Annotated in this window: 52 protein-coding genes; 30 read left to right on the forward strand and 22 right to left on the reverse strand. The window is 62.5% G+C overall.

Translation table 11 applies throughout. The features are described from left to right. Nucleotides 1–21: 21 nt before the first annotated feature. Nucleotides 22–882: a DUF6279 family lipoprotein gene (locus ABI582_RS18135; protein ID WP_442119866.1), complete on the reverse strand. Its 861-nt coding sequence runs from the start codon at nt 880–882 to the stop codon at nt 22–24. A 147-nt stretch (nt 883–1029) separates the two neighbouring features. Between ABI582_RS18135 and ABI582_RS18140 the strand changes: the two genes are divergently transcribed. The 4 genes from ABI582_RS18140 to ABI582_RS18155 all read left to right on the forward strand — a co-directional run bounded on the left by ABI582_RS18140 (nt 1030) and on the right by ABI582_RS18155 (nt 6022). Further along, nucleotides 1030–1548 (forward strand): sigma-70 family RNA polymerase sigma factor, encoded by a 519-nt coding sequence (locus ABI582_RS18140; protein WP_442119867.1) that lies wholly within the window; start codon nt 1030–1032, stop codon nt 1546–1548. Further along, on the forward strand, nt 1545–2486 hold the full coding sequence (locus ABI582_RS18145; RefSeq protein WP_442119868.1) for a FecR domain-containing protein: 942 nt from the start codon (nt 1545–1547) through the stop codon (nt 2484–2486). Before ABI582_RS18140 ends, ABI582_RS18145 begins: the two co-directional genes overlap by 4 nt. 139 nt (nt 2487–2625) lie before the next feature. After that, nucleotides 2626–5079, forward strand: a complete 2454-nt coding sequence (locus tag ABI582_RS18150; protein ID WP_442119869.1) for a TonB-dependent siderophore receptor — start codon at nt 2626–2628, stop codon at nt 5077–5079. Nucleotides 5080–5185: 106 nt separating this feature from the next. After that, complete coding sequence (locus tag ABI582_RS18155; RefSeq protein WP_019471035.1) at nt 5186–6022, forward strand: CvfB family protein; 837 nt, start codon at nt 5186–5188, stop codon at nt 6020–6022. A 5-nt stretch (nt 6023–6027) separates the two neighbouring features. On the opposite strand, the gene ABI582_RS18160 is transcribed toward ABI582_RS18155, so the two are convergent. Together ABI582_RS18160 and ABI582_RS18165 are read right to left on the reverse strand one after the other, a co-directional pair. After that, nucleotides 6028–6408, reverse strand: coding sequence for a hypothetical protein (locus tag ABI582_RS18160; protein ID WP_016498414.1), 381 nt, complete (start codon nt 6406–6408; stop codon nt 6028–6030). 253 nt (nt 6409–6661) lie between these two features. After that, the gene (locus ABI582_RS18165) at nt 6662–8134 is read right to left on the reverse strand and encodes a right-handed parallel beta-helix repeat-containing protein (protein WP_442119870.1); all 1473 of its coding nucleotides are present in this window, start codon (nt 8132–8134) and stop codon (nt 6662–6664) included. A 243-nt stretch (nt 8135–8377) separates the two neighbouring features. Between ABI582_RS18165 and ABI582_RS18170 the strand changes: the two genes are divergently transcribed. From ABI582_RS18170 to def, 3 genes are all read left to right on the forward strand, one after another. Further along, nucleotides 8378–8557 (forward strand): CsbD family protein, encoded by a 180-nt coding sequence (locus ABI582_RS18170; RefSeq protein WP_016498416.1) that lies wholly within the window; start codon nt 8378–8380, stop codon nt 8555–8557. Between the two features lie 156 nt (nt 8558–8713). Beyond that, nucleotides 8714–9673, forward strand: a complete 960-nt coding sequence (locus ABI582_RS18175; protein WP_019471038.1) for a YihY/virulence factor BrkB family protein — start codon at nt 8714–8716, stop codon at nt 9671–9673. Further along, nucleotides 9670–10206: a peptide deformylase gene (def, locus tag ABI582_RS18180; RefSeq protein WP_019471039.1), complete on the forward strand. Its 537-nt coding sequence runs from the start codon at nt 9670–9672 to the stop codon at nt 10204–10206. Before ABI582_RS18175 ends, def begins: the two co-directional genes overlap by 4 nt. Here def and ABI582_RS18185 read toward each other — a convergent pair. Then, nucleotides 10161–10529 carry a GNAT family N-acetyltransferase gene (locus tag ABI582_RS18185; protein ID WP_442119871.1) on the reverse strand — a complete coding sequence of 123 codons (369 nt, stop codon included), beginning with the start codon at nt 10527–10529 and terminating at the stop codon, nt 10161–10163. The two genes, def and ABI582_RS18185, sit on opposite strands and share 46 nt — an antisense overlap. A gap of 357 nt (nt 10530–10886) precedes the next feature. On the opposite strand from ABI582_RS18185, the gene ABI582_RS18190 reads away from it, so the two are divergent. From ABI582_RS18190 to ABI582_RS18215, 6 genes are all read left to right on the forward strand, one after another. Next, nucleotides 10887–11144 (forward strand): DUF2790 domain-containing protein, encoded by a 258-nt coding sequence (locus ABI582_RS18190; RefSeq protein WP_063427321.1) that lies wholly within the window; start codon nt 10887–10889, stop codon nt 11142–11144. Between the two features lie 218 nt (nt 11145–11362). Further along, entirely contained in the window at nt 11363–11695 is a 333-nt protein-coding gene (locus ABI582_RS18195; RefSeq protein ID WP_016498421.1) for a type II toxin-antitoxin system HicB family antitoxin, read from the forward strand. Nucleotides 11696–11850: 155 nt separating this feature from the next. Continuing rightward, complete coding sequence (locus tag ABI582_RS18200) at nt 11851–12276, forward strand: YybH family protein (protein WP_442119872.1); 426 nt, start codon at nt 11851–11853, stop codon at nt 12274–12276. A 44-nt stretch (nt 12277–12320) separates the two neighbouring features. Next, nucleotides 12321–12665, forward strand: a complete 345-nt coding sequence (locus tag ABI582_RS18205; protein WP_016498423.1) for a YciI family protein — start codon at nt 12321–12323, stop codon at nt 12663–12665. 21 nt (nt 12666–12686) lie between these two features. Then, nucleotides 12687–13172, forward strand: a complete 486-nt coding sequence (locus tag ABI582_RS18210; RefSeq protein ID WP_442119873.1) for an SRPBCC family protein — start codon at nt 12687–12689, stop codon at nt 13170–13172. Further along, entirely contained in the window at nt 13172–14410 is a 1239-nt protein-coding gene (locus tag ABI582_RS18215) for an RNA polymerase sigma factor (protein ID WP_442119874.1), read from the forward strand. Before ABI582_RS18210 ends, ABI582_RS18215 begins: the two co-directional genes overlap by 1 nt. 125 nt (nt 14411–14535) lie before the next feature. Here ABI582_RS18215 and ABI582_RS18220 read toward each other — a convergent pair whose 3' ends face one another. Further along, nucleotides 14536–15006, reverse strand: a complete 471-nt coding sequence (locus tag ABI582_RS18220) for a MaoC family dehydratase (protein WP_016488563.1) — start codon at nt 15004–15006, stop codon at nt 14536–14538. A gap of 34 nt (nt 15007–15040) precedes the next feature. After that, entirely contained in the window at nt 15041–15985 is a 945-nt protein-coding gene (locus tag ABI582_RS18225; RefSeq protein ID WP_338744852.1) for an alpha/beta hydrolase, read from the reverse strand. Nucleotides 15986–16203: 218 nt separating this feature from the next. Here ABI582_RS18225 and fadD2 point away from each other — a divergent pair, with 218 nt between their 5' ends. Together fadD2 and fadD1 are read left to right on the forward strand one after the other, a co-directional pair. Then, nucleotides 16204–17892, forward strand: coding sequence for a long-chain-fatty-acid--CoA ligase FadD2 (gene fadD2, locus ABI582_RS18230; RefSeq protein WP_353455837.1), 1689 nt, complete (start codon nt 16204–16206; stop codon nt 17890–17892). A 293-nt stretch (nt 17893–18185) separates the two neighbouring features. Beyond that, complete coding sequence (fadD1, locus tag ABI582_RS18235; protein WP_442119875.1) at nt 18186–19883, forward strand: long-chain-fatty-acid--CoA ligase FadD1; 1698 nt, start codon at nt 18186–18188, stop codon at nt 19881–19883. A 158-nt stretch (nt 19884–20041) separates the two neighbouring features. Here fadD1 and ABI582_RS18240 read toward each other — a convergent pair whose 3' ends face one another. Further along, nucleotides 20042–21349 carry an NAD(P)/FAD-dependent oxidoreductase gene (locus ABI582_RS18240; protein ID WP_258653609.1) on the reverse strand — a complete coding sequence of 436 codons (1308 nt, stop codon included), beginning with the start codon at nt 21347–21349 and terminating at the stop codon, nt 20042–20044. Between the two features lie 24 nt (nt 21350–21373). Then, a complete protein-coding gene (locus tag ABI582_RS18245; protein ID WP_049276585.1) occupies nt 21374–22738 on the reverse strand; it encodes a glutamine synthetase family protein in 1365 nt (454 codons plus the stop codon). 571 nt (nt 22739–23309) lie between these two features. On the opposite strand from ABI582_RS18245, the gene hrpA reads away from it, so the two are divergent. Together hrpA and ABI582_RS18255 are read left to right on the forward strand one after the other, a co-directional pair. Next, nucleotides 23310–27215 (forward strand): ATP-dependent RNA helicase HrpA, encoded by a 3906-nt coding sequence (gene hrpA, locus ABI582_RS18250; RefSeq protein WP_442119876.1) that lies wholly within the window; start codon nt 23310–23312, stop codon nt 27213–27215. A gap of 175 nt (nt 27216–27390) precedes the next feature. Beyond that, on the forward strand, nt 27391–28512 hold the full coding sequence (locus ABI582_RS18255) for a beta-ketoacyl-ACP synthase III (protein ID WP_442119877.1): 1122 nt from the start codon (nt 27391–27393) through the stop codon (nt 28510–28512). 188 nt (nt 28513–28700) lie between these two features. On the opposite strand, the gene ABI582_RS18260 is transcribed toward ABI582_RS18255, so the two are convergent. After that, nucleotides 28701–29945 (reverse strand): putative porin, encoded by a 1245-nt coding sequence (locus ABI582_RS18260; RefSeq protein WP_016488555.1) that lies wholly within the window; start codon nt 29943–29945, stop codon nt 28701–28703. A 262-nt stretch (nt 29946–30207) separates the two neighbouring features. Here ABI582_RS18260 and ABI582_RS18265 point away from each other — a divergent pair, with 262 nt between their 5' ends. Next, the gene (locus ABI582_RS18265) at nt 30208–31335 is read left to right on the forward strand and encodes a GNAT family N-acetyltransferase (RefSeq protein ID WP_442119878.1); all 1128 of its coding nucleotides are present in this window, start codon (nt 30208–30210) and stop codon (nt 31333–31335) included. A gap of 164 nt (nt 31336–31499) precedes the next feature. Here the strand turns inward: ABI582_RS18265 and ABI582_RS18270 are convergent, their stop codons facing one another. The 4 genes from ABI582_RS18270 to ABI582_RS18285 form a co-directional block, all read right to left on the reverse strand. Further along, nucleotides 31500–33332, reverse strand: coding sequence for an ABC transporter ATP-binding protein (locus tag ABI582_RS18270; protein ID WP_442119879.1), 1833 nt, complete (start codon nt 33330–33332; stop codon nt 31500–31502). Between the two features lie 63 nt (nt 33333–33395). After that, nucleotides 33396–33953 carry a peptidylprolyl isomerase gene (locus ABI582_RS18275; protein ID WP_442119880.1) on the reverse strand — a complete coding sequence of 186 codons (558 nt, stop codon included), beginning with the start codon at nt 33951–33953 and terminating at the stop codon, nt 33396–33398. Beyond that, nucleotides 33947–34759, reverse strand: coding sequence for an alpha/beta fold hydrolase (locus ABI582_RS18280; RefSeq protein WP_442119881.1), 813 nt, complete (start codon nt 34757–34759; stop codon nt 33947–33949). Before ABI582_RS18280 ends, ABI582_RS18275 begins: the two co-directional genes overlap by 7 nt. A gap of 13 nt (nt 34760–34772) precedes the next feature. Further along, on the reverse strand, nt 34773–35696 hold the full coding sequence (locus ABI582_RS18285; RefSeq protein ID WP_019473600.1) for a LysR family transcriptional regulator: 924 nt from the start codon (nt 35694–35696) through the stop codon (nt 34773–34775). A 48-nt stretch (nt 35697–35744) separates the two neighbouring features. Between ABI582_RS18285 and ABI582_RS18290 the strand changes: the two genes are divergently transcribed. The 4 genes from ABI582_RS18290 to ABI582_RS18305 all read left to right on the forward strand — a co-directional run bounded on the left by ABI582_RS18290 (nt 35745) and on the right by ABI582_RS18305 (nt 38901). Next, on the forward strand, nt 35745–36059 hold the full coding sequence (locus ABI582_RS18290) for a hypothetical protein (protein ID WP_024717905.1): 315 nt from the start codon (nt 35745–35747) through the stop codon (nt 36057–36059). Nucleotides 36060–36167: 108 nt separating this feature from the next. Beyond that, a complete protein-coding gene (locus ABI582_RS18295) occupies nt 36168–36767 on the forward strand; it encodes an FMN-dependent NADH-azoreductase (RefSeq protein ID WP_338744843.1) in 600 nt (199 codons plus the stop codon). A 321-nt stretch (nt 36768–37088) separates the two neighbouring features. Then, nucleotides 37089–37964 carry a carboxylate/amino acid/amine transporter gene (locus tag ABI582_RS18300; protein ID WP_442119882.1) on the forward strand — a complete coding sequence of 292 codons (876 nt, stop codon included), beginning with the start codon at nt 37089–37091 and terminating at the stop codon, nt 37962–37964. A gap of 1 nt (nt 37965) precedes the next feature. Continuing rightward, nucleotides 37966–38901 (forward strand): AEC family transporter, encoded by a 936-nt coding sequence (locus ABI582_RS18305; RefSeq protein ID WP_338744841.1) that lies wholly within the window; start codon nt 37966–37968, stop codon nt 38899–38901. A gap of 114 nt (nt 38902–39015) precedes the next feature. Here the strand turns inward: ABI582_RS18305 and ABI582_RS18310 are convergent, their stop codons facing one another. Beyond that, nucleotides 39016–40317, reverse strand: coding sequence for a mechanosensitive ion channel family protein (locus ABI582_RS18310; RefSeq protein ID WP_442119883.1), 1302 nt, complete (start codon nt 40315–40317; stop codon nt 39016–39018). 103 nt (nt 40318–40420) lie between these two features. On the opposite strand from ABI582_RS18310, the gene ABI582_RS18315 reads away from it, so the two are divergent. After that, the gene (locus ABI582_RS18315; RefSeq protein WP_019473861.1) at nt 40421–41782 is read left to right on the forward strand and encodes a DEAD/DEAH box helicase; all 1362 of its coding nucleotides are present in this window, start codon (nt 40421–40423) and stop codon (nt 41780–41782) included. Nucleotides 41783–41898: 116 nt separating this feature from the next. Here the strand turns inward: ABI582_RS18315 and ABI582_RS18320 are convergent, their stop codons facing one another. Together ABI582_RS18320 and ABI582_RS18325 are read right to left on the reverse strand one after the other, a co-directional pair. Further along, the gene (locus ABI582_RS18320; protein WP_049274459.1) at nt 41899–42171 is read right to left on the reverse strand and encodes a hypothetical protein; all 273 of its coding nucleotides are present in this window, start codon (nt 42169–42171) and stop codon (nt 41899–41901) included. A gap of 86 nt (nt 42172–42257) precedes the next feature. Further along, nucleotides 42258–42554 (reverse strand): addiction module antidote protein, encoded by a 297-nt coding sequence (locus tag ABI582_RS18325; RefSeq protein ID WP_442119884.1) that lies wholly within the window; start codon nt 42552–42554, stop codon nt 42258–42260. Nucleotides 42555–42774: 220 nt separating this feature from the next. On the opposite strand from ABI582_RS18325, the gene ABI582_RS18330 reads away from it, so the two are divergent. Continuing rightward, nucleotides 42775–43170, forward strand: a complete 396-nt coding sequence (locus tag ABI582_RS18330) for a hypothetical protein (protein ID WP_063427289.1) — start codon at nt 42775–42777, stop codon at nt 43168–43170. A gap of 106 nt (nt 43171–43276) precedes the next feature. Next, entirely contained in the window at nt 43277–44203 is a 927-nt protein-coding gene (locus ABI582_RS18335; RefSeq protein ID WP_258911618.1) for a DMT family transporter, read from the forward strand. A 47-nt stretch (nt 44204–44250) separates the two neighbouring features. Here the strand turns inward: ABI582_RS18335 and ABI582_RS18340 are convergent, their stop codons facing one another. Beyond that, complete coding sequence (locus tag ABI582_RS18340; RefSeq protein ID WP_442119885.1) at nt 44251–45420, reverse strand: MFS transporter; 1170 nt, start codon at nt 45418–45420, stop codon at nt 44251–44253. 106 nt (nt 45421–45526) lie between these two features. Between ABI582_RS18340 and ptrR the strand changes: the two genes are divergently transcribed. Then, nucleotides 45527–46420, forward strand: coding sequence for a putrescine utilization regulator PtrR (ptrR, locus tag ABI582_RS18345; protein ID WP_442119886.1), 894 nt, complete (start codon nt 45527–45529; stop codon nt 46418–46420). Between the two features lie 124 nt (nt 46421–46544). Continuing rightward, nucleotides 46545–46673 carry a PA1414 family protein gene (locus tag ABI582_RS18350; protein WP_009683677.1) on the forward strand — a complete coding sequence of 43 codons (129 nt, stop codon included), beginning with the start codon at nt 46545–46547 and terminating at the stop codon, nt 46671–46673. A gap of 185 nt (nt 46674–46858) precedes the next feature. Here ABI582_RS18350 and ABI582_RS18355 read toward each other — a convergent pair whose 3' ends face one another. Both ABI582_RS18355 and speB read right to left on the reverse strand, forming a co-directional pair. Further along, a complete protein-coding gene (locus ABI582_RS18355) occupies nt 46859–48238 on the reverse strand; it encodes a sodium:solute symporter (RefSeq protein WP_016498451.1) in 1380 nt (459 codons plus the stop codon). A gap of 132 nt (nt 48239–48370) precedes the next feature. Further along, nucleotides 48371–49321: an agmatinase gene (speB, locus tag ABI582_RS18360; RefSeq protein ID WP_016498452.1), complete on the reverse strand. Its 951-nt coding sequence runs from the start codon at nt 49319–49321 to the stop codon at nt 48371–48373. A gap of 225 nt (nt 49322–49546) precedes the next feature. Between speB and ABI582_RS18365 the strand changes: the two genes are divergently transcribed. The 3 genes from ABI582_RS18365 to ABI582_RS18375 all read left to right on the forward strand — a co-directional run bounded on the left by ABI582_RS18365 (nt 49547) and on the right by ABI582_RS18375 (nt 52892). Then, nucleotides 49547–50440 carry a LysR family transcriptional regulator gene (locus tag ABI582_RS18365; RefSeq protein WP_016488535.1) on the forward strand — a complete coding sequence of 298 codons (894 nt, stop codon included), beginning with the start codon at nt 49547–49549 and terminating at the stop codon, nt 50438–50440. Between the two features lie 136 nt (nt 50441–50576). Beyond that, nucleotides 50577–52142, forward strand: a complete 1566-nt coding sequence (locus ABI582_RS18370) for a methyl-accepting chemotaxis protein (protein ID WP_442119887.1) — start codon at nt 50577–50579, stop codon at nt 52140–52142. Between the two features lie 150 nt (nt 52143–52292). Continuing rightward, nucleotides 52293–52892: a tRNA-uridine aminocarboxypropyltransferase gene (locus ABI582_RS18375; protein WP_338744836.1), complete on the forward strand. Its 600-nt coding sequence runs from the start codon at nt 52293–52295 to the stop codon at nt 52890–52892. Between the two features lie 144 nt (nt 52893–53036). Here the strand turns inward: ABI582_RS18375 and ABI582_RS18380 are convergent, their stop codons facing one another. The 3 genes from ABI582_RS18380 to ABI582_RS18390 all read right to left on the reverse strand — a co-directional run bounded on the left by ABI582_RS18380 (nt 53037) and on the right by ABI582_RS18390 (nt 55666). Next, nucleotides 53037–54395, reverse strand: a complete 1359-nt coding sequence (locus ABI582_RS18380; RefSeq protein WP_019471164.1) for a TolC family outer membrane protein — start codon at nt 54393–54395, stop codon at nt 53037–53039. 310 nt (nt 54396–54705) lie between these two features. Beyond that, on the reverse strand, nt 54706–55071 hold the full coding sequence (locus ABI582_RS18385; protein WP_338744835.1) for a YbaN family protein: 366 nt from the start codon (nt 55069–55071) through the stop codon (nt 54706–54708). 7 nt (nt 55072–55078) lie between these two features. Beyond that, nucleotides 55079–55666: a YecA/YgfB family protein gene (locus ABI582_RS18390; protein WP_010955200.1), complete on the reverse strand. Its 588-nt coding sequence runs from the start codon at nt 55664–55666 to the stop codon at nt 55079–55081. Between the last annotated feature and the right edge of the window lie 10 nt (nt 55667–55676).

The raw sequence follows: 55676 nt of genomic DNA on the forward strand, positions 1-55676 counted from the left end.
GGCCGGACCTGGTGTTCGCAATTACCCCTTCAAACACTTCAACTCACTGAAGTCCGTGCGCACCTTGCCCAGCTTTTCTTGCAAGAACCGCCGCTGCTGCTGCGTACTCTGCTGCACCAGGTCCACCAGCAAACTGCGCGCCTGTTGTTCGGTAATTTGAAACGCTGAGCGGTATTCAGGCGTCCACAAACTTTCCTTGCGCTGCAGCAGTGTCGCCAGGCGTGGCTCGAAGCTTGCGTCGTTGCGCTGGTTCATCGCCAGCAACAATTGCTGCTGCCAGTGGGCGCGGTTGGCGATCCATTCGCGGTTCTGGTCGCCCAGCGCTGCGGACCAGGCCTGCACCCGCTGCTTCTGCGCTACCGTCAACTCGCCAAACCACGGGGTCAGGCGTTTCTCCATGCGCTCGCTACGCCGGGCGATCTGCTTGGGCAGCGGGGTATCCACGTATTTTTTCTGCCGTTCGCTGATGTCCTCGCGGAACGCCTCGCGCATTTCCGCCACCTGGCTGTCGCTCATGCCGCGCAACAGTTCGGTGGCCGACGGGGTGATCTCCTCTGCCACCCGGCCAATCGCCTCACGGGCCTCGCGGGTACGTTGCTCCAGCGCCTGGTCGGTCACTTGGCCATCGGCGACCATTCCGCGTACCCGGTCCAGCCAGTCGATGTAGCCGGGCAGCTGGGTCTTGCAATGCCAGGCCAGGTGTTCGCGCAAGCGGTCGTCGAGCAAGGCCTTCTGCTCGCTGTTCATGTCCAGGTAATCGCCCAGCGACCACGGCACCAGGCGGTCCAGGTTGCGGTAGGCCAGGTCGATACGGCTGCAGGAGGCCAGGGCCAGGGCGAAGCCGAGGGTGATAAGCAGGGCTTTGGACAGGCGTGCAGGCATTTGCTGTTCCTTGCAGTGGCGGCCAATCGGTAGAGGTAAGGGTAGCCGCAGGGTTCCATTGCATCGCAGCAATGGCGATTCCCTTCCATCGGCAATCTCACTATTATTGCGACTAATTCTTATCCGCATCGTTACAAGGATGATTGCGTGTACAAGGTCCCGCCTGCACCGCACGATGACATGCACTGCCTGTACCGCGACCACAGCGGCTGGCTGCAAGGCTGGCTGCGCCGGCGCCTGGGCGACCGGGAGCAGGCGGCAGACCTGACCCAGGACACCTTCGTGCGCCTGATCGCCAGCACGGTGGCCCACCCGTTGCGTGAGCCACGCAATTTTCTGGCGACGGTGGCCAAGCGGGTGATGGTCGACCATTTGCGCAGGCGCTCGCTGGAACAGGCCTACCAGGAGGCGTTAGCACTGGAGCCGGAGTTGCTGGAGGTGTCTGCCGAGCAGCGGGTGATCCTGCTGGAAACCTTGTTGCAGCTCGATGCCATGCTGGACGGCCTGAACCACAAAGTGCGCCAGGCGCTGTTTCTGTCGCACCTCGAAGGCCTGAGCTATGCCGAAATCGGCAAGCGCCTGGGGGTGTCTGTAAGTTCGGTGACCAAATACATCGCCAAGGCCACCGAACAGTGCCTGCTGTTCGCGCTGGATGCCGAGCTGTGAGCCCGGCGCAGCAACGCCAGGCGCTGCGCGATGCGGCGCAGTGGCATGCCCGCTTGAGTGCCGGGGCGGACTACCCGGCGCTGTATCAGCGTTGGCAGGCGTGGCACCAGGGCGACCCTGTTCATCAGTGGGCCTGGCAGCGGCTGGAGGCGTTTCACGCCGAGCTGAGCAGCGTGCCGGCGACCATGGCACAGCGAACCTTGGCGATGGAACAACCACTGGCAGGCAGGCGTACCGTGCTCAAGGGCCTGGTGCTGGGCCTTGGCGTGTCGGGCCTGGCCTGGACTGGCTACCGGCAGACGCCGCTGTGGCTGGCCGATGTGCGCACGGCCACGGGCGAGCGGCGTCAGCTGCGGCTGGAAGATGGCACCCAGCTCACCCTGAACACGGCCAGTGCCGTGGACATCCGCTATGACCACCAGCAGCGCCTGATCATCCTGCGCGCCGGGGAAATCATGGTGACCACAGGCAAGGATGCACGACCACTCAGCGTGCGCAGCCAGCAGGGCGAGATGCGCGCGTTGGGTACGCGTTTTGTCGTGCGCCAACTGGACGGGCAGACCGAACTGGATGTGCTGGAACACGCTGTTGCCGTGCGCAACCGGGCAGACGCCGAGCCGCTGCGGGTGGAGGCGGGCCTGAGCCTGCGCTTCGGGGCCGGGCCATTGCCCGCGCCACAGGCGCTCGACCCCAACAGGGACGAGTGGGTGAATGGCCGGCTGGTGATCGACAACTGGCCGCTGGGCAGGGTGTTGGACGAATTGCAGCGTTATCGCCCGGGCTTTATCGAGTGTGCCAAGGAGGTTGCGCACCTGCGCCTTTCGGGGGCCTTCCCGCTGGACGATACCGCGCGAGCGCTGGAGGCGATTGCACAGGCGCTGCCGGTGCGGATCGAAACCCGCACGCGGTTCTGGGTGAGGGTGCGGCCTTTAGCCTGAATCTGGGATTGGGGCTGCGCAGCGGCCCCAATATGGCAGCGGGGGATTTTTAAAATATTTCTCGTTTGCATTGTCGGTTTTCCGGTTTCACACGACCCCTCCTGCAAACCGCCACCACAGGCATTTGAAGGAGCCCCCCATGCACCCCCGTGTTACCCGCCACAGCTACCCCAGAAAACCCCTTGTCGTTGCCATGTTCAGTGCCGCCTTGCTGCTGCAGGCTGGGGTAGTTCATCCACTGACCAGCGCCGGGCAGGCCAGTGCCGCCGAAGCCGCTCGCAGCTATGCCATCGCAGCCGGGCCCCTCGGCGCGGTGCTCAGCCGCTTTGCCAGCGATGCCGGGGTGGTGTTGTCGTTCGAGGCCGAACTGACTCAAGGCAAGCACAGCCCGGGGTTGCTGGGGACATACAGCGTCGAGCAAGGTTTTGCCCGGTTGCTGGCGGGCACTGACCTGCAGATGATGGCCGCGAGCAATGGCAACTACGTGCTGCTGCCTCGCTCGAAGGATGGTGCGCTTGAACTGGGTGCGACCAGTATCAATGCCTCGGGCTTGGGGGCTACGACGGAGGCGACAGGGTCTTATACGACCGGGTTGACCAGCACGGCAACAAAGATGAATTTGTCCATTCGTGAAACGCCGCAGAGCATTAGCGTTGTCACTCGTCAGCGCATGGATGACCAGCAACTGCATACTATGAGTGAAGTGCTGACACAGGCCCCTGGCATCACCATGTCCCAAGACGGTGGCGAGCGCTTCAACATCTATTCACGTGGCAACGTGATCAGCACCTACCAGATTGATGGGGTGACCACGACCCAGGAAAACCAGACGCGCACCACACCCGGAACCTTGCTGGACATGGCCCTGTACGACCACGTGGAAGTCGTGCGTGGCGCTACCGGCCTGATGACTGGTGCAGGCGATCCAAGCGGCGTAGTCAACGTCATTCACAAACGCCCGACGGCGCATTTTCAATCCTACGTGCAGGGCACAATCGGCTCCTGGGACTACAACCGCCTGGAAGCAGATGTCTCCGGTCCGCTGATCGATAGCGGCAAGCTCCGTGGCCGCTTAGTGGCGGCCAAGCAGAACAACAACACCTTCATGGACTGGTACAGCCAGGACAAGAACATTGCCTATGGCGTCATCGAAGCCGATGTCACCGATACCACTCTGGTGCGTTTCGGAGTCGATTATCAGACCTACAAAGCCAACGGCGCCCCTGGCGTGCCTTTGATGTACAACAATGGCCAGCAAACCAACTTCTCGCGCTCGACCAGCGCAGGGGCACGCTGGGCCTATGATGACTATGAAACCTTCAACTACACCATCAACGTCGAACAGCAGCTTGCCAACGATTGGCAGTTGAAAGTGGCCGCTAACTACATGGATGTGGACCGCGACGTCGGCGTCGCGTACTACGCAACCAACAGCCTGACCTCCAGCCTGGATCCGGCAACCAACCGTGCTAACGCCGAGCGCGGTAAATCGTGGGCAGACCAGACGCAAAAAGGCGTGGATGTGACGCTGCAAGGTCCATTCCAAGCGTTTGGCCAGACCCACGAACTGATATTCGGCTACAACTATCAGCAATACGACAATACGCATTTCTCCTACACAGGTGGCACCCAGAGCTTCGACTTCGATACATGGGATAACGAACTGCTGAAACCGGCCAGCTACACGCCACTACTGGACTTCAACATCAACTCACGGCAAAGCGGCTACTTCGCCGCAACACGTCTTAACTTCACCGATGATGTCCACCTGATCCTGGGCGCACGCGCTAGTAACTACGAATACAACTACTACTCGAAAGTGCTCAATAACGCTGCTCTGAACCCCACCATCTATGGCATGCGCGAAAGCGGCGTGGTCACCCCCTATGCCGGCATCGTTTACGACTTGACGCCTGAGCAGTCGGTTTATGTCAGCTACACTGACATTTTCAAACCGCAATCGAACCGGGATATCGACAACAAGCCACTGGATCCCGTGGAAGGCACCAACTACGAGGCCGGCTGGAAAGGTGAGTTCTTCGACCGCCGCCTCAATGCCAATGCTGCGATCTACTACATCAAACGCGACAACCTAGGTGTTGCCACGAGCGAGACGATTCCAGGTACCAACGGCGACATCGCCTATAAAGCGGTCAGCGGCGCAGAAACCAAAGGCGTCGACCTGGAGCTTTCCGGTGAGGTCCTGCCAGGCTGGAACGTACAGTCTAGCTATAGCTGGTCCCGTACAGAGGACTCCGACGGCAACCGCCAGCTGACCCAGTTGCCCACAGACACCTTGCGTTTCTGGACTACCTACCGCCTGCCTGGCGTAGGGGACAAGCTCACCGTCGGCGGTGGGGTCAACTGGAATTCGGGGACGTCACTGTACTTCACACGCTACCAGACTCGGGCAAAACAGGATGACTACTATGTCGCCAGTCTGATGGCACGCTACCAGGTCACTGATCACCTGAGTACCACCCTCAATATCAATAACCTGTTTGACGAAAAGTACTATGCAGGCTTTGCCGGCAACTATGGCCACTACGGCGCACCGCGTAACACCATGCTGAACCTGCGCTACGATTTCTGATCCATCGCCCCAAAAGCTCAAGCACAAAGGGGCAACCGTCCGGAAGCTTTGACACCACCCCGTGTCTGTCTGGAAAATAGCCCCCTTGTCTTGAGGATCATCAGAAATGGCTCTGCTTGGGCGTTACAACAGTTTGCAAATCGTGAAGCACGTGGACTTCGGCCTGTACCTGGACGGCGGCGCCGATGGCGAGATCCTGCTGCCCGGGCGCTACATCCCGAAAAACGCCGAAACCGAGGTGGATGACTGGCTGAACGTATTCATCTACCTGGACAGCGAAGATCAGCTGATCGCCACCACCGAAAAGCCCAAGGTGCAGGTGGGTGAGTTTGCCAGCCTCAAGGTCAAGGACATCAACGGTGCCGGTATCTTCCTGGACTGGGGCCTGCCCAAGGACCTGCTGATGCCGTACTCGGAAGAGGCACGGCAGCTGAAGATCGGCGATTACTGCGTGGTGCACGTCTACCTCGACAAGCGCACCCGCCGCATCACCGCCACATCACGCCTGGACCGTTACCTGGACGTCACCCCGGCCGACTACAAAGTCGGGCAACCGGTTGAGCTGCTGGTGGCCGGCGAAACGCCGATGGGCTTCAAGGCCATCATCAACAACCGCCACTGGGGCCTGATCCACAAGAACGAGGTGTTCAAGTTCCTGCGTTCGGGCATGCACGAGAAGGGCTTCATCAAGGAAGTGCGCCACGACGGCAAGATCGCCCTGAGCCTGCAACCGGTGGGTGCGGCCCTGGCCGACAGCCTGCAGGAGCAGATCATGGCGCGCCTGGAGGCTGAAGGTGGGGTGTTGGCCGTGTGCGACAAGAGCGACCCGGCGCTGATCAGCAAGCTGTTCAACGTGAGCAAGGGCAACTTCAAGAAGGCAATTGGCGCATTGTTCAAGCAGGGCCTGATCGTCATCCATGACGACCGTATCGAAAAGGCCTGACGGCCTTACGGCTGTACGAAGTTGCGGAAGTCCAGCTGCTCGCCACCCGGACGGGTGTCGCGCAGCAGCGAGTCGCGGTCGGCGCTGAGGGCCAGGCTGATGGTGGAGCGGCGCTTGCCGGGCTTGCGCACTTCCATCTGCTCCAGGTGAGCCTTGAGGAAGTTGGTGGGCACCTTCAGGTGCTGCAGCTCATCGCTTTCTGGCGTGTGCAACAGCAGGTTGACCCAGTCGGCCTGGCCCTTGCCCAGCAGCTTCACGGGCACTTCGAACCACCACAGGTTGCGTTTGTTGTCCAGGATGGCGAACAGGGTGTTGCTGCTGTTCAGCACCGGCTTGGCCAATGCTTCGTTGCGCCGGGCGATGGCGGCGGGTTTGTCGAGTTTCATGCAGGTTCCTGCGGGTTGACGCTATGAAGGCCTGCATTGTGAGGGGTGGCACGGGGCGGGGCAAGGTTTGATGAAGACCTTTGCGTTGGGGCTGACGCGGTCAGTGTAGGAGCGGCCTTGTGCCGCGAAAGGGCCGCGGAGCGGCCCCGGCAATATCGGCTTTGTTGCTAGAACCTTGGGGCTGCTTTGCAGCCCTTTCGCGGCACAAGGCCGCTCCTACAACGGCCGTATTAACCGGTGAGGGTCGGTGTTGTTAGCGCCGTACGGGTTGGCTCAACTCGGAGGTTGCCCCATCGGCAGTGGTTACGGTCGCGGTAAAGCTGCGCAACCCGCCGATGTTCTCCAGCACTTGTGCAAACCGCGCTTGCCCCTGCTTGTCACTGTTCACCAGCACCTCCCCGAGGTACTGCTCCGCCTCGCTGCCATCGGCCTCGGCATTGCCAAAGAACTCCACCCGCAGCAGGCTCGACACCGGCCCCTGCACTTCACCGCGCAACACATTGCCTTGCAGCGCAATCAGCCGTGGTGCCTGCTGGTTATGATTGGGCAGCGGCTGGCAAGGCTTGGGCTCGCCGTTGGCATCGCAGATGATCGCCTGGTCTTTCTTCGGCAAGTCGGCGCCCACCCCGCGCGAACCCACATACAGCGCATGGGCCTGCGCCGGCACGCCAAACACGATGGCACCGGTGCGCTGGCCCGGCACGCACGAACCGCCGGCTTCGCAGCGGCGGATATCCTGGCTGTTACCCCAGATGCGGTTGCCGCTCAGGCGCGTGGCGTTAGCATCCGGTTCCGGGCGCAGGGCCACGCCGATGCGGTTGCCGTGGATCAGGTTGCCGTCGAGGATGTTGCCCTCGCCGGTGACGCTGACGCCGATCGAGTTGCCGCTGAACGTGTTGGCCGCCAGGTAGTTGCGCTTGCCCCAGTTGATCTGCAAACCGTCGGAGTAGTTTTCGAAGCGGTTGCGCACCACGCTGTTGTCATTGCCCAACAGAATCTCGATACCCTGAGAGGGCTCAGGGTTGGCCGCAGTAGAGCGGAACAGGTTGTCGGCCACCAGGTTGAATGCCGCGCCGCGGGTCAGCTCCAGGCCGTCGCCATTGTCGATCAGCTGGTTGCGCAGCACCTTGTTGTTGTTCGTGGTGGTGGCGGTGGGGTTACCTGCGCCGTCGTCACCGGTCAGCATGATGCCCGCGCCACCTTTGTTGGCGATGATGCGGTTGTCTTCGATCACGTTGCCACTGGCGCGGTTGACCAGGATGCCGATGCAGAAGTTGCGCACTTCCAGGCCGCTCAGGTGCACGCCCTGGGTGTCGCGTAGCACCAGCCCGGGGTTGGTGGTAGTGCGCACGTTGGTGCCGAACTGGCCGGGCAGGGCGCCGGGGCAGGTGCGTACGCCCTGGTCCTTGATGTAGGCCGAACCGTCGATGGCGATGTATTGGCCATCGCGTGCCCAAGGCAGGCCGGTGATGCGCACCGGGCCCTTGATTTCCGGCAGCGCACGGCTGGGGCGGATCACGTAGGGCGGCTGGCCGACGGCGGCAATGTCGATGCTGTAGTGGCCAGGGTTCTGGTTACTGGTTTCGATGGCCCAGCGCAGCGAGCCGGGCTGGTCGTCGTCGGCGTAGTGCTCGACACGCAGGGTTTCGGGGTTGGCCGGTGCGGCGGCCAGGGCGGGCAGGGGGAGCAGTGGCAGCAAGGCCACCAGCGCAGGCATCAGACGCATGGGTGCGGGTATCCGGAAAACATTGTTTTTATCGAGTGTCAGCCTGCTCTGGGCGGACGTTTGCGGGGATTCTAGGGCAGCTGCGTGAACTGCGTAGGTGCGCCGGGGTGATTTGGTGCGGTATTCGCCCGCAGTTTTACCGCTCGGCTTGTGGCTGGAAAATCCGTTGAAACTCCCGGCGAGGGTGGTGGGTCCACCTTCTGTCGACACGGTTCACGTGTCTCCATTTGCAGGAGTTTTGCCATGAGCGGTACTAAAGACAAAGCGAAAGGTCTGGCCAACGAAGCAATCGGCAACGTGAAACAGGGTGTTGGCAAGGTGACCGACAACGACAAGCTGCGCGCAGAAGGCAAGGCGCAGGAGTTGAAAGGCGAGGCGCAGCAGGTCAAGGGCGATGTAAAGGATGCAGTGAAGAAGCCTTGATTTGAGGCAACCTGTATCGGCCTCTTCGCGGGCACGCTCGCGAAGAGGCCGATACAGGCTTACACAATTTTTGATGCATTGGCCGGGAGCAGCACAGCAGCGGTATGGTCTATTAGACTTGTCTGTTGAATCGATCGAGCGGCGAAAGGAGACGCTATGATTTTTTCCGCCCTGCAGGGCCTGCCCTTGCACCGCGTGCTGGTTCGTACCATCAAGGAATTTCTTGATGACGAGATGTCCACCTACGCCTCCGCGCTGGCCTACCAGGCGCTGTTTTCGCTATTCCCTTTTCTGCTGTTCCTGATTGCCCTGATTGGTTTCCTGCATTTGCCGGACTTCTTTTCGTGGCTGCGCCTGCAATCGGAACTGGTGCTGCCACCTCAGGCGCTGGAGCAGGTCAACCCGGTGATTGACCAATTGCAGCAGTCCAAGGGCGGGCTGTTGTCGGTGGGTATCGTGATCGCCTTGTGGACCGCGTCGGCTGGCGTGCGCCTGATGATGAGCGCGATGAACGCTGCTTACGATGTGCCCGAAGGCCGCCCGGTATGGAAGCGTATCCCGCTTTCCATTTTCTACACTATCGGCCTGGCTGGCATGCTGCTGGCGGCTGCAGCACTGATGGTGCTGGGCCCGCAGGTGATGGAATGGATCGCCGCCCAGATCGGCATGCAGGAGTTCATCGTCACGCTTTGGACCATTCTGCGCTGGCCGGTGATCATCATATTGCTGATGGTGGCGGTGGCCCTGATCTACTACGTGATGCCTGACGTGAAACAGAAGTTTCGCTTCATCACGCCCGGCTCGGTACTGGCAGTGGTGGTGTGGATCGTGGCGTCACTGGGCTTTGCCTACTACGTGAAAACCTTTGCCGACTACAACGCCATGTACGGCAGCATTGGTGCAATCATCGTGCTGTTGCTGTATTTCTATATTTCCGCTGCCGTGTTGCTGCTGGGCGCGGAGATGAATGCGGTGATCGAGCACATGTCGAGCGAGGGCAAGAACCCTGGCGAGAAGGATTTCGAAGGGCACAAGGCCCCGGAAACCATCACCGTGCTGGGCCATGAACACCCGCAACCGAGCCAGCACCAACCTTCCGAGCCGAACCCCAGATGATCCGTGACATTCTCAAGATGGGCGACGAACGCCTGCTGCGCATCGCCCCGCCAGTGCCCGAGCACATGCTCGGCACTGCCGAACTGCAGCAACTGATCGACGACATGTTCGAAACCATGCGCCATGTGGGCGGCGTGGGCCTGGCCGCGCCACAGATTGGTATCGACCTGCAGTTGGTTATTTTCGGTTTCGAGCGCAGCGAGCGCTACCCGGATGCCGAAGCGGTGCCGCAGACCATTTTGATCAACCCGGTCATCACGCCCACGTCCACTGAACTGGAGGACGGCTGGGAAGGTTGCCTGTCGGTACCGGGCCTGCGGGGTGTGGTGCCACGCTTCAAGCATATCTGCTACGAAGGGGTCGACCCCCAGGGCAACCCGATCAACCGCTTTGCCGACGGCTTCCATGCCCGGGTGGTGCAGCACGAGTGCGACCACCTGATCGGCCGGCTGTACCCGTCGCGTATCCAGGACTTTGCCAAGTTCGGCTACACCGAGGTGCTGTTCCCCGGGCTTGAGGTCAGCGACGACTGACCCCGCTGCAGGGCCACCAGGCGTTTGCTGCGCTGGTAGCGCTGCAGGCGGCTGGCCAGGGTTTCGGGCAGTTGCCCGGCCATGTGGAAACCCAGATGCTCATAGAACGGCACCAGGTCCGGGTGGCAGAACAGCCAGGTCGGCCCCCTTGCCTGTTTCAGCGCCGCCTCGATCAATTGCCCAGCCACCCCTTGGCCGCGCTGCTGCGGGTCGACAAACAGCCCCGTCAGCCATAAGCCTTCGCCCACCGCGCTCAGGCTCAAACCCGCAACGATGCCTGGGGCGCGCGCCACCCACAGTTCAGCGTCGCTTGCAGCACGCATACGCGAGCCGTGGTGGCGGTAAAAGTGGTCCAGCAGCCGGCGTTCTGTGGCCGAGAGTGTCGAGCAGTGAATATTTTTTAATGAGATGGCGGGTCCTGCCCTGAAAGCTGGCCAAAGGCTCTGGCCTGAGATGTTGCGGCCGATTTGACGCAGATTGTTGCAAATCCGGCAAGGGTGAATATCCGACTTCAGGGTTCAACTATTGCGAACCGGGAGTAGAATTTTACTCATCCCCCCTGGCAGTACGAAGCGGGATCGGTACTTCGTGCCATCTTCACCGTAGATGGCAACTTCTCCGCGCCATTGACGGCATTAGAAGTCAATCGATCAGCTTGAATGCTCAAAAGGCACACTCACATGAAACCATTACTGATTCTTGCATTGGTCGGTATGTCCTCGTTCGCCCTTGCCGACGAGGCCCAACCTGTCTCCAGCCAGCCTGTGGCCCAGCAGTACGACTACACCATGAACCTGGACATCAAACGGGTGATCAACCTCTCGACCATCCCCAATGTCTGCGAAGTGGTACCTGCGACCATGACCTACGAAGACCACCAGGGCCAGGTGCATACCATCCAGTACCGGGCCATGGGTGAAGGTTGTCAGCAGGGTTGATCGGGGCAATGACTGATGGCCCCATCGCCGGCAAGCCAGCTCCCACAGGTACTGCACAGGCCTCGGGCTTTGTGTAATCACTGTGGGAGCTGCCTTGCCGGCGATAGGGTCATCAGAAATATCGCTACTCAAGCAATGAAATATTCTGAATGAATGTCGAGACAGATGTGCTATCGCGGTTTGATAGCATTCTTGTGAATACTCGCGAGAGTCAGGACATGAGTTGCATGCGCTACAAAGGCTACGCCGCTCGTATCGAGTACGACGAGCGTGATGACATCTTCGTCGGCCGTGTGCTCGGTATGCGAGACATCATCAGTTTTCACGCAAGGTCGGTGCCCGAATTGCATGAAGCGTTCCGCGATGCACTGGAGGATTACCTGGCCGATTGTGCAGAGCAGGGCATTACTCCGGAGAAGCCTGCTTCGGGTAAGGTCATGCTGAGAATTCGGCCTGAGGTTCATGCTGCGGCGAGTGTCGCTGCCCGTGCTGCCGGTAAAAGCCTGAATCAGTGGGCTGATGAGGTATTTGAACAAGCCGCGATGGCCTGAGCCACGCTGCTCTAACGCAGCGCATAGGTAATATCCCGCCGTCACTGAACAGAATAGTTTCCAAGGCCTGTCGATTCCTCCGTTCTCCGTTCGACCATAGGTGAAGGCACGCCGCACTGCGTGTCAAAACCTATGTACTGTCGGAGAAACCCTCGATGAGCACCGCAGCCGAAACCGAGATTCGCCAACTGGTCGAGCGCTGGATGCAGGCCGTGCGCGATCGCGACATCCCCAACATCACCGCCCCCTATGCCGATGACATCGTCGCCTTCGATGCCATCCAGGCCCTGCAATTCAAAGGCAAGGCCGCCTACACGGCGCACTGGGAAATGTGCATGGGCATGTGCACCGGCCCCATGGTCTTCGAACTGGCCGAACTCACCGTACATGCCGATGGCGATTTGGCCCTGGCCCACTGGCTGAACCGCTGCGGCCCGGGTGACGACGAAAGCCAGTGCGGCTTCATGCGCGCCACCGTGGGCTATCGTCGGAAAGGAGACCAGTGGCAGGTGATCCACGAGCACTGGTCGGCGCCTTTCGACATGGAAACGCAAAAAGCCCTGTTCGATCTCAAGCCCTGAGCCGTTATCGCCAAACGCACTTTGCCGATGCCCTGGAGGCCACCATGAAATACCTGTGCCTGGTCTATTGTGACGAGGGGCTGTTGCACAGCCTGCCCGACAGCCCGGAAGACGCCGAATGCATGGCCTACGCCGAAGCCGTGCATGGCTCGGGGCGAATGCTGGCGGCCGAGGCGCTCAAGCCTGTGCAAACCGCCACCACGGTGCGGGTGCGTAACGGGCACATGAGCCTGACCGACGGCCCGTTTGCCGAAACCAAGGAGCAACTCGCCGGCTTCTATCTGGTGGAAGCCCGCGACCTGAACGAAGCGCTGAACATCGCCAAGGGCATCCCGGCGGCACGGGTCGGCAGTGTCGAGGTGCGACCAGTGCGCGAACTGCAACCCTGACAGCTACGGAGAACCATCAGCATGAGCCTTGCACACCCCGCGCAAGCACAACACGAGTTGTCCATCAGCCGCCTGATCGACGCACCTCCGGCCAAGGTGTTTCGCGCCTGGACCGAACCCCGGTGGCTGATGCAGTGGTGGGGGCCGCACGGCATGACCACCCCGGAGTGCGAGATGCAGTTGTGGGCTGGGGGTGTATTCCGCACCCTGATGCGGGCGCCGGATGGTAGTGAATACCCCACCCAGGGCGTGTTTCTGGAAATTGCCGCGCCGCGCCGGCTAGTGTTCACCGATGCCTTTGGCCCCGGTTGGGTGCCGTCGGACAAGGCCTTCATGACCGCCGTCATCAGCTTTGACGAGGAACAGGGCAAAACCCGCTACACCGCCCGCGCCTGGCACTGGAATGCCGCTGACAGCCGGGCCCATGAAGAAATGGGCTTCTATCAGGGCTGGGGCGAAAGCCTGGACCGCCTGGTGGAGGTGGTGACCCAGCGGATGCCCGACTGATGACGGCACTGGCGCAGGTGCGTGCCGAAGTCGAGGCGGTGTACCGGCGGGAGTCGCGACGCATCCTGGCGACGTTGATCCGCCTGCTGGGTGATTTCGACCTGGCCGAGGAGGCCATGCATGATGCCTTCTTCATCGCCGTCGAGCGTTGGCAGCGCGATGGTATCCCCGATAGCCCACGGGCCTGGCTGGTTTCCACCGGGCGCTTCAAGGCCATCGATGCGCGGCGCCGACGCGCCCGTTTCGACCGCTCTCAGGCAGACCTGAGCATGCTGCTCGACGGCCAGGCACACGACCCCAGTGAAGAAGAGTTGTTGGCGGATGACCGCTTGCGGCTGATCTTCACCTGCTGCCACCCGGCGCTGTCGGCCGATGCCCAGGTGCCGCTGACCCTGCGCGCAGTCTGCGACCTGACCACCGAGCAGATCGCCCGCGCCTTCCTGCAAAGCCCGGCCACCATCGCCCAGCGCATCGTGCGCGCCAAAGCCAAGATCCGCGATGCCGGCATCCCGTACCAGGTACCAGAGTTGGGCGAACTGCCCGAGCGCCTGGAGAGCGTGTTACGGGTGATCTACCTGGTGTTCAACGAAGGCTATTCGGCGTCATCGGGCGAGTCACTGCTGCAGCAGGAACTGAGCGATGAAGCCATTCGCCTGGCGCGGCTGCTGGTGCAATTGTTGCCTGATGCGGAGGCGATCGGCCTGCTGGCCTTGATGCTGCTGCAGGCGTCCCGGCAGCAGGCGCGAACCGATGCCCAGGGCAACCTGGTGGTGCTGGAACAGCAGGACCGCAGCCTGTGGGACCGGCAACGTATTGACGAGGGCTGCGAGCTGGTGCGCCTGGCCCTGCAAAGCCGGGCGTTCGGTGCCTATACGGTGCAGGCGGCGATTGCCGCGGTGCACGCAGGAGCGGCAACGGCAGAAGAGACGGACTGGGCGGAGATCGTCGGGCTGTATGACGTGTTGCAGCGGCATTGGCCCTCAGCGGTGGTGGAACTGAACCGGGCTGTGGCACTGGCGAAGCGGGACGGGCCGGAAGTTGGCCTGCGGGAGGTCGAAGGGATTCTGGCGCGGGGTGAACTGCTGGACTATCACCTGGCGCATGCGGCGCGGGCCGAGCTGCATTATCAGCTGGGGCAGGTGGAGGAGGCGCGTGCGGCGTGGCGACAGGCGCTGGCGCTGACCAGGCAGGCGCCGGAGCGGCGGCATATCGAGCAGCGGCTGAAAGTCATCGAGTGATGTTGGCTGCGCTGGCCTCTTCGCGGGTAAACCCGCTCCCACATGATCAGCACAGATTGAGCATTGTGCTGTACCTGTGGGAGCGGGTTTACCCGCGAAGAGGCCGGTGCGATCTACATCAATCTTCAGCTGGCGACGAAATTCGGCGGCGACACCAGCTCGACTGTCTGCTGCTTGCGCGGCGCCAGGATCTCGGCCTCACCCTGCACCACCAGCTCATCGTTCTGGTTGTACACATTGGTGGCGATGCGCACCTTGAACTTGGGCAGCTTCTCGAGAATCTCCAGGCGCACGGTCAGGGTGTCGCCAATTTTTACCGGTTTCTGGAAGCTCATCTGCTGGCCCAGGTAGATGGTGCCAGGGCCTGGCAAAGTGCAGGCCACTGCAGCACTGATCAGCGCGCCGCTGAACATGCCATGGGCAATACGCTCGCGGAACATGCTCTTGGCGGCAAACTCGGCATCCAGGTGAACCGGGTTGTGGTCACCGGACATCGCAGCGAACAGCTGGATGTCGCGTTCTTCAACGGACTTCTTGTACTCGGCCGTCTGGCCAACTTCGAGGGCTTCGTAAGGCGTGTTGGTGACCTGGGACATCGGTGCTTCCTTAAGCGTTGGGCGAGGGCGGCTATCATTCACTGCGCACGGGGCGGCCAAGGGCCAGCGCCTGTTCAAGCCAGCCGAGAATATCGGCGGTGACCTCGTCACGGTTGGTTTCGTTGAGTACTTCGTGCCGCGCCTCAGGATAGACGCGCAGCTGTACATGTCGATTGCCGGTCGCGCGCAGAGCGTCGGCCAGATGGGTGAGACGCTTGCCGGCACTGACCGGATCACATTCACCACCGATTACCAGCATGGGCAGGTTCGGATCGATTTGCGCGAGGTTACCCGGCTGGCTGATTTGCGCCAAGCCTTGCAGCAGGTCGAGCCACAGCTGGTTGCTGCAGCGAAAGCCGCACAACGGGTCGTTGACGTACAAGTCGACCTCGGCTGGGTCGCGGCTAAGCCAGTCGAACGCCGTGCGGTTGGGCTTGAACGCTTTGTTGAATGAACCGAACGACAACCATTCTATCAGCGCACTCTTGCCTTGCGGCCCCTGGCGCCAGGCCTCCAGCCTGGCAATCAGCCGCGCCACGCGGTACAGCGCCGCCGGTTGGTAGTTGGAGCCACTGAGAATCGCCCCGTGCAGGCTGGCGCTGTGGTGCAGCAGGTACGCCTGGGCGATGTAGCTGCCCATGCTGTGGCCGAACAGAAACAACGGTGTGCCCGGGTACTGCTGGCCGATGTGCTGGGCCAGCAGCCCAAGGTCGTTGACTACGGCATTCCAGCCATGATGGCGGGCGAACAGGCCGAGGCTGCCCAGCTCGGCGGTGCGCCCGTGGCCGCGCTGGTCGGCAGCGAACAGGGCAAAGCCCGCCTCGCTAAGGGCATGGCCCAGGCGCTGGTAGCGCCCGGCATGCTCGGCCATGCCATGGGCCAGCAGCACCACGGCCTTTACCGGTGTGGCCGGCAGCCATTGGTGCACGTGCAGGCTGCAGTGCTCGCTGGCGGGTAGCCAGAAGGCGTCGTGGGGCATGGCGGGTCCTTGTGCGCGCGGGTACCCGAACAGTGTATGCACAACCGGCCGGATTGCAGGAAGGGCACAAATAAGATTCACAATGTTAATGGCGGCACTTGGCGTATATGCCGCCTTGGGCTTACCTGCTAACGTCGGATCAACGCCTTTTCGCCAGCAGGCGATCAGGTAAAGGACTAAAGGACGCAGTGCAGGTCCAGGCAGAGGAACAATAATAAATGCAAGCCGACTTCTGGAATGACAAGCGCCCGGCGGGCGTGCCTTCCACCATCGACATCAATGCCTACACCTCGGTCGTCGAGGTGTTCGAGCGCTCCTGCAAGCGCTTCGCCGACCGCCCGGCGTTCAGCAACCTGGGCGTGACCCTGACCTACGCGGAGCTGGAGCGCCATTCGGCAGCCTTTGCTGCCTGGTTGCAGCAGCACACCGACCTCAAGCCGGGCGACCGCATCGCGGTGCAGATGCCCAACGTGCTGCAATACCCGATCGCCGTCTTTGGAGCCATGCGCGCCGGCTTGATCGTGGTCAACACCAACCCGCTGTACACCGAGCGCGAAATGCGCCACCAGTTCAAGGACAGTGGCGCACGTGCGCTGGTGTACCTGAACATGTTCGGCAAGCGTGTGCAGGAGGTGCTGCCCGATACCGGCATCGAGTACCTGATCGAGGCGAAGATGGGCGACCTGTTGCCCGCCGCCAAGGGCTGGCTGATCAACACCGTGGTCGACAAGCTGAAGAAGATGGTACCGGCCTACCAGCTGCCTCAGGCGATAGCGTTCAAGCAGGTGCTGCGCCAGGGCCGCGAGCAGTCGCCCAAACCGGTGCCGTTGAGCCTGGACGACATTGCCGTGCTGCAGTACACCGGCGGCACCACCGGCCTGGCCAAGGGCGCCATGCTCACCCACGGCAACCTGGTGGCCAACATGTTGCAGGTGCTCGCCTGCTTCTCGCAGCACGGCCCCGACGGGCAGAAGCTGCTCAAGGACGGCCAGGAGGTGATGATCGCGCCCCTGCCGCTGTACCACATCTATGCCTTTACCGCGAACTGCATGTGCATGATGGTCACCGGTAACCACAACGTGCTGATCACCAACCCACGGGACATCCCTGGCTTCATCAAGGAGCTGGGCAAGTGGCGTTTCTCCGCGCTGTTAGGGCTGAACACACTGTTTGTCGCGCTGATGGACCATCCCGGTTTCCGCCAGCTGGATTTCTCGGCGCTGAAGGTCACCAACTCCGGCGGCACGGCGCTGGTCAAGGCCACTGCCGAACGCTGGGAGGCCCTTACCGGGTGCCGCATTGTCGAAGGCTACGGCCTGACAGAAACTTCGCCGGTGGCCAGCACCAACCCCTATGGCCAGCTGGCGCGCCTGGGTACGGTGGGCATCCCGGTGGCGGGTACCGCGTTCAAGGTGATCGACGATGACGGCAACGAATTGCCGCTGGGCGAGCGGGGCGAGTTGTGCATCAAGGGCCCGCAGGTGATGAAGGGTTACTGGCAGCAGCCTGAGGCCACTGCTCAAGCACTGGATGCGGACGGCTGGTTCAAGACCGGGGATATCGCGGTGATCGACCCGGACGGCTTCACCCGCATTGTCGACCGCAAGAAGGACATGATCATCGTCTCGGGCTTCAACGTGTACCCCAACGAGATCGAGGACGTGGTGATGGGCCACCCCAAGGTTGCCAACTGTGCCGCTATCGGCGTGCCGGACGAGCGCTCCGGCGAGGCCGTGAAGCTGTTCGTGGTGCCGCGCGAGGGCGGGGTTAGCGTGGATGAGCTCAAGGCCTATTGCAAAGCCAACTTCACCGGCTACAAGGTACCCAAACACATCGTGCTGCGTGATTCGTTGCCGATGACGCCGGTGGGCAAGATCCTGCGGCGGGAGCTGCGCGATATAGCGTGATACCGGGATGGCTTCGCGGGCTTGCCCGCGAATGCTTCAAAACCGCTCTAACAGGAGGATTACAGCCTGATCTGCGACATTTTGGTTAAAAACTCTAAAAATGACCTGTATTGTTCATTGAGTCATTTTTGTGACTGCAAGGCCTGTTTTGGCCTCTAGGCGACCCCAGGCAAAGCTGTTACTCTCGGCCCGCTTTCAGACGATCCGGTTTGCAACGAACCGCCGTCTCATATCAATAATAAGCGCATCGACGCGCCAATCGAACTTCGCTGTTGCTGAAGGAGTGGGCTTCCATGATCGAAAATTTTTGGAAGGATAAGTACCCAGCCGGGGTTACGGCGGAAATCAATCCTGACGAATTCCCCAATATCCAGGCAGTACTCAAGCAATCCTGCCAACGCTTTGCCGACAAACCGGCCTTTAGCAACCTGGGCAAGACTATCACTTATGGCGAGCTGTATGCGCTGTCGGGGGCGTTTGCCGCCTGGCTGCAGCAGCATACCGACCTCAAGCCCGGTGACCGCATTGCCGTGCAACTGCCCAATGTCCTGCAATACCCGGTCGCGGTCTTCGGCGCCATGCGTGCCGGGCTGATCGTGGTCAACACCAACCCGCTGTATACCGCGCGGGAGATGGAACACCAGTTCAACGACTCCGGCGCCAAGGCCCTGGTGTGCCTGGCCAACATGGCCCACCTGGCCGAAAAGGTGGTACCCAAGACCCAGGTCAAACATGTCATCGTCACCGAAGTGGCCGACCTGCTGCCGCCGCTCAAGCGCCTGCTGATCAACAGCGTGATCAAGTACGTGAAAAAGATGGTGCCGGCCTACAGCCTGCCGCAGGCCGTGCGCTTCAACGATGCCCTGGCCTTGGGCAAGGGCCAGCCGGTGACCGAGGCCAACCCGCAGGCCAACGACGTGGCCGTGCTGCAGTACACCGGTGGCACCACCGGCGTGGCCAAGGGTGCCATGCTGACCCACCGCAACCTGGTGGCCAACATGCTGCAGTGCCGGGCGCTGATGGGCGCTAACCTGCACGAAGGCTGCGAAATCCTCATCACCCCGCTGCCGCTGTACCATATCTACGCCTTTACCTTCCATTGCATGGCGATGATGCTGATCGGCAACCACAACGTGCTGATCAGCAACCCGCGTGACCTGCCGGCCATGGTCAAGGAACTGGGCAAGTGGAAGTTCAGCGGCTTTGTCGGCCTCAACACCCTGTTCGTTGCCCTGTGCAACAACGAGGCGTTCCGTGCCTTGGACTTCTCGGCGCTGAAAATCACCCTGTCGGGCGGCATGGCCTTGCAACTGAGCGTGGCAGAGCGCTGGAAGGCCGTTACCGGCTGTGCCATCTGCGAAGGCTACGGCATGACCGAAACCAGCCCGGTGGCGGCGGTGAACCCGGCAGAAGCCAACCAGGTGGGTACCATTGGCATTCCGGTGCCGTCGACCTTGTGCAAGATCATCGATGACGCTGGCAACGAGCTACCGTTGGGCGAGGTGGGCGAGCTGTGCGTCAAGGGCCCGCAGGTGATGAAGGGCTACTGGCAGCGCGAAGATGCCACCGCCGAGATCCTCGACAGCGAAGGCTGGCTGAAGACCGGTGATATCGCCCTGATCCAGGCCGACGGTTACATGCGCATCGTCGACCGCAAGAAGGACATGATCCTGGTCTCGGGCTTCAACGTGTACCCCAACGAGCTGGAAGACGTGTTGGCGGCCTTGCCAGGCGTGCTGCAGTGTGCAGCCATTGGTGTGCCGGACGAGAAGTCGGGTGAAGTGATCAAGGTGTTCATCGTGGTCAAGCCGGGCATGACCGTGACCAAGGAGCAGGTGATGGAGCACATGCGTGCCAACGTTACCGGCTACAAGGTGCCGCGTCTTATCGAGTTCCGCGATTCGCTGCCGACCACCAACGTGGGCAAGATCCTGCGCCGCGAGCTGCGCGATGAAGAGCTCAAGAAGCAAGGCTTGAAGAAGATCGCCTGACGCCCCGCCAGCGCGGTCCCTGTAGGAGCAGCCTTGTGCTGCGAAAGGGCCGCAAAGCGGCCCCAGCAATTTCAGCAACACCACTGAAAACCTGGGGCCGCTTTGCGGCCCTTTCGCGGCACAAGGCCGCTCCTACAGAGGTTGCACCGCTTTCAGGCTCAGCGCAGTTTTTCCAGCATCTGGTAGTACCACATCCCCGCCGCCAGCAGCGGGTTGCCCAGCAAATCCCCCATCGGCACCCGCACATGCTTGCACTGGGCAAAGGTGTCGAACTTCTCCAGTGTCCCGGTCAACGCCTCGGCCATGATCTCGCCCATGATGTGGCTGGTGGCAATGCCGTGCCCCGAATAACCCTGGCAGTACCACACGTTGTCCGACAGCTTGCCCAGCTGTGGGATGCGGTTGACCACGATGCCCATGGCGCAGCTCCACTGGAACTCGATGGGCACGCCTTTGAGGGCCGGGAAGGTGCGTTCGATGCACGGGCGCAGTTCGCCTTCGATGTCGCGTGAATCCTTCCCCGAGTAGTTGGCGCCACCCCCGAACAGCAGGCGCTTGTCGGCGGTCAGGCGGTAATAGTCGAGCACGAAGCGGCAGTCGTACACCGCCAGGTCCTGCGGGTTGATCTGCTCGGCCAGCTCACCCAGCGGCGCGGTGGTGACGATGCCGCCCATGGCGGGGAAGATCTTGCCCTTGAGCTGGCGCTTTTCCAGTTTGTGGTACACATCGCCGGCCAGCATCACCTGGCGTGCCTCGACCCGGCCGTGAGCGGTGACCACCGCCGGGCGCGGGCCGTGGACGATGTCCAGCACCTCGGAGTTCTCGAAGATAAGCGCACCCAGGCTGTGGGCAGCGCGGGCCTCACCCAGGCACAGGTTAAGCGGGTGCAGGTGCAGGTTGCGCAGGTTCTTCAACGCGCCCAGGTACAGCGGGCTCTGCAGGTGCTCGGCCACTGCCGCGCGGTCGAGCAATTGCACCTGCTCGCCCATGCCGCGGCGGCGGGCCTCGGCCTCGAAGGCACGCAGCTCGTCCATGTGCGAGGGCTTCATCGCCGCATGCAGGTGGCCGTGCTTGAGGTCGCAGTCGATGCCATAGCGCGCCACGCGCTGTTCGATCACCTGGTGCCCGCGCCAGCGCAGGTGCCAGATGAAATCGTCGACGTCGGCGCCCAGGTGGTTGCGCATCTGCGTGCGCATGGCCTCGTCGCCCGACAGGCTGCCGGTGACCTGGCCGCCATTGCGCCCGCTGGCGCCCCAGCCGATGCGGTTGGTTTCGACGATGGCCACCTTCAGGCCACGTTCGGCCAGCTCCACCGCCGTGGCGACGCCGGTGAAGCCGCCGCCGATGATGGCCACATCCACCTGCACCGTGCCCTTGAGCTGCGGGTACTCGGTGTGGTCGTTGAGGGTGGCGCTGTAGTAGGACGGCGCACGCTGCGCCGGGCCCTTGTTCAATACTGCGTTCATGGGTGTTCCTTGTTATGTAGGGGCTCAGGCCTGGTGCAGGTACCAGCGCCAGTCCTGCTCGCTGACTTCGGCCATGAACTGGCGGTACTCGGCGCGTTTGACCTTCAGGTACACGCCAAGGAAGTCTTCGCCCAATGCTTCGCGGGCCCAATGGGAATGTTGCAGGGCATCGAGGGCAGTCAGCCAGTCGGTGGGCAGGTGTTCGGTGGCCTGGGCATAGCCGTTGCCTTCCACCGGTGCGCCCGGGTCCAGCTGTTCGCGGATGCCCCGGTGGCTGGCGGCGAGAATCGCCGCTGCAGCCAGGTACGGGTTGGCGTCGGCGCCGCAGATGCGGTGTTCCACATGCCGACTGTTGGCCGGGCCGCCTGGCACGCGCAGGCTCACGGTGCGGTTGTCCACGCCCCAGGTCGGTGCCAGCGGCGCATAGCTGTTGGCCTGAAAGCGGCGGAACGAGTTGGCGTTGGGGCAGAACAGCAGCAGCGAGTCGCGCAGGTGGCGCAGCATGCCGGCCACAGCCTGGCGCAGCAGCGGGGTGCCGGCTTTGTCTTCACTGGCGAACAGGTTGTTGCCCGCGCTGTCGGCCAGGCTCAGGTGCATGTGCATGCCGGTACCGGCCAGGTTGGCAAACGGCTTGGCCATGAAGCAGGCCTGCATGCCGTGGGCATGGGCCACGCCTTTCACCAGCCGCTTGTAGCGCACGGCCTGGTCCATTGCCTGCAGCGCATCGCCGTGCTCCAGGGTGATTTCCACCTGGCCTGGGGCGTATTCCGAAATGGCGGTACGCGCCGGAATGCCTTGGGCCTTGCAGGCGGCGTACAGGTCGGCAAGAAACGGTTCGATCTGCTCCAGCTCACGCAGGCCATAGACCTGAGTGGCGCGCGGGCGGCCACCATCGTTGTCCAGCGCCGGCTGGGGGCGGCCCTGGGCATCGCGTTGCTGGTCGAGCAGGAAGAATTCCAGCTCGCAGGCCATTACCGGGTGGTAGCCGTCGGCTTTCAGCGCTTCGATGGTGCGCAGCAGCACATGACGCGGGTCGGCGATGCTGGCCGGCAGGCCTTCGCTCGGGTGCATGCTGACCTGCACGGCAGCGGTTGGCACCCGCCGCCAGGGCAAGCGCACCAGGCTGCCTTCAAGCGGGTAGGCGCGGCAGTCGATGTCGCCCACGTCCCACACCAGGCCCGAGTTTTCCACGTCGTCACCGTTCAGGGTCAGGCCGAGGATGGTGCTGGGCAGCGGCCGGCCGGTCTGGTAAACGGCCAGCAGTTCCTCGCGGTGCAACAGCTTGCCGCGCGGTACGCCGTTGGCGTCGAGGATAAATAGCTCGAACAGCTCGATATCGGGGTTTTCGGCCAGGAAACGGGAAGCCTGCTCTACGGGTGCAAAGTGCATGATAGATTCGCTCACGGGCGCACAGGGCCACCGCACAAGCAGGCGGCCCAGTTGAGTCAAACGGCCAGAGGAGGCCGGGTTTGGTCACAACGGCGTGAGCGAGGTGTCCGGTGGGCGCGCGTGGCGGCAGTGCCACAAAGCCCAGAAGGCGAGGATGATGTGAACCAGCGGATTTTCCCCGGCACGGCTCCGGGCCTTCGGGAGCGAAGGGCGGGACGGCGGTGGGGCGATGGGCTGGACGGGAGTCATGCCTTTGATACTCACATGCGGCGTAAGGTTGATTAAAGCAGTGAATGGCAACCTTTACATATGCCCTTGCTAAACTTTCACCCGCTATACAATCCCTGTAGGAGCGGCCTTGTGCCGCGAATGGGCCGCAAAGCGGCCCCAGGTTTTCAGTGGTGCTGCTGAAATTGCTGGGTCCGCTTTGCGGACCATTCGCGGCACAAGGCCGCTCCTACAGGGACCGTGCCAGCCTGGACAGCAAAGTAGGCCCAAATCTGCGACAATCGCGCATCCTTCGAATGCCGATCATGAAAAAGCAGGCTCACCTGCATCACTAAAAAGCCCCATGACTGACCACGCCATCGACAAACTGCTGCAAAACCTCGACCACGCCATGATTGCCGACCGCCATCGCCTGCGCCGGCAACTGCACGAACTGCGCAAGCGCCCCGACGAGGCGAAGCTGGCGCAGTGGGTGGAAAAGGTCCAGGCCTCCTGCGCCCAGGTCACCGCGCGCCAGCAGAGCGTGCCGACCGTGCGCTACGACGACAACCTGCCGATCGCCGCCAAGCGTGATGAGATCAAGAAGGCCCTGGCCGAAAACCAGGTGCTGGTGATCGCCGGCGAAACCGGCTCGGGCAAGACCACCCAGTTGCCGAAAATCTGCCTGGAGCTGGGCCGTGGCAGCCATGGCCTGATCGCCCACACCCAGCCGCGCCGGATCGCCGCGCGCAGCGTGGCGGCGCGGGTTGCCGAGGAGCTGGGCACGCCCCTGGGCGGGCTGGTCGGCTACCAGGTGCGTTTCGAAGACCAGAGCGATTCCAACACCCTGGTCAAGCTGATGACCGACGGCATCCTGCTGGCCGAAACCCAGCACGACCGCCTGCTGGAGCGCTACGACACCATCATTGTCGACGAAGCACACGAGCGCAGCCTGAACATCGACTTCCTGCTCGGCTACCTGAAGACCCTGCTGCATCGCCGGCCAGACCTGAAGCTGATCATCACCTCGGCGACCATCGACCTGGAGCGCTTCTCCAGGCACTTCGATAACGCGCCAATCATCGAGGTGTCCGGGCGCACCTTCCCGGTAGAAACCTGGTACCGCCCGCTGACCAGCGAGCAAGACGAGGAAGGCAACCAGATCGAGGACGACCTCACCGTCGACCAGGCCATCCTCGCCACCCTGGATGAGCTGGCGCACCATGAGCGCAGTGAGGGCAAGGGCCCGGGCGATGTGCTGATCTTTTTGCCGGGCGAGCGGGAAATCCGCGATGCCGCCGAGATCCTGCGCAAGGCGCAGCTGCGCCACACCGAGATTTTGCCGTTGTACGCGCGCCTGTCGCCGGCCGAGCAGCAGCGTATCTTCCAGCCGCACACCGGGCGCCGCGTGGTGCTGGCCACCAACGTTGCCGAAACCTCGCTGACCGTGCCTGGCATCCGCTATGTGATCGACACCGGTACCGCGCGCATCAGCCGTTACAGCTACCGCGCCAAGGTACAGCGCCTGCCCATCGAGGCAGTGTCGCAAGCCAGTGCCAACCAGCGCAAAGGCCGCTGCGGCCGGGTCGAACCCGGCATCTGCGTACGCCTGTACAGCGAAGAAGATTTCAACAGCCGGCCTGCGTTCACCGACCCGGAGATCCTGCGCACCAACCTGGCGGCGGTGATCCTGCAGATGCTGCACCTGCGCCTGGGCGCGATCGATGCCTTCCCGTTCATCGAGCCGCCGGATGGCAAGGCCATCAGCGATGGCTTCAACCTGTTGCAAGAGCTGTCGGCGGTCAACCGCGAGAACCAGCTCACCCCGATCGGCCGCCAGCTGGCACGTTTGCCGGTCGACCCGCGGCTGGGCCGCATGCTGCTCGAAGGCGCACGCCTGGGCAGCTTGCAGGAAGTGCTGATCGTCACCAGTGCGCTGTCGGTGCAGGACCCGCGCGAACGCCCGCCGGAGCGCCAACAGGCCGCCGACCAGGCCCACGCACAGTGGAAGGACGTGGACTCCGACTTCGCCGCGTTGGTCAACCTGTGGCGTGGGTTCGAAGAGCAGCGCCAGGCACTGACGGCCAACCCGCTGCGCAACTGGTGCCGCAAGAACTTCCTGAACTACCTGCGCCTGCGTGAATGGCGCGATGCTCACCGCCAGCTGGCACTGATCTGCCGTGACCTGCAGTTGACGGTGAACAAGGAACCGGCCGACTACCAGAAGATGCACAAGGCCATCCTCAGTGGCCTGCTCAGCCAGATCGGCCAGAAGACCGAAGAGGGCGACTACCAGGGTGCCCGTCAACGGCGCTTCTGGGTACACCCGTCGTCGGGCCTGGGGCGCAAGCGCCCGCAGTGGGTAATGGCCGCCGAACTGGTCGAGACCACCAAGCTGTATGCGCGCATGGTCGCCAAGATCGAGCCGGACTGGATCGAGCCGCTGGCCGGCCACCTGGTCAAGAAGAACCACTTCGAACCGCACTGGGAGAAAAAGCGCGGGCAGGTGGTGGCCTATGAGCAGATCACCTTGTACGGCCTGATTCTGGTTGGCCGCCGCCCGGTGCACTACGGCCCGATCGACCCGGTTACCTCGCGCGAGCTGTTTATCCGCGAAGGCCTGGTGGGGGGTGAAATCCAGTCGCGGGCCAAGTGCCTGACGGCCAACAAACGCCTGCTTGAGGAACTTGACGAGCTGGAGGCCAAGGCCCGCCGGCGCGACATCCTGGCCGACGAAGAAACGCTGTACGCCTTCTACGAAGCGCGCCTGCCGGCGGAGATTCACCAGACCGCGACCTTCGACAGCTGGTACCGCATGGGCAGCCAGAAGGACGCCAACCTGCTGATCATGCGCGAGGAAGACGTGCTGGCCCGCGAGGCCAGCGAGGTAACCGCAGCGCAGTACCCCGACAGCATGCAGGTGGGCGAGCTGCGCCTGCCGCTGAGCTACCACTTCGAGCCCGGCCACCCGCGTGACGGCGTGACTGTGCGGGTGCCGGCACCGCTGTTGCCAAGCCTGCCCGGCGAGCGCCTGGAATGGCTGGTGCCAGGCCTGCTGGAAGCCAAGTGCGTGGCGCTGGTGCGCAACCTGCCCAAGGCCCTGCGCAAGAACTTCGTGCCGGTGCCGGACTTCGTCAAGGCCTCCCTGGCGCGCATGACCTTTGGTCAAGGGGCGCTACCACAGGCCTTGGGCCAGGAGCTGTTGCGCATGACCGGTGCGCGGGTGTCCGATGAGGCCTGGGAAGAATCGGTCAAACTGGTCGAAGGCCACCTGCGGATGAACATCGAAGTGGTCGACGGCCAAGGCAAGTTCCTTGGAGAAGGCCGCGATCTGGCCGAGCTGACCGCACGCTTTGCCGCTGCCAGCCAGGCAGCGCTGGCGGTGCCACGTGATGCCAAAAGCGAACAACCGGTGCAGGCCAAAGCCTTCAGCGAAGTGAAACAGACCGCCCAGCAGAAGATTGCAGGGCTGTCGATGACCGTGTACCCGGCGCTGGTCGAAGACAACGGCACCGTGCGCGAAGGGCGCTTCTCGACCCAGGCCGAAGCCGAGTTCCAGCACCGCCGCGCGTTGCAACGGCTGTTGCTGCAGCAACTGGCCGAGCCGGCCAAGTTCCTGCGCGGCAAGCTGCCGGGGCTGACCGAACTGGGCCTGCTGTACCGTGACATGGGCCGGGTCGAGGCGCTGGTCGAAGACATTCTGCTGGCCAGCCTGGACAGCTGCATTCTCGAGGGCGAACAACCACTGCCTCGTGATGGCGCGGCCCTGGCCGGGCTGGCTGAGCGCAAGCGCGGCAGCTGGGCCGAGCATGCCGAGCGCCTGGCACGCCTGACGTTGGAGGTGCTGAAACTCTGGCATGGCCTGCAGAAGCGCTTCAAGGGCAAGATCGATCTGAGCCAGGCGGTGGCGCTGAACGACATCAAGCAGCAGCTGGGTAACCTGGTGTACCCGGGCTTTGTGCGCGAAACGCCTGGGGCCTGGCTCAAGGAGCTGCCACGCTACCTCAAGGCGGTGGAACTGCGCCTTGAGAAGCTGGGTTCGCAAGTGCAGAAGGACCGGGTCTGGTCCGGCGAGCTGGCCAACCTGTGGGCGCAGTACAAGGCCCGTGCCGACAAGCATGCCCAAGAGGGCAAGCGTGATGAGCAACTGGCTTTGTACCGTTGGTGGCTGGAGGAATATCGGGTGTCGTTGTTTGCCCAGCAGTTGGGGACCAAGGTGCCGATTTCCGACAAGCGATTGAGCAAACAGTGGAGTCAGGTGGAAGGCTAAACTTCTACAGTTGTGGCAATATTGATGCAATTTGGGGCCGCCTTGCGGCCCTTCGCGGGCACGCCCGCTCCCACAGGGATGAGCGTACGCCCCTGAATTGGCACTAAAGTGCCATTAACTTGCCATATTTCCAGCCAGCGCCCCGTGGCGATGGCCTTTGACCAGAGGAACGACCGTGTATAACGTCGTGATCAGCGGCACCGGCCTGTACACCCCGGCCCAGAGCATTTCCAACGAAGAACTGGTGGCCTCTTTCAACGCCTGGTCGCAGCAGTTCAACCAGGACAACGCCGCCGCCATCGAGCGCGGTGAAGTCGAAGCGGCGCCGTTGTCCGACGCGGCATTCATCGAAAAGGCCTCGGGCATCAAGAGCCGCTTCGTCATGGACAAGGCCGGCATCCTCGACCCCCAGCGCATGAAGCCACGCCTGCCAGAGCGTTCCAATGACGAACCGTCGGTGCTCTGCGAAATGGCCGTGGCCGCTGCCCGCCAGGCCCTGGAGCGCGCCGGCCGCACCGCTGCCGATGTCGACGGGGTAATCGTCGCCTGCTCCAACTTGCAGCGCCCGTACCCGGCCATTGCCATCGAAGTGCAGCAGGCGCTGGGCATCCAGGGCTTTGCCTTCGACATGAACGTGGCCTGCTCGTCCGCCACCTTTGGCATCCAGACCGCCGCCAACAGCGTGGCCCTGGGCCAGGCGCGCGCGGTGCTGATGGTCAACCCGGAGGTGTGCACCGGCCACTTGAACTTCCGCGACCGTGACAGCCACTTCATTTTCGGTGATGCCGCCACCGCGGTACTGATCGAGCGTGCCGACCAGGCCACCTCGGCGCATCAGTTCGACATCGTCAGCAGCAAGTTGTGGACCGAGTTTTCCAACAACATCCGCAACAACTTCGGCTTCCTCAACCGTGCAGCGGAAGAGGGTGAGGGTGCGGCAGACAAACTGTTCATCCAGGAAGGCCGCAAGGTGTTCCGCGAGGTGTGCCCGAAAGTGGCCGAGCTGATCGGTGAGCACCTGCAGGAAAACGGCCTGCAGCCGAGCGATGTGAAGCGCTTCTGGCTGCACCAGGCGAACCTCAGCATGAACCACCTGATCGTCAAGAAGCTGCTGGGGCGTGAAGTGGCCGAGGAAGATGCACCGGTGATTCTCGACCGTTATGCCAACACCAGTTCGGCGGGGTCGGTGATTGCCTTCCACCTGTACCAGGATGACCTGGCCAAGGGCTCGCTGGGCGTGTTGAGCTCGTTTGGTGCGGGGTATTCGATTGGTAGCGTGATTCTGCGCAAGCGCTGATTGCCTGGTCAGATCCGAGATAGCCGGGGCCGCTTTGCGGCCCATTCGCAGCACAAGGCTGCTCCTACAAGGATCGCGTCCCCCTGTAGGAGCAGCCTTGTGCTGCGAATTTCACAGGCAAAAAAAAGCGGGAAACGCCGGATGGGGTCGGCGTTTCCCGCTTCAGCTTGAAGCAGAGAGGGTGACGCTTAGAACTTGGCTTCCAGGTCCACCTGCAGGGTGTCTACGTCAGCATCGCTGTTCGGCAGGTTGGAGTAGTCGGTCTTGGCCATCATGTAGGCCGCGCCCAGGGCGAAGTTCTTGTCGATTTCGTAACCCACTTTGAACTTGTGGCCACGGGAACCGGTGAAGCCGTTACCGAAGTCGGAGTCGGTGAACAGGCTCACTACACCGTTACGCTGTACGTCGCGGTAGTTGTAGTCCAGGCTCCAGGCGCCGATCTTGCTCTTCAGGCCAGCCAGCCAGGCCTTGTCCTTGCCATCGGTGCTTTCGGTGTTCTTGACGAACTGACCGTAAGCCGACAGCGGGATGGCGAAGCCGGTGAAGTCGACCTGGCCGAAACCTTCCACCAGCTGGAACTCGTTGGTGGTGTTGCCCAGCGAGGCCAGGGCAGCCGAGGCCTTGTCGTTGTCGTAGCCGTAGATGCTGCCGCCCACGGTCACCTTGACGGTGTCAGCCGCGTTGAACTTGGTACCCAGCTGGGCCGCATACAGCTGCGCGTCGTGCTTGTACTGCACGCCGTCGCCGTCTACGTTGTCCTTCAGGTTGTAGTGGCCGATGCTGCCGAACACTTCGGCCGGGCCGAGGTTGGTCTTGTAGGTTGCGGCCACGCCTTCCGGGTTGATGTCGCTGTCCCAGATGATGTCGCCCATGCTCACCCATGGCTGCATCATCTTGCCGCCGATCAGGTGCAGGTTAGGCACGGCAGTCGGGTGCCAGTCGAGGTAGGCCAGGTCGACCCACAGCGATTTCTTCTCGAAGTAGTTGTCCAGGCTCTGGTTGGTCGAGCGGGCATCGGCGCTGCTACCGGTGGCCACACGCACGCCGGCGTCGACCTGTGGGTTGATCTCGCTGTAGAAACCGACACGGGCACGCACGCGCTCACGGTCCTGGTTGCCACTGCGGGAGATCGGGTTGTCGACGTTGACGTCTTCGTAACGCAGGCGCACATCACCCTTGATCTGGGTCTTGGCGGCCCATGCCACTTTTTGTTCAAAGGAGCTCATACGTTCGGACTGAGCTTTCTGGTCGGCCTTTTCCTTGGTTTCTTTTGCCAGGTCGCCCTGCAGTTCGTTGTACTGCGCCTGATTGATCGAGCCGTTGGCGCGGAGCATTTCGAGCAGCTTGGCGTCGACAGCAGCACTGGCCGGGGCGCTCAGAGCCAGCATCATGCCGGTGAGGCTTACTCCGGTAAGTGTAGAAACAAGACGCATAAGGTTCTCCCTACTGAAAAAAATGGGGGAGGCTCAAGCGCCTGCCCCTGCGTTGGCATGTCTTCGGAAAGGGCCTGAATAGACAGGTTCTGGGGTTCCGGAAAACAGGCGCAAGTATTGCGGGGGCCAATGACAGATTAATGTCTAATTAGTGGCACTGCTGTTAAGTAATTGAGAATAAAAGGATCAGCCCGGCGTTCGTCATTTGAGTGTCGAGCGTTCCTTGGGGATACTGAACGCCTTCAGACAGCGAGCCGAAACCGTGACCAGCCTGTATAGCCTTGCCCATTTGCGTGATCTTCCGGCGGCCACCTGGGATGCCCTGGTGCCGGCGGGCCAACCGTTCCTGCGCCATGCCTTCCTCAGCGCGATGGAAGACAGCGGTAGCGTGCAGCGCAACACCGGCTGGGCCGCCGAGCACCTGGTGCTGGAGCGTGACGGGCAGGTGCGGGCACTGTTGCCGGCGTACCGCAAGTGGCACTCGTTTGGCGAGTATGTGTTCGATCATGGCTGGGCCGATGCTTGTGAGCGGGCCGGTATTGCCTACTACCCCAAGCTGCTCGGCGCCGTGCCGTTCAGCCCGGTCAGCGGCCCACGCCTGCTGACGGCCGACCCGGCTGACGGTTTACTGATGCTGCAGGCCCTGCCGGAGTATCTGGGCAAGGGCGGCCTTTCCAGTGCACACATCAACTTCACCGACCCGGCGCTGGACGCGCAGTTGGCGGGCCTGCCCGGGTGGATGGAGCGCCTGGGTTGCCAGTTTCACTGGCAAAACCGGGGGTACCGCGACTTCCAGGATTTTCTCGACAGCCTGAGCTCGCGCAAGCGCAAGCAGATGCGCAAGGAGCGTGAGCAGGTGGCAGGGCAGGGCATCGAATTCCGGTGGTACCGCGGTGATGAACTGGACGAGGCACAGTGGGATTTCGTCTTTCAGTGTTATGCCAACACCTATGCGGTGCGCCGACGCGCGCCTTACCTGACCCGCGAGTTTTTCAGCCTGCTGGCCGAACGCATGCCCGAGGCGCTGCGTGTGGTCATGGCCCGTCAGGGTGGGCGCGATGTGGCAATGGCCTTGAGCCTGGTGGGGGGCGACAGCCTGTTTGGCCGCTACTGGGGGTGCCTGGATGAATTCGACCGGCTGCATTTCGAAACGTGTTTTTACCAGGGCATGGACTTTGCCATTGCCGAGGGTTACCAGCGTTTCGATGCCGGGGCGCAGGGCGAGCACAAGCTGATACGCGGGTTTGAGCCTGTGTTGACGCGGTCCTGGCATTACCTGCTGCACCCGGGGTTGCGGCGGGCGGTGGAGGATTTTCTGCTGCAGGAGCGGGAAGGGGTGAGGGGGTATGCCGAGGAGGCGCGGGGAATGTTGCCTTACCGCCGGGCCTGATGCGTCTTCGGCTGCAGCGCGATCCCTGTAGGAGCGGCCTTGTGTCGCGAAAGGGCCGCAAAGCGGCCCCGGCAATTATTGCTGCGAAGCTGAAAGCCTGGGGCTGCTGCGCAGCCCTTTCGCGACACAAGGCCGCTCCTACAAGAAGCGCGCCGTAGCGCAGATCAGTCGACCCCGACAAAGCCCCCAGTCTGGTGATGCCACAATCTGGCATACAACCCCTGCTGCTCCAGCAACTCAGCATGGCTGCCGCTCTCGACAATCCGCCCTTTGTCCAGCACCACCAGCCGGTCCATCCGCGCAATGGTCGACAGCCGGTGGGCAATGGCGATCACGGTCTTGCCTTGCATCAGCGTCTCCAGGCTTTCCTGGATGGCTGCCTCCACCTCCGAGTCCAGCGCTGAAGTGGCTTCGTCCATGATCAGGATCGGCGCATTCTTCAACAGCACCCGGGCAATGGCGATGCGCTGGCGCTGGCCGCCCGACAACTTGACCCCGCGCTCACCCACATGGGCATCGAAGCCGGTGCGCCCTTGGGCGTCCGACAGCTGCGGGATGAACTCGTCGGCGCGGGCGCGGCGAACGGCTTCGTGCAACTCCGCCTCGCTGGCATCGGGGCGGCCGTACAGCAGGTTGTCGCGGATCGAGCGGTGCAGCAACGAGGTGTCCTGGGTGATCATGCCGATCTGTGCGCGCAGGCTGGCCTGGCTGACTTCGGCAATGTTCTGGCCATCGATTAGGATGCGCCCGCCCTGCACGTCATACAGGCGTAGCAGCAGGTTGACCAAGGTCGACTTGCCTGCCCCGGACGGGCCGATCAGGCCGATTTTCTCGCCCGGGCGAATGTTCAGGTCGAGCCCTTCGATCACATTGGCAGCCTTGCCATAGTGGAAGTCGACATCATCGAAATGCACCGCGCCGCGGCTGACCTTGAGCGCCGGCGCGTTGGGCTGGTCGGTGACGGTAACCGGCTGGGCGATGGTTTGCAGGCCGTCCTGGACCATGCCGATGTTCTCGAAGATGCCGTTGACCACCCACATGATCCAGCCCGACATGTTGACGATGCGGATCACCAGGCCGGTGGCCAGGGCGATGGCGCCAACGGTGATCAGCGACTGGCTCCACAGCCACAGCGCCAGGCCTGTGGTGGCGACCACCAGCAGGCCGTTGAGGGTGGTGATGACCACGTCCATGCTGGTGATCACCCGCGAGGCCAGCTGGGTTTTCTCGGTTTGCTCGCGGATCGCTTCACGTGCGTATTGCTGCTCGTAGTCGGTGTGGGCGAACAGCTTCAGCGTCGCGATATTGGTGTAGCCGTCGACGATACGCCCCATGAGCTTGGAGCGGGCATCGGACGAGATCACCGAGCGCTCCTTGACCCGTGGCACGAAGTAGAACAGCGCGGCGATGTAGCCGGCGATCCAGACCAGCAGCGGCAGCATCAGGCGCCAATCGGCTTCTGCAAACAGCACCAGCGAGGTGATCGCATAGATCAGCACATGCCACAACGCGTCCACCGCCTGCACGGCAGAATCACGCAGCGAGTTGCCGGTCTGCATGATGCGCTGGGCAATGCGCCCGGCGAAGTCGCTCTGGAAGAAATTCAGGCTCTGCTTGAGCACATAGGTGTGGTTTTGCCAGCGGATCAGGCTGGTCATGCCGGGGTTGATGGTCTGGTGTACCAGCAGGTCGTGCAGGCCGAAAAACAACGGCCGCAGCAGCAGGATCACCACCAGCATCCAGATCAGTTCACCGCTGTGCTCGCTGAAGAAGCTGGCATTTGGCGTGCCCTGGGCCAGGTCGATGATGCGGCTGAGGTAGCTGAACATCGCCACCTCGATCAGCGAGGCGAACAGGCCGACCACCAGCAGGGCGAGGAAGCTGGGCCAGACCTGGCGCAGGTAATACAGGTAGAACGGCCACACGGTGGTGGGGGGCGATTCACTGGGTGCTTCGCGAAAGATATCGATCAGCTGTTCAAAACGACGGTACAGCATGGGTAACGACACTCCTGTTCCATCCGGCCCTCAGGCGGTTGCACGTCCCTGTGCAGCCTGCGGTCAGTCGATGCGTTTGGCCGACTTGATGTAGACCGGGTCGGTCGGTACATCACGCATGCCTTTTTTGATGGTGGTGGGCGAGTTGACGATCTGGTCGACCACTTCCATGCCCTTGGTCACCTTGCCGAACACGGCGTAGCCACGGTCTCGGCCCGGGTTGAGGAAGTCGTTGTCGGCCACGTTGATGAAGAACTGGCTGGTCGCCGAGTTCGGGTCAGAGGTGCGCGCCATCGACAGGGTGCCGCGGGTGTTCAGCAGGCCGTTGCCGGCTTCGTTGCGGATCGGGTCATTCGTTGGCTTCTGATTCATCTGCTCGGTGAAACCACCGCCCTGCACCATGAAGCCCGGGATCACGCGGTGGAAGATGGTGTTGTTGTAGAAGCCGCTGTCGACGTACTCGAGGAAGTTCTTGGTACTGATCGGCGCCTTCTCGGCGTTCAGCTCGATTTCGACCTGGCCGAAGCTGGTGTCCAGCATGACGTGCGGGGTCTTGTCGGAGGCCATGACGCTGGTGGCGAAGGCGACCGAGCAGGCGGTGAGCAGAAGTTTTTTCAGCATGGGCTCAAAGATCCTTGAGAGGTGGAAGCGGCTGCGAGGAACTGCAGCAGGGTCTGGTTGAAGACCTCGGGTTGATCGAGTGGCGTAGCGTGCCGGGAATCGTCGACAACGACCAGCCTGGCGTTGGGCATCAGGGCGACGTAACGCTCTTTCAGTTGTATCGGGGTGTAATCGTGGTCGGCGGCGATCACCAGGGTAGGACAGTAGATTTGCCCGATGCGTTCCTGCACGCCCCAGTCGACGATGGCGTCGAAGCTCTTGAGGTAGGCGCGTTTGTCATTGCGCGCCCAACGCTGGGCCATCTTCTGCCGCAAGTCTGCTTGATGGGGCTTGGGGAACAGGCGCTCGGCCAGGCCCTTGCCGACGGTTTCGACACTGAGCAGGCGCGCCAGGCCCCAGCGCTTGAGCCACCAGGCCCAGTCACTGCGGGTACGGCGCTTGACCTCGGGGGCGCTGTTGACGATGCACAGGCTGCGCAGCCACTGCGGGTGGTCGACAGCGAACTGAAAACCCACCATGCCGCCCATGGACAGGCCCACGAAGTGCACGGGGCCCGTGTGCAGGTGTTCGAGCAGGGCCAGCAGGTCGGCACTGAAGGTGGCGATCTGGTAACCGTCGCGCGGCTTGTCGGAGCGACCGTGGCCGCGGATGTCCATGAGGATCACCCGGTAATGACGGCTGAGCACCGGCACCTGCAACTCCCAGTCCTGGCAGCTGGAGCCCAGGCCGTGCAGCAACACCAAGGGTTCGCCCTGGCCATATTCCTCGTAATGCAGTGTGCATCCTTCGTGTTCGAAATAGGCCATGGGCGCGGTCCTCTCAGGCTTGCGGGGGGGCTGCGAAGGGCACGTCCAGTGGCGCGGTGTCGAAGTTGCGCAGCAGGTCGATGAGAATCTGCGTGGCCGGGCCCAGGGTCTTCTCTTTGCTCGAATAAAGGTAGAACAGTGGGTGACGGCTGCCACCCTGATCCAGTTGCAGCGGTTTGAGCACGCCTTCAGCCAGCTCGCGCTCGATCATGTGCCGGGGCAGCCAGGCAAAGCCCAGGCCGCTGCTGACGAAGGTGGCGGCGGTGCCCAGGCTGCCGACGGTCCAGCGCTGCTCGGCACCCAGCCAGCCGACGTCGCGTGGCTGCGCGCGGCCGGAGTCGCGGATAACTACCTGCAGCTGGCTTTCCAGGTCCTGGAAGGTGAGTTCCCGGCCCAGGCGGTGCAGGCTGTGTTCAGGGTGGGCGACGGCGACGAACTCCACCGCGCTCAGCTCGGCGCCCAGGTAGCCGCCAATGCTGTAGCTGCTGATGGCCAGGTCGGCGATACCTTCGTGCATCACTTCTTCTACGCCAGACAACACTTCTTCACGCAGGCGCACCCGGCAGCCGCGGCTTTGCGGCATGAACGCGGCCAGGGCACGTACCAGGCGGGCGCTGGGGTAGGCGGCATCGACCACCAGCCGCACCTCGGCTTCCCAGCCTTGTTCCATGTGGTGGGCAAGGTCTTCGAGCTGGCTGGCTTGCTTGACCAGGTGGCGTGAGCGGCGCAGCAGCACGTTGCCCGCCTCGGTGAGCACCGCCTTGCGGCCGTCGATGCGCAACAGTGGCACGCCCAGTTGTTCCTGCATGCGGGCCACGGTGTAGCTGACCGAGGACTGCGAACGGTGCAGTGCCTCGGCGGCCTGGGCAAACCCGCCGTGATCGACCACTGCTTGCAGGGTTCGCCACTGGTCAAGGGTTACGCGCGGCGCTTTCATCTTTCGCTCCTGTTGTCCTAAGCTGCGCTCTTTCAAGGAGAGCGGCCCATGAAGAAATGTTGTGCGGCAATACTGATGTGCCTGCCCCTCGGGGCCATGGCCTATCCCATCGATGTGGAGAAGGAACTGACCGGAGTCAAGCTCGACTACACCGCCTATGACACGGCCTACGACATTGGCGCCATTACCCTGAACAACTATGGGCAAGTACCGGCGGCGTGCAAGGTCACCTTCCGCAACGGCCCGGAAGCACCGCGGGTACGCCGGGTGAATGTACCGGCCGGCAAAAGCGTGGATGTCACTGCCAAATTCAACAGGCAGATCATCAAACTACGGATCGCCGTGAACTGCAGTCCGGAATAAACTGATTAATCGATTGATTGAACCCACTTTTTACGCTTTTTTATCGATAGGTCAAGCCTTAATCTCACCTCCATCGAATCGCACCCTTTTCGCCGATGGAGGCACCCCATGTCCCGCGTACTGATCATCGAAAGCAGCGCCCGCCAGCAGGATTCCGTTTCCCGTCAGCTGACCCGTGATTTCATTCAGCAATGGCAGGCCGCTCACCCGGCTGATCAGATTACTGTGCGTGACCTGGCCGTAAACCCGGTGCCGCACCTGGACGCCAACCTGCTGGGTGGCTGGATGAAGCCCGAAGAACTGCGCAGCGCCGCCGAACTGGATGCGCTGGCCCGTTCCAACGAACTGACTGATGAATTGCTGGCTGCCGACGTGCTGGTGATGGCTGCGCCCATGTACAACTTCACCATCCCCAGCACCCTCAAGGCCTGGCTGGACCACGTGCTGCGTGCCGGCATCACCTTCAAGTACACCCCCACTGGCCCGCAGGGCCTGCTGACCGGCAAGCGCGCCATCGTCCTGACTGCCCGCGGCGGTATCCACGCTGGCGCTACCAGCGACCATCAGGAACCGTACCTGCGCCAGGTGATGGCTTTCATCGGCATTCACGATGTTGACTTCATCCATGCCGAAGGCCTGAACATGAGCGGCGAGTTCCACGAGAAGGGCGTCAACCAGGCCAAGGCCAGGCTGGCGGCGGTGGCCTGAGGCTTCACGAATTCCCAACCCTGACACCTGTTTTTGCTCCTTTGGGTGTACTGCCCGGCCAATGGCCGGGCTTTTTTATTTTTTGTGCATATGCGGTCTGCTTGTGCTCTGTGTAGGAGCGGCCTTGTGCCGCGAAAGGGGTGCGAAGCGCCCCCAGGATTTCTGCACAGCAGCACATATTGCCGGGGCTGCTTTGCACCCCTTTCGCGACACAAGGCCGCTCCCACAAAGACCGCGTTCGCCGTCACCCCTACATTCCTCATGGTTGAACTCATTTACCGCAACCCGCTAAGGTCGCGGCCTTGATTACGAGAGGCAACCATGGGCTACCTGATAATCGTCGCGCTGATCCAGGCGTTTTCCTTCAGCCTGATCGGCGAGTACCTGGCCGGGCACGTCGACAGCTACTTCGCCGTGCTCGCACGGGTGCTGCTGGCCGGCCTGGTATTCTTGCCGCTGACCCGCTGGCGCCAGGTCGAACCGCGTTTCATGCGCTCGATGCTGCTGATCGGCGCACTGCAATACGGCATCACCTACGTCTGCCTGTACCTGAGCTTCCGCGTACTCACGGTGCCAGAGGTGCTGCTTTTCACCATCCTCACGCCGTTGCACGTGACGTTGATCGAAGACGCCATGAACCGGCGTTTCAACCCATGGGCACTGCTGGCGGCGCTGGTGGCTGTAGCCGGGGCTGCGGTGATCCGCTTCGACAGCATCAGCGGCGAGTTTTTCATCGGTTTCCTGCTGCTGCAACTGGCCAACTTCACCTACGCCGCCGGCCAGGTGCTGTACCGCCACCTGGTCGCGCGCAACCCCAGTGACCTGCCGCACTACGCCCGCTTTGGCTACTTCTACCTGGGCGCCTTGCTGGTGGTGCTGCCGGCCTTCCTGCTGTTCGGCAATGCCCAGCACCTGCCGAGTACCGATGTGCAATGGCTGGTGCTGTTGTTCCTGGGCCTGTGCCCGACGGCGCTGGGCCTGTACTGGTGGAACAAGGGCGCGTGCATGGTTTCTGGCGGTACGCTGGCGGTCATGAACAACCTGCATGTGCCGGTGGGGTTGCTGCTGAACCTGCTGATCTGGAACCAGCACGAGCCGCTGGGGCGGCTGTTCATCGGCGGTGCGATCATCCTGGCGTCGGTGTGGCTGAGCCGGTTGGGCGCACACGCGCAGGCACCGCTGGCCAACAAGGCCTGACATGCACACCATATTCGTCATTGTTGCGCCGATCTTCGCCCTGATCCTGGTCGGTTATCTGTGCCGCAAGACCAACAAACTGGGTGACAAGGCCGCCGCCGAAATCAACAAGATGGTGGTCTGGCTGTGCCTGCCGGCGTTGCTGTTCAAGGTAACGGCCACTGCCACCTGGAGCGAGATCTGGCACCCGGGTTTCATCGCGGCCTTCGGCACGGGCGCCCTGGCCATGTTCGTGGTCACGCTGTTGTGGCGCTTGAACAGCGGCCATGGCCTTGTAGCGTCGAGCATCGACGGGCTGAGTGCGGGGTATGCCAACACCGGCTATATAGGCATCCCGTTGTGCCTGCTGCTGTTCGGCCAGGCGGGCTTGCAGCCGGCGCTGATCTCATCGTTGATCGTGGTGTGCCTGGTGTTCGCCATTTCGCTGACGCTGATCGAGGTCGGGCTACAGGAGGAGCGGCATATCGGTCGCGCCGTGGTGGTCGTTGGCAAGGCGTTGGCGAAGAACCCGCTGGTGATTTCGCCGCTGGTGGGGGCGGGGTGGGCCATGAGCGGGTTGGGTCTGGCCGAGCCGGTGCTGCATTTTCTCGACATGCTGGCGCTGGCCACCACGCCGTGCGCCTTGGTATCGCTGGGTGCATTCCTGGCAGAAAAGCGTGCGGGTGCGCCAGCCAGCCCGTGGCCACTGGTGGCCTTGAAGCTGGTGGGGCAGCCGGCGTTGACCTGGGTGCTGGCATACAAGGTATTCAGCCTGCCGAGCATGTGGGCGGCTTCGGCGGTGCTGCTGGCGGCCCTGCCGACCGGCACTGGGCCGTTCATGCTGGCGGAGTATTACAACCGCGAGGCGGGGCTGATTTCGCGGACGATCCTGTTGTCGACCGTGGCTTCGCTGGTGACCTTGACCGGGCTGTTGTATCTGCTGGGTTATGCGGGGTGATTCGAGGGCGCTTTGCGCCCCATTCGCAGCACAAGGCTGCTCCTACAGGGAACGCGTACATCCTGTAGGAGCAGCCTTGTGCTGCGAATGGGCTGCAAAGCAGCCCCGGCAATCTCAAGCCTCGCTCATCTCCTCAAGACGATGCGGCATTGGCTCAGCCGCTGTACGCCCCGCCAAGCCCACGCGCATGTCATTGCCACTGGGCTGCTGATACAGGCTCAAGCCAAACTCCGGCAGCACCGCCAGCAAATAATCGAAAATATCCCCCTGGATCCGCTCGTAATCCGCCCACACCGTGGTGGTGGTAAAGCAGTAGATCTCCAGCGGCACACCTTCGGCGGTGGTCTGCATCTGCCGCACCATGCAGGTCATGTTCGGGTGCACGTTGGGGTGGTTCTTCAGGTAAGCCAGGGCGAACGCGCGGAAGGTGCCGATGTTGGTCAGCTTGCGGCGGTTGGCCGACAGCTCGGCGACAGGCCCCAGGGCTTCGTTCCAGTTCTGCAGCTCCTGGCGCTTGCCGGCCAGGTAGTCGCCCAGCAGCTGCACCTGGCTCAGGCGCTGCTCCTCTTCGCGGGTGAGGAAACGCACGCCGGCCGCGTCGATGAACAGGCTGCGCTTGATCCGCCGGCCACCGGACTGCTGCATGCCGCGGTAGTTGCGGAACGACTCGCTCATCAGGCGCCAGGTGGGGATGGAGACGATGGTCTTGTCGAAATTCTGCACCTTCACCGTGTGCAGGGTGATGTCCACCACGTCGCCATCAGCGCCCACCTGCGGCATTTCGATCCAGTCACCCACGTGCAGCATGTCGTTGCTGGTGAGTTGCACGCTGGCGACGAACGACAGCAGGGTGTCCTTGTACACCAACAGCAGCACCGCCGACATGGCACCCAGACCGGACAGCAGCAACAGCGGCGAGCGGTCGATCAGAGTGGCGACGATGACGATGGAGGCGAAGATCCACAGCATCATCTTGGCCAGTTGCACATAGCCCTTGATCGAGCGGGTGCGGGCGTGTTCGGTACGGGCGTAGATGTCCAGCAGGGCATCCAGCAGGCACGACAGCGCCATGGTCATGAACAGCAGGGTAAAGGCCAGGGCGACATTGCCCAGGAAGTGTTGGGCAGTGTCGGACAGCTCCGGCACCAGCTTCAGGCCAAACTGCAGCACCAGCGAGGGCGTGGTTTGCGCCAGGCGGTGGAACACCTTGTTGTGGCGCAGGTCGTCCAGCCACTTCAGGGCAGGCTGGCGGGCCAGCAGACGGGCGCCATGCAGCATCAGGAAGCGCGCCAGGCGGCCGACCACCAGGGAAATCAGCAGCAGCACCGCCAGGCCGATGGCCGCGTGCAGCATGGGATGTTGGTCGAGGGTGCCCCACAGGTCGAGGGAGTCACGCCAGATTCGTTGTATATCCATGGGCTTGGGTACAGTCTTGTTGTGAAACGAGGTGCCATTAGAGCGCGGATGGCAACAAAGTTGCCAAAAGAAATTCGGCTAAGGCGGCAGAAAACGTTACCCTATGCAACTGAATTTCCCGCACTTGCCTGAGGTTACCTCCGTGTTCTCCCAATTCGCCCTGCATGAACGCCTGCTTAAAGCCGTGGCCGAGCTTAAATTTGTCGAGCCGACCCCGGTGCAGGCCGCGGCCATCCCCCTGGCCCTGCAAGGGCGCGACCTGCGCGTGACCGCGCAGACCGGCAGTGGCAAAACGGCGGCCTTCGTGCTGCCGCTGCTCAACCGCCTGGTTGACCTGAAAGGCGGGCGCGTCGAAATCCGTGCGCTGATCCTGCTGCCAACCCGCGAGCTGGCCCAGCAAACCTTGAAGCAGGTGGAGCTGTTCTCGCAGTTCACCTATATCAAGGCGGGCCTGGTGACCGGCGGCGAAGACTTCAAGGAACAGGCGGCCATGCTGCGCAAGGTGCCGGACGTGCTGATCGGCACCCCGGGCCGCCTGCTTGAGCAGCTCAACGCCGGCAACCTCGACCTGTCCCACGTGCAGGTACTTATCCTCGACGAAGCCGACCGCATGCTGGACATGGGCTTTGCCGAAGACATGGAGCGCCTGTGCAAGGAGTGCGAGAACCGCGAGCAGACCCTGCTGTTCTCCGCCACCACCGGTGGCGCGGCCCTGCGCGACATCATCGGCAAGGTGCTGAAAGACCCTGAGCACCTGATGCTCAACAGCGTCTCGCAGCTGGCCGAAGGCACCCGTCAGCAGATCATCACCGCCGACCACGACCAGCACAAAGAGCACATCGCGCAGTGGCTGCTGGCCAACGAAACCTTCGACAAGGCGATCATCTTCACCAACACCCGCGCCATGGCCGACCGCATCTACGGTCACCTGGTGGCCAAGGATGTCAAGGCGTTCGTGTTGCACGGCGAGAAGGACCAGAAAGATCGCAAACTGGCCATCGAGCGCTTCAAGCAAGGCAGCTCCAAGGTGCTGGTGGCTACCGACGTGGCGGCTCGTGGCCTGGACATCGACGGCCTGGACCTGGTGATCAACTTCGACATGCCTCGCAGCGGTGATGAGTACGTGCACCGCGTGGGCCGTACCGGCCGTGCCGGTGGCGAAGGCCTGGCGATCTCGTTGATTACCCACAACGACTGGAACCTGATGTCGAGCATCGAACGCTACCTCAAGCAGCAGTTCGAACGTCGTGTAATCAAGGAAGTGAAAGGCACCTACAGCGGTCCGAAGAAGGTCAAGGCTTCGGGCAAGGCGGTTGGCGCCAAGAAGAAGAAAGTTGACAAGAAAACCGGCGACAAGAAAGCTGCCGCCAAGCGCAAGCCCACCGCCAAACCGCGGGCTAACGCACCGCTGGCAAGCGCTGACGGCCTGGCGCCGCTGAAAAAGCGCAAGCCTGCTGCTGAATAAGTAGCTATCAAGGCCCTATCGCGGGCAAGCCAGCGCCCACAGGAAACCCAGATGCTGAATTCAGCGGGACCTGTGGGAGCTGGCTTGCCAGCGATGGAGCCATCAATGGCAACCCGTCAATCAGCCTTCTTCTCCGCCGTTTTCAGTTCTTTGATCCGCTGGTCTATCAGCTGACACTTGTCGGGCAAGTCCTTGCTCGCCGTCCCTAGATCCATCCCCTGAAGCTCGTCGTTGATCTCCTTGGCCTTCTGCGGGTTCTGCTCGGTCAACTGGGTAACCAACCCGGCCAGCTCTTCACGTTTCTGCGTGGCTTCTTCCGGTGTGCAGGCCCAGGCGGGCAGGGCGCAGGACAGGGCAATGACGCAGGTAATCGGCAGCAGCGGTTTCATCCTTTTTACCTCTAGCGGTGGCTATGCGCGGTGGAACGTTGCGGCGGCAAGCAAGTTCAGCCTTGGCGACCGATGGCGCAGAAGCGTTATCCCCTAGCGAGGTGAGGCCGCGCCGTCATGTCTATTTCCAACGCCTTCATCACGATCAGAAACGACTTCAGCGTAGGGTTGCCATGCTCGCTGAATGACCTGTAAAGCTGCTCTCGGCACAGCCCAGTCTCTTTCGCCAGTTCGCTCATGCCCTTGGCGCGTGCAACCACGCCGACAGCTTTAGCGACATAGCTGGCATCGCCGGTTTCAAGTGCATCGGTCATGAACTGCGCGATTGCTTCAGGAGTGGTGAGGTACGCGGCAGGATCGAATTCAGAGAAGGTTTCAGTCATTTTGCATCCTCCACGAATGCAGAATCTGGATCCGGATTTCTTCATCAAGTGAATGTAGTTTTTAAACTACACAAGACGAGACAGCCAATGGTTTCTGTCTATTGCTGCCTACGCGACTTCAGACCGTGGCATCCATCCAGCCTTCATCTTTCGGAACACCGCTTGAGCGGGCAGGTCCCAACCTGTGTACCCCTTCCGTCCACAGCAGGAGCCCGTAGCCATGAGCATCGCCTACGATTGGGACCTGATCGAACGTTTGCTGCACGAAGTGCAGAACGGCGCCGGTCATAGCTTTACGCCACGCCCCTATGCCGAACAGCACGCCGCGGCCCAGGCCGCCAAGGGTGAGCCGGTGGGGGATCTGGACCACCTGAAAACCCATGCCTGCGAGTATGAAAAGCTGCTGTTCGAGCGTGGCTTCATCGAAAGCCGGCCTGAAGAAGAGGGCGGCAATGGTGAAAACTTTGTGCTGACCGAGCGTGGGTTGCGCTTGTTGAGCCTGATCGACAGCAGCATCCCGGGCTTCGAACACCCGCGCCAGGTGCTGGACGAACAGGCGGATGCGCTGGATGAAGCCACCTTCGAACATGTGTCTTCGAAGGCGCAGATCGCTTGAGGTCGTTTTGAGGCTGGCAAGAGCGGGTAGGGAAACCCGATAATCGGTAGCTTCTCAATACTGCCGAGCCTATGCCCATGCCTGCGAACACCCTAGAGGCCCGCCTATGAGCGCGGTCCGCAAGAACCCTGACGCCTTTGCCTTTCAGGTGATGCTGGGGCTGTGCCTGATCTGGGGTTGCCAGCAAGTGCTGATCAAGACCGCCGCCGTCGACATCGCGCCGGTGATGCAGGCCGCGCTGCGCAATGGCATCGCCGCTGTGCTGGTGGCGCTGATGCTGTGCTGGCGCGGTGGCTGGGAACAGGTCGGTAGCACCTGGCGCGCCGGTTTGCTCGCGGGTGGGCTGTTTGGTGTGGAGTTCCTGTTCATCGCCGAAGGCTTGAAGCTGACTTCGGCGGCGCACATGTCGGTGTTTCTCTATACCGCACCGGTGTTTACCGCGTTGGGCCTGCATTTTCGGCTACCCAGCGAGCGCCTGCGGTTTTTGCAGTGGCTGGGGATTTTGTTGGCATTCGGTGGCATAGCCATGGCGTTTGCTGGCGGCATGTCGTTCGAGCAGATGGATGGCCGGATGCTGCTGGGCGATGCCTTTGGCGTGATTGCGGGCCTGGCGTGGGGCGCGACCACGGTCGTGGTGCGCTGCTCTCGGCTGTCGGAAGCACCGGCTACCTTGACCTTGTTCTATCAGCTGGCGGTGGGGTTTGCCGGCCTGCTGCTGATTGCCCTGCTTAGCGGGCAGATCGGCGCCGTGTCGCTGACACCCCTGGCGATGGGCAGTGTACTGTTCCAGGGGATTGTGGTGTCGTTCATCAGTTACCTGACCTGGTTCTGGTTGCTGCGCAAGTACCTGGCGTCCAACCTGGCGGTGTTTTCGTTCATTACGCCGCTGTTTGGGGTGACCTTTGGGGTGCTGCTGCTGGATGAGCCGCTAAGCGTCAATTTCGTGATCGGCGCGCTGTTGGTGTTGCTGGGCGTGGTTCTGGTGAGTGCCGAGCCTTGGGTGAAGCAACAATTGCGCAAGCTGGTGGGTTGAAGGTTGCCTGTGCCGGCCCTATCGCCGGTACAGGCAAAACCAGTTAATCAGGCTGAGCGGGTTGCTGCCTGGCAACCTTGGATACTCTGCCCGCTGGTGATCACCAGCACGCCCGCCAGCCCCAGGCCCACCGTCGCCAGCATCAACGCCGGTTGCAGCCCGCCGCTGTAATGGCTACTGACCGCAGCCAACAACGGCCCGCTCAACTGCCCCAAGGCAAAGCACGCGGTCAGGAGCCCGGCATTGCGCTGCGTAGCATGCGGTGCCAGCTCCCGCGAGCGTTGCATCACCAATTGCATGCACGCCAAAAACGGCCCGCCACACAGCACCACACCCAGCGCCAACCCGACCCCGCCGCCCATCAGGCAGGCCAGTACGCCCAGCCCTTGCAACCACAGGGTGGCGGTCAGCCAGGCCGAGGTGCGGCCACCACGGCGCAAGCTCACCAGCACCACCCCCAGCGCTGCCGCCAGGCCAAACGCCGGCCAGAACAGGTCGGCCATCCACTGCCCGCGAAACTGCTGGTTGGCCATCTGCGACAGGAAGGTGGCTGGCAGGATGTAACCCACGCCGTACAGCGCGTATACCAGCCCCAGGCGGCCAATGCCGACGCTGCGGGTCGGGCCCGGGTGCGTTGGCGATGAGGTTGGCGCCGCTTGCAGTGCGCGTGGCACCCAAGGCCGCACGGCCAGCAGCATCACCAGCGCAGCCACGGCGTAGATCAGCCACAGTGCTGCCGAGCCCAGCCCCAGCAGATGCGCCACCAGTGCCAACAGGCCGGTCAGGGCAATGCCCAGACCGGGCCCTGCAAACACCAGGGCACCCAGCCGTTGGCGGTTGTGCGCGTTGGCTACCTGCTGGCTGAGGCTGGTGATCATCACCAGCACCCAGGCACTGGCCACGCCGGTGCCAAAGCGCAGCAGCAGGTGGCTCCAGAAACCGTCGGCGGCCCATGAGGCCAGGGTCAGCAGCACGCACAGCCACAATCCGCCGTGCAGGCGCAGGCGGACCTGGCCGGGTGAGCGGGCGAACATGGCGTCCACCGCGCCAATGAAATAGCCCAGGTAGTTGGCGGCCGCGACCAGCCCGGCGACCGTCAGGTCGAACTGGCCTTCGGCAATCAGTTGCGGCAGTTGCGGGGTGAGGGCGAAACGGCCGATGCCCATGGCCATCATCAGCGCCACGGCGCTGGCCAGCAGTTGAATGAGTGGCGACATGACGGGTCTCCTGCACGGATGTAAGCGATGACTGGCAGGTTAGGGCGGTTTCATTTTCAATAAAATTGAATAATGATGATCAAGTTGTTCTGTTTTGGAGAATGCTGTGGAATTCAGCCAGCTGCGTATCTTCCAGGCCGTGGCCGAGGAAGGCTCGGTGACCCGTGCCGCCGAACGCTTGCACCGTGTGCCATCGAACCTGTCGACGCGTTTGCGCCAGCTTGAGGAGCAACTGGGCGTCGAGTTGTTCCTGCGCGAGCGCCAGCGCTTGCAGCTGTCGCCGGCCGGCAAGGTGCTGCTGGAGTACGCCAACCGCCTGTCGGCCGTGCGCGACGAGGCGCTGGCCGCTGTGCGCGGCGGCCAGCCGGCCGGCGACTTCGTGCTGGGGACCATGTACAGCACGGCGGCGACCCACCTGCCGGCGTTGCTGGCGCGTTATCACCAGGCCTACCCCGCAGTGAACCTCCAGGTGCGCGCAGCGCCTAGCGGCGAGCTGCTTGAAGGCCTGCTTGGCCACACACTGGACGCTGCCTTGGTGGATGGCCCGCCGAGCCTGGCCGGGCTGGATGGCGTGCCGCTGTGCGAAGAGCAGCTGGTGCTGATCACCAGCCCCGAGCACCCAGCGGTGCACACTGCCAAGGATGTGGCGGGCAATGCGGTGTTCACCTTCCGCCAGGGCTGCTCGTACCGCATGCGCCTGGAGGCGTGGTATGCCCATGCCCACACGCCCATGGGCCGGGTCATGGAGATCGAGTCGTACCAGAGCATGCTGGCCTGCGTGATCGCAGGCGCCGGCGTGGCGATGATGGCCCAGTCGATGCTCGACAGCCTGCCTGGGCGCAACCAGGTAAGGGTGCACCCGCTGCAGGCGCCGTTCGATCAGGCGGTCACCTGGCTGATGTGGCGTCAGGGCATGCGTGGGGCGAATTTGCAGGCGTGGATCGACCTGCAACAAAGCGAAACGATTAACCAGTCGTCGGAATGCGCCGCTACGGCTTGATCCGCGTCAAAATGGCCCTTATCTGTAAGAGCATAGGCATGCGTAATACAGGACATCAGGCTATGATCTGTATGAAACATCCCAGGATTGATTCGCCGTGAGGCTGACCCGTCAAGGGGGCATTATGAATAAACCACTGTCCAACTGGCTCCACGACCTGGCGGTCGCCCTGGGGCTGATTCCACCACCCTTGCAGCCGGTGCCGATCCCGACTGATGAAGAGCAGCGCAAACGCCAACCGCGTCGTCGCTGATAAAAGACAAAGGCCGCAGCACCTGGGTGGGTGCTGCGGCCTTTTTTGTGTCTGAGAGTTGATTGTTATCTATTCTGGCCCTATCGCCGGCAAGCCAGCTCCTACAGGTACTGCGCAAGCCTCAGGCCCTATGCATTCTTTGTGGGAGCTGGCTTGCCGGCGATAGGGCCGCTTCAGGTCAATGGTCAGGCCAGATTCACCGCACCGACTGGTTTGCGGGACATCAGGCTAACCGCCACAAAGCTCACCAAGCCGATCGCCAGGCTGTAGTAGATCGGCGTATTGGCCTCCAGCCCGTCCTTGAACATGAACAGCAGCGCGGTGGCAAAGCCCAGCGACATGCTGGCAATCGCGCCGGCGGTGGTCGCACGCTTCCAGAAGATCGCCCCGATCAGCGGGATCAGCATGCCGCCGACCAGCAGGTTGTAGGCCAGGGTCAGTGCGTTGATCACATCGTTCACCATCAGCGCGATGCCCAGCACCACCAGGCCGGTGAGCAGGGTGAACAGGCGGCTCATGCCCAGGCTCGACTGCTTGCCGCCACGCAGCTTGGGCAGCAGGTCTTCGGTCACGGTGGTCGAGGCAGCCAGCAGGCCGGCACTGGCGGTGGACATCATGGCTGCCAGGGCTGCGGCCATCAGCAGGCCACGGATGCCATCGGGCAGGGTGCTTTTGATCATCTCGGCAAAGGCGTTGTTCGGGTTGGCCAGGTCGGGCATCAGCACATGCGCGGCCATGCCGATGGCGGCGCAGGCCAGGCCGTACACCACACAGTACACACCGGCAACGGTACCGGCACGCTGGCAGACCTTTTCATCACGGGCGGTGAACACCCGCTGCCAGATATCCTGGCCGATGAGGATGCCGAAGAAGTAGATCAGGAAGTAGGTGATGATGGTGTCCCAGCCAATGGTGGTCAGCTGGAAGCTGGCCGCTGGCAGTTTGGCCACCAGGGTGTCCCAGCCACCGGCCTTGTACAGGCACACCGGCAGCAGGATGAACATCAGGCCCACGGTCTTGATCACGAACTGGACGATGTCGGTCAGGGTCAGCGACCACATGCCGCCAATGGTGGAGTACAGCACCACCACACCGCCGCCGAGCAGCAGCGAAGCCCAGAACGGCAGGTCCAGCAGCACCTGCAATACGGTGGCCATGGCCAGTGTCGAGGTGACGCCGATCATCAGCGCGTAAGCCAGCATGATCACGGCGCTGGCCTGGCGTGCGGTGGGGTTGTAGCGTTGCTCAAGCACCTGGGTCACGGTGAAGATGCGCAGGCGCAGCAACGGTTTGGCCAGGAACAGGTTGATGGCGATGATGCCCAGGCCCAGGGCTGCGCACAGCCAGAAGCCGGAGATGCCGTGAACGTAGCCCAGGCGCACGGTGCCGACGGTGGAAGCGCCACCGAGCACGGTGGTGGCCATGGTGCCCATGTACAGCACAGGGCCGAGGTTGCGCCCGGCTACCAGGTAGTCTTCATGGGTTTTTGCGCGCCGCATGCCATACCAGCCAAGCCCGAGCATGCCGGCGGTATAGATCATTACAACAATGATGTCCAAGGCCATTGGGGGTCTCCCGATTATCTTTATTATGGCGAGATCGACCACGCGGGCGGCTTACAGCGCCCGGCGGTCTTGTCGTGTTGTTGGCGGGCCTCTGTGGCCCTCCCTCATGGCTCCTGCCGGGGTACAGCGGTATTAACGACGCACGACGCCCGGTAGCACGCAGAGCATCTCGAACAGCAGGTTGGCACCGAGCAGCGAGGTGTTGCCGGTGGTGTCGTAAGGCGGGGAGACCTCGACGAGGTCACAGCCGATCAGGTCCAGGCCGTGGCAGCCGCGAATGATCTCCATCGCCTGGATGGTGGTCAAGCCGCCGATTTCCGGAGTACCGGTACCGGGTGCCCAGGCCGGGTCGATGCCGTCGATGTCGAACGACAGGTAAACCGGGCCGCCGCCGACCTTTTCCCGTACTTCGGCCATCAGTGGCTCCAGCGATTTGTGCCAGCACTCTTCGGCCTGAACCACGCGGAAGCCTTGGCGGCGGCTCCAGTTGAAGTCATCGGCGGTGTAGCCCTGGGCGCGCAGGCCGATCTGTACCACACGGTCGCAATCAAGCAGGCCTTCTTCCACGGCGCGACGGAAGGTGGTGCCGTGGGCGATCTTCTCGCCGAACATGTGGTCGTTGACGTCGGCGTGGGCATCGATGTGCACCAGGCCGATCTTGCCGTGCTTCTTGTGCAGCGCACGCAGGATCGGCAGGGTGATGGTGTGGTCGCCGCCCAGGGTCATCGGGATGACGTTGTGCTCGACGATCTCGTCATACGCTTCTTCGATGATGCGCACGGCGTCCAGCAGGTTGAAGGTGTTGATCGCCACGTCACCGATGTCGGCCACCGACAGCGAGTCGAACGGGGCGGCACCGGTGGCCATGTTGTACGGGCGGATCATCACCGATTCAGCGCGGATCTGCCGTGGGCCGAAGCGGGTGCCGGAGCGCAGCGAGGTACCGATGTCCAGGGGCACGCCGATGAAGGCAGCATCCAGGCCTTGGGCACTTTGCAGGTGGGGGAGACGGAGCATGGTGGCGATGCCGCCGAAACGCGGCATTTCGTTGCCGCCCAGTGGTTGGTGGAGAGTCTTGTCCACGGTGGGCCTCATCAGTCGGTCGATTGTTTTGTTTGTTCGAACCTGTGCCGCCGCGCGCCTTTCAAGTGTGGTTTTGCCGGCGGGCAGGGACATTTCGGCCAAGTCTGCTCAAGGTAGTGCCGCGGAAGAATCGCTACCGACAAATACTTAGTTCAGGAATTTCTGAACTAAAGGCCGGCAGAGCGGTTAGACTGCGCGCAAATACACCTGCGGAACCGTTGCACCATGGCCTCGACCTTGCCCGACCTGAAACTGCTGCGCATCTTTGTCAGCGTGGTGCGCCACCAGGGTTTTGCCAACGCGCAGCGCGAGTTGAACCTGTCGACCTCGGCCATCAGTACCTACATGAGCCAGTTGGAGGGCGCGCTGGGCATCGTGCTGTGCCATCGCGGCCGTGGCGGTTTCAGCCTGACCAGCAAGGGCGAGCTGTTCCATCAGGAGACCCTGCGGCTTCTGGCTGAACTGGATGGCTTCGAGCAGTATGCCGCTGCCCTCAAGGGCGAGTTGCGTGGCACCCTCAACCTCGGGGTCATCGACTCCACGGTTGGTGACAGGGCCTTGCCGCTGGCCGAAGCCATCGGTGCCTATAGCCAGGAGCACCCGGCGGTGCACCTGCACCTTTCGGTGTCCAGCCCTTACGAGCTGCAACTGGGCGTGCAGGACAACCGCCTGGACCTGGCCATTGGTGCGTTCTCCTCGCGCATGAGCGGCCTGCTCTACCAGCCGTTGTACCGTGAACAGCACTGGCTGTACTGCAGCAGCCGCCACCCGTTGTATACCGAGCGGCGCATCCCCGAGCCGGTAGTGACGCAGCAGCGCATGGTCGGGCGCGGCTACTGGAGCCAGGCCGAACTGGCCCGGCATGGCTTCAAGCACAGCGCGGCGACGGTGGAGAGTATGGAAGCGCAGTTGATCCTGATCCTTTCCGGGGCCTACATCGGCTACCTGCCCGAGCACTACGCCCAGGCCTGGGTCGACAAGGGCGACTTGCGCGTGCTGTCGCCGTCCACGTTTGGCTACCAGGCACCGTTTTCGCTGATCATTCGCCGTGGGCGTAGCCGTGAACCCTTGATCCAGACTTTCCGCGACCTGCTCAAAAGCCAGCTGAACGTGGGCTGAGACGCGACACATTCATGCATTCCGTCGGGCGGTGTTAAATTCCGGCAAAAGCTGACCGCTAACCTGATAGCGCTCTGCTACATATCAACTTGCGCTGATGATTTTTCCCTTATTTCATCCTGCAAGGATCGCCCAGATGCGCATGAATTTGCCCGTCACTGAGCACGAAAGAACCTTCTCCAGCGATCAACGCCTGATTTCCACGACTGACCTCAACAGCCGCATCACTTACTGCAACGAAGCCTTCGTGGCGATCAGCGGGTTCACCTATGACGAGCTGGTCGGCCAAACGCACAATCTGGTGCGTCACCCGGATATGCCGCCGTCGGTGTTCGGGCATATGTGGGAGACGATCAAGCAGGGCAAACCGTGGATGGGGGTGGTCAAGAACCGGGCGAAGAACGGCGACTACTACTGGGTCAGCGCCTACGTCACGGCCATCTACGAGCAGGGCCGCATCAGTGGTTACGAGTCGGTGCGCTCGGTGCCCACGCGCGAGCAGATTCGCCGCGCCGAGGCGCTGTACGCGCGCCTGCGGGCCGACCGTGCCGCCGTGCCCTGGGCGGCGCAGTTGGGGCATGGCTTGGCCCATGGCTGGCCGCTGATCGGCGCAGGCCTGCTGTCGGCGGCCGGCTACTTGTGGCTGCCGGCCTATGCAGCACTTGGGGTGCTGATGGCCAGCCTGCTGTTGGCCTGGTACCTGGTCGAGCACCGGCAGAACCAGGCTATCCGCCGCACGTTGGCCGAGCACCCCAAGGCCTTCACCAGCCCGTTGGTGGCACTCACCTACAGCGACAACCCGGGCCTGCTGGGCCAGCTTGACCTGGCCATCATCAGCGAGGAAGCGCGCCTGCAAACGGCCCTGACCCGCCTGGTGGACGCCGGGGTCGGGGTTAAGTCGCGGGCTGCGCAGTCGTCCGACTTGTCCGGTGCCCAGGCGCAGATGCTCGACCGCCAGCGCAGCGAGACCGACCATTCGGCCACGGCCATTGCGCAGATGGCGGCGACCATCCAGCAGGTCACCCACAACGTGCAGAGCACGGCGCATGCGGCCGGCGATGCCGACCAGCTGGCGCAGCATGGCAGCGAACTGGCGTTGCAGAGCCTCAAGGCCATGGGCAGCATGAGTGATGCCGTGAACGACATCGGCCAGGCGGTCAATGCCCTGGCCGAGCAAACCCAGTCCATCGGCAGCGTGGTCGATGTGATTACCTCGATTGCCGAGCAGACCAACCTGTTGGCGCTCAACGCTGCCATCGAGGCGGCACGCGCAGGTGAGCAGGGGCGGGGGTTTGCCGTGGTGGCCGATGAAGTGCGTTCGCTGGCCCAGCGTACCCGCGCATCCACCGATGAGATTCACCACATCATTGCCTCGTTGCGCGCAGGGGCAGAGCGGGCCGTGAGCACCGCCAACCGGGGTGAACAGATGTCGCGGGACAGCGTGCACAGCGTCGAGGCGGTGCAGGCCGCGCTAAGCGGGATTGCCCAGGCGGTCAGCCGCATCACCGGCATGAGCCAGCAGATGGCGACGGCGTCGGAGCAGCAAAGCCATGTGGCCGAGGACATCAACCAGCAGATCGTGAGAATTGCCCAGCTGTGTGACCAGAGTGCCGGGCAGGCCAGGCAGGGGGCAGAAATCAGCCAGGACCTGGAGCGCATGGCGGAGTACCTGCATAGCCTGGCAGAACGCTTCAACCGCTGAGATCGCTGGGGCCGCTTTGCGGCCCATTCGCAGCACAAGGCTGCTCCTACACAGCCAGCGCGATCTCCTGTAGGAGCAGCCTTGTGCTGCGAATGGCCCGCAAAGCGGGCCGCGGTTCTGTGGCAAAATGTTCCCGCCAAGGAGAACCCCATGCCCAGACCCCGCTGCGAGCGCTGCCAGCGCCCGCTCGACCATTGCCTCTGCCCACTGATTCCCGCGCTCGACAGCCGCACCCGCGTCATCCTGCTGCAGCACCCCAGTGAAACCGCCCATGCCCTGAACACTGCGCGGCTTGCTGCCCTTGGCCTGAACAACGCCGAGCTGCGGGTAGGCGAGGTATTCGATGACCTGGCTGAATGGCTGGCAACCCCTGGTTACCGGCCGGCCCTGCTGTTCCCAGGCGATGACGCTCAGGTGCTGATGGCCTATGGCAAGGTCGATGACACGCCGTTGCTGCTGATCGTGCCCGACGGCACCTGGCGCAAGGCGCGCAAGCTGCTGTACATGAACCCGCTACTGGAGGGATTGCCACGGGTGACGCTGGGGGCAGTCGCACCTTCGCGTTATCGGCTGCGCAAGGCGCCGGAGGCGGGGGCGCTGTCGACTATCGAGGCGGTGGTGGGGGCTTTGAATGCGTTGGAGCAACCCGCCTGCTTTAACGCACTGTTGGCGCCGTTCGAGGCGTTGATCGAGGGGCAGATCAGGGCCATGGGGGGGGAGACGTTCCAGCGCAACCACGGGGTCGAGTGAAGGCCGAGGGCTGCTTTGCAGCCCATTCGCAGCACAAGGCTGCTCCTACAGAAGACCCCGCAAAGGGCGGCATGCGCGCAACGCTTGTGGGAGCGGCCTTGTGTCGCGATGGGCCGCAAAGCGGCCCCAAAATCTCGAAGCCGATCAACGCATCTCAGGCAGACGCGCTTCTGTACGCACCTCGGTGGTAGCCAGCGCCTCTGGCGGCAGGGAAATACGCTGTTTGCTCAGCAGCTCACCCATGGTCGCCAGTACGCGGTAGCGCGAAAATTCCTCGGTGTAGCGTACTTCGGTGTAACGGCGGTCGGCGTTGTACAGCTCGTTCTCACTGTCCAGCACGTCCAGCAGGGTACGCTGGCCCAGACCGAACTGGTCCTGGTAGGCGGCACGCACGCGCTTGGTGGTCTCGGCGTATTCACGCGCGGTAGGCAGTTGCTTGCTGGCGTTGTTCATGGCGTTCCACGCCAGGCTCAGGTTTTCGGTCAGCTCACGCAGGGCGTTGTTGCGGATGTCCAGGGCCTGGTTGATCTTGTGCGCGTCAGACTGCAGGCGGGCCTTGTCGCTGCCACCGCGGAACAGGTTGTAGTTCATTTCTACGCCGGCCTGCCAGTCGTTGTTGTTGTGGCCTTTTTCGCCGCCGGTGTTGTTATTGGCACCGGTTGCCAGAATGGCGTCGAAGCGCGGGTAGAAGGTCGACTTGCCGACTTCGTATTGCTGCTCGGCGGCGTTGACGTCAGCCTGGGCAGATTTGATGTAAGGGTTGTTCTGGCGCATGCTGTCGCGCGCGCCGTCGAGGGTCTCAGGCACCTCGCCCTTGATGGTCGCCGGGCTTTCCAGCTCGTCCGGGGCACGGCCGACCACGCTGAAGAAGTTGGCCTCGGCATCGGCCAGGTCGACTTCGGCGGTGTCCAGGTTGTTTTCCGCCAGGGCGCGACGTGCGCGGGACTGGTCAAGGTCGGCGGTGCTGCCGACGCCCCGCTCGTTACGCAGGCCGATCTGGTCGTTGACGCGCAGGTGGGCTTGCAGGTTGTTCTTGGCCAGGGTTACCAGCTCACGGCGCTTGAGCACTTCCAGGTACACCTCGATCGCGCGCAGGGCAACATCCTGGGCAACGGCCTGGGTGTAGTAGGCGCGGGAGGTGGAAACCGCTTCGGTGCGGCCCACTTCGTTCGCGGTGTTGAAACCGTCGAAAATCATCTGCCGCAAGCGCAGCTCGGACTGTGTGTAGTTGAGGGTTTCCTTGTTGTGGTTACCCTCGGCACGGGTGGTAGCGTTGTCCGAACGCTGGCGACCATAGCCAGCAACCAAATCCACGGAAGGGTAGTAGCCACCACGCGCAAACTTGACGTCTTCATCCGCCGACAGCTTGCTATTGCGGTTGGAGCTGACCTGCGGGTGGTAGTCCACGGCGCTCTGGACGGCCTCGGTGATCGACATCGCCTGTACGTTGGCACTCGCCAGGGCCAACAGTAATGCACTGGTGATGGGGTTCAAAACGCGCATGGTACATCTCCCTGATCCTGGAATTGATCCTGCTGCTCGCCAAAAAAATGACGAAAAATTATCGCGTATAGTGTTGCAGGTTTTTAACAACACAGCTAAGTACATTCAGCGCGATTAATAAGAAGATTTGTTCATATCAGATTGCCATGTAAGACATATATTGTCTAACAGAGGGTGAAGGAAAAGTTGCTGGGAAACGGGCGCGAAGCCAATAAAGCCAGTGAATACAGGGCCTTTGCAGGGTTCCAGAACCATTTCAGATAAAAGAAATACCTGTTAGGCGAAAGTGATATTTGGCGACAAAAAAATGTCACTTTGCCTTGTGCAGGGTTTTCTGTCTGAGGATATACAGGCTTACCAGCACGGCGCTGGTCAACATGAAGGCGCGTGCCCAGAACAGGGGCACCAGATAGCACGACAGGCCAATGCTGGCCCACATCAGGCCGATGGCGTAGACCTTGCCCTTGAGGGGGATGCCTTCACCACTGAGGTAGTCGCGGATCCATGGCCCGAGCTTCGGGTGGTGGACCAGCCAGTGGTGAAAGCGCGGCGAGCTGCGGGCAAAGCAGGCCGCCGCCAATAGCAGGAACGGGGTGGTGGGCAATACCGGAAGGAAAATCCCCAACACCCCCAGCGCAACGCTGAGCCAGCCGATGGCCAGCAGCAGGTAGCGCACAGGCGACTTAGTGGTGGCGTGGCTTGAGCAGCGCCGGTTTCTCGTCAGGGGCGTGCAGCAGCAGGAACAGTGCGCTCAGCGCCTCGGGGATCTGTACGATCATGTCGTCCTGCAGGTTGGCGTTGCTGGCGATGTCAGCGAACTCTGGCTGTTCGTCGAACAGGCCCGAGCCAACCATGATCGGCAGCAGCATCTCGCTGACTTCTTCTTCGGCGTTCTCGAACCAGGCCTCTTCACGCAGGAACACGCCTTCCATGAAACCGATGCACCAGCCGCGCAGGTCGGAATCGTCCGGCTCGTCGGTCAGGTCGAGGTCGCATGGCAGGTCGAATTCTTCGTCGCTGGCCAGCTGGCGGGCAATGTGCGCTTTCAACGCCACCAGGGTGGCTTCGATTTCGGTGCGCTGCGCCTCGCTGGCGTAGTGCGGCTCTTCGGCGAACAGGGCATCGATCCATTCGCGCTCGGGCACGTCTTCGGCGTTGATCGACAGGGCGGTGAGGTAGCCGTGGGCGGCGACGTAGTCCAGCGCCTCTTCGTGCAGCTCGTCGGCGTCGAGGAAGGCTTGCAGGCGGGTCAGTTGCTCGGCGAAGGACATTACAGGGCTA

It is taken from the genome of Pseudomonas sp. SAS7 (assembly GCF_052112345.1).
Lineage (GTDB): Bacteria > Pseudomonadota > Gammaproteobacteria > Pseudomonadales > Pseudomonadaceae > Aquipseudomonas > Aquipseudomonas putida_Q.

What these genes read in the sequence shown, in the direction of transcription:
- ABI582_RS18160 (WP_016498414.1), bottom strand. Translation starts at nt 6,408, where the DNA reads ATGAAACTCGACAAACCCGCCGCCATCGCCCGGCGCAACGAAGCATTG.
- fadD2 (WP_353455837.1), top strand. Translation starts at nt 16,204, where the DNA reads ATGCAAGCCGACTTCTGGAATGACAAGCGCCCGGCGGGCGTGCCTTCC.
- ABI582_RS18260 (WP_016488555.1), bottom strand. Translation starts at nt 29,945, where the DNA reads ATGCGTCTTGTTTCTACACTTACCGGAGTAAGCCTCACCGGCATGATG.
- ABI582_RS18305 (WP_338744841.1), top strand. Translation starts at nt 37,966, where the DNA reads ATGCACACCATATTCGTCATTGTTGCGCCGATCTTCGCCCTGATCCTG.
- ABI582_RS18370 (WP_442119887.1), top strand. Translation starts at nt 50,577, where the DNA reads ATGCGCATGAATTTGCCCGTCACTGAGCACGAAAGAACCTTCTCCAGC.
- ABI582_RS18190 (WP_063427321.1), top strand. Translation starts at nt 10,887, where the DNA reads ATGAAACCATTACTGATTCTTGCATTGGTCGGTATGTCCTCGTTCGCC.
- ABI582_RS18245 (WP_049276585.1), bottom strand. Translation starts at nt 22,738, where the DNA reads ATGCACTTTGCACCCGTAGAGCAGGCTTCCCGTTTCCTGGCCGAAAAC.
- hrpA (WP_442119876.1), top strand. Translation starts at nt 23,310, where the DNA reads ATGACTGACCACGCCATCGACAAACTGCTGCAAAACCTCGACCACGCC.
- ABI582_RS18280 (WP_442119881.1), bottom strand. Translation starts at nt 34,759, where the DNA reads ATGGCCTATTTCGAACACGAAGGATGCACACTGCATTACGAGGAATAT.
- ABI582_RS18325 (WP_442119884.1), bottom strand. Translation starts at nt 42,554, where the DNA reads ATGACTGAAACCTTCTCTGAATTCGATCCTGCCGCGTACCTCACCACT.
- ABI582_RS18375 (WP_338744836.1), top strand. Translation starts at nt 52,293, where the DNA reads ATGCCCAGACCCCGCTGCGAGCGCTGCCAGCGCCCGCTCGACCATTGC.
- ABI582_RS18380 (WP_019471164.1), bottom strand. Translation starts at nt 54,395, where the DNA reads ATGCGCGTTTTGAACCCCATCACCAGTGCATTACTGTTGGCCCTGGCG.
- ABI582_RS18340 (WP_442119885.1), bottom strand. Translation starts at nt 45,420, where the DNA reads ATGTCGCCACTCATTCAACTGCTGGCCAGCGCCGTGGCGCTGATGATG.
- ABI582_RS18225 (WP_338744852.1), bottom strand. Translation starts at nt 15,985, where the DNA reads ATGCCCCACGACGCCTTCTGGCTACCCGCCAGCGAGCACTGCAGCCTG.
- ABI582_RS18330 (WP_063427289.1), top strand. Translation starts at nt 42,775, where the DNA reads ATGAGCATCGCCTACGATTGGGACCTGATCGAACGTTTGCTGCACGAA.
- ABI582_RS18365 (WP_016488535.1), top strand. Translation starts at nt 49,547, where the DNA reads ATGGCCTCGACCTTGCCCGACCTGAAACTGCTGCGCATCTTTGTCAGC.
- fadD1 (WP_442119875.1), top strand. Translation starts at nt 18,186, where the DNA reads ATGATCGAAAATTTTTGGAAGGATAAGTACCCAGCCGGGGTTACGGCG.
- ABI582_RS18155 (WP_019471035.1), top strand. Translation starts at nt 5,186, where the DNA reads ATGGCTCTGCTTGGGCGTTACAACAGTTTGCAAATCGTGAAGCACGTG.
- ABI582_RS18290 (WP_024717905.1), top strand. Translation starts at nt 35,745, where the DNA reads ATGAAGAAATGTTGTGCGGCAATACTGATGTGCCTGCCCCTCGGGGCC.
- ABI582_RS18135 (WP_442119866.1), bottom strand. Translation starts at nt 882, where the DNA reads ATGCCTGCACGCCTGTCCAAAGCCCTGCTTATCACCCTCGGCTTCGCC.
- ABI582_RS18270 (WP_442119879.1), bottom strand. Translation starts at nt 33,332, where the DNA reads ATGCTGTACCGTCGTTTTGAACAGCTGATCGATATCTTTCGCGAAGCA.
- ABI582_RS18185 (WP_442119871.1), bottom strand. Translation starts at nt 10,529, where the DNA reads ATGCGTGCTGCAAGCGACGCTGAACTGTGGGTGGCGCGCGCCCCAGGC.
- ABI582_RS18170 (WP_016498416.1), top strand. Translation starts at nt 8,378, where the DNA reads ATGAGCGGTACTAAAGACAAAGCGAAAGGTCTGGCCAACGAAGCAATC.
- ABI582_RS18285 (WP_019473600.1), bottom strand. Translation starts at nt 35,696, where the DNA reads ATGAAAGCGCCGCGCGTAACCCTTGACCAGTGGCGAACCCTGCAAGCA.
- ABI582_RS18315 (WP_019473861.1), top strand. Translation starts at nt 40,421, where the DNA reads ATGCAACTGAATTTCCCGCACTTGCCTGAGGTTACCTCCGTGTTCTCC.
- ABI582_RS18275 (WP_442119880.1), bottom strand. Translation starts at nt 33,953, where the DNA reads ATGCTGAAAAAACTTCTGCTCACCGCCTGCTCGGTCGCCTTCGCCACC.
- ABI582_RS18240 (WP_258653609.1), bottom strand. Translation starts at nt 21,349, where the DNA reads ATGAACGCAGTATTGAACAAGGGCCCGGCGCAGCGTGCGCCGTCCTAC.
- ABI582_RS18300 (WP_442119882.1), top strand. Translation starts at nt 37,089, where the DNA reads ATGGGCTACCTGATAATCGTCGCGCTGATCCAGGCGTTTTCCTTCAGC.
- ABI582_RS18310 (WP_442119883.1), bottom strand. Translation starts at nt 40,317, where the DNA reads ATGGATATACAACGAATCTGGCGTGACTCCCTCGACCTGTGGGGCACC.
- ABI582_RS18210 (WP_442119873.1), top strand. Translation starts at nt 12,687, where the DNA reads ATGAGCCTTGCACACCCCGCGCAAGCACAACACGAGTTGTCCATCAGC.
- ABI582_RS18175 (WP_019471038.1), top strand. Translation starts at nt 8,714, where the DNA reads ATGATTTTTTCCGCCCTGCAGGGCCTGCCCTTGCACCGCGTGCTGGTT.
- ABI582_RS18335 (WP_258911618.1), top strand. Translation starts at nt 43,277, where the DNA reads ATGAGCGCGGTCCGCAAGAACCCTGACGCCTTTGCCTTTCAGGTGATG.
- ABI582_RS18165 (WP_442119870.1), bottom strand. Translation starts at nt 8,134, where the DNA reads ATGCGTCTGATGCCTGCGCTGGTGGCCTTGCTGCCACTGCTCCCCCTG.
- ABI582_RS18350 (WP_009683677.1), top strand. Translation starts at nt 46,545, where the DNA reads ATGAATAAACCACTGTCCAACTGGCTCCACGACCTGGCGGTCGCCCTG.
- ABI582_RS18355 (WP_016498451.1), bottom strand. Translation starts at nt 48,238, where the DNA reads ATGGCCTTGGACATCATTGTTGTAATGATCTATACCGCCGGCATGCTC.
- ABI582_RS18320 (WP_049274459.1), bottom strand. Translation starts at nt 42,171, where the DNA reads ATGAAACCGCTGCTGCCGATTACCTGCGTCATTGCCCTGTCCTGCGCC.
- ABI582_RS18390 (WP_010955200.1), bottom strand. Translation starts at nt 55,666, where the DNA reads ATGTCCTTCGCCGAGCAACTGACCCGCCTGCAAGCCTTCCTCGACGCC.
- def (WP_019471039.1), top strand. Translation starts at nt 9,670, where the DNA reads ATGATCCGTGACATTCTCAAGATGGGCGACGAACGCCTGCTGCGCATC.
- ABI582_RS18295 (WP_338744843.1), top strand. Translation starts at nt 36,168, where the DNA reads ATGTCCCGCGTACTGATCATCGAAAGCAGCGCCCGCCAGCAGGATTCC.
- ABI582_RS18200 (WP_442119872.1), top strand. Translation starts at nt 11,851, where the DNA reads ATGAGCACCGCAGCCGAAACCGAGATTCGCCAACTGGTCGAGCGCTGG.
- ABI582_RS18150 (WP_442119869.1), top strand. Translation starts at nt 2,626, where the DNA reads ATGCACCCCCGTGTTACCCGCCACAGCTACCCCAGAAAACCCCTTGTC.
- ABI582_RS18220 (WP_016488563.1), bottom strand. Translation starts at nt 15,006, where the DNA reads ATGTCCCAGGTCACCAACACGCCTTACGAAGCCCTCGAAGTTGGCCAG.
- ABI582_RS18195 (WP_016498421.1), top strand. Translation starts at nt 11,363, where the DNA reads ATGAGTTGCATGCGCTACAAAGGCTACGCCGCTCGTATCGAGTACGAC.
- ABI582_RS18215 (WP_442119874.1), top strand. Translation starts at nt 13,172, where the DNA reads ATGACGGCACTGGCGCAGGTGCGTGCCGAAGTCGAGGCGGTGTACCGG.
- ABI582_RS18205 (WP_016498423.1), top strand. Translation starts at nt 12,321, where the DNA reads ATGAAATACCTGTGCCTGGTCTATTGTGACGAGGGGCTGTTGCACAGC.